55 protein-coding genes and 2 tRNA genes (2 of these 57 only partly in view) are annotated in these 55,846 nt (G+C 74.2%); 27 read left to right on the top strand and 30 right to left on the bottom strand.

Annotated features, from left to right (window positions below; translation table 11 throughout):
- The 4 genes in view from A3CO_RS0124580 to lysS are tightly spaced (at most 31 nt apart) and all read left to right on the top strand, a layout consistent with a single transcriptional unit that may run on beyond the window.
- Positions 1–803: the 3' portion of a 3-isopropylmalate dehydrogenase gene (locus tag A3CO_RS0124580; RefSeq protein WP_018334917.1), read on the top strand. The gene continues 244 nt to the left of window position 1, outside the view; the window shows 803 of its 1,047 coding nt (coding positions 245–1,047); its start codon lies beyond the left edge, outside the window; the stop codon is at positions 801–803.
- 5 nt (positions 804–808) lie between these two features.
- Complete coding sequence (locus A3CO_RS0124575; protein ID WP_018334916.1) at positions 809–1,741, top strand: hypothetical protein; 933 nt, start codon at positions 809–811, stop codon at positions 1,739–1,741.
- A 10-nt stretch (positions 1,742–1,751) separates the two neighbouring features.
- Positions 1,752–2,546 (top strand): fumarylacetoacetate hydrolase family protein, encoded by a 795-nt coding sequence (locus A3CO_RS0124570; protein WP_026204968.1) that lies wholly within the window; start codon positions 1,752–1,754, stop codon positions 2,544–2,546.
- Positions 2,547–2,577: 31 nt separating this feature from the next.
- On the top strand, positions 2,578–4,287 hold the full coding sequence (lysS, locus tag A3CO_RS0124565) for a lysine--tRNA ligase (protein ID WP_018334914.1): 1,710 nt from the start codon (positions 2,578–2,580) through the stop codon (positions 4,285–4,287).
- Here lysS and A3CO_RS0124560 read toward each other — a convergent pair.
- From A3CO_RS0124560 to A3CO_RS39200, 3 genes are all read right to left on the bottom strand, one after another.
- The gene (locus tag A3CO_RS0124560) at positions 4,277–5,131 is read right to left on the bottom strand and encodes a transketolase family protein (RefSeq protein WP_018334913.1); all 855 of its coding nucleotides are present in this window, start codon (positions 5,129–5,131) and stop codon (positions 4,277–4,279) included. The genes lysS and A3CO_RS0124560 overlap by 11 nt on opposite strands.
- Positions 5,131–5,823, bottom strand: a complete 693-nt coding sequence (locus tag A3CO_RS0124555) for a thiamine pyrophosphate-dependent enzyme (RefSeq protein WP_018334912.1) — start codon at positions 5,821–5,823, stop codon at positions 5,131–5,133. The genes A3CO_RS0124560 and A3CO_RS0124555 overlap by 1 nt, the downstream gene beginning before the upstream one ends.
- 101 nt (positions 5,824–5,924) lie before the next feature.
- A complete protein-coding gene (locus A3CO_RS39200; protein ID WP_211214558.1) occupies positions 5,925–7,817 on the bottom strand; it encodes a class F sortase in 1,893 nt (630 codons plus the stop codon).
- Between the two features lie 141 nt (positions 7,818–7,958).
- Here A3CO_RS39200 and A3CO_RS34195 point away from each other — a divergent pair, with 141 nt between their 5' ends.
- On the top strand, positions 7,959–9,086 hold the full coding sequence (locus tag A3CO_RS34195; RefSeq protein WP_157647842.1) for a CaiB/BaiF CoA transferase family protein: 1,128 nt from the start codon (positions 7,959–7,961) through the stop codon (positions 9,084–9,086).
- A gap of 96 nt (positions 9,087–9,182) precedes the next feature.
- On the opposite strand, the gene A3CO_RS0124540 is transcribed toward A3CO_RS34195, so the two are convergent.
- Positions 9,183–9,467, bottom strand: a complete 285-nt coding sequence (locus tag A3CO_RS0124540; protein ID WP_245561587.1) for a hypothetical protein — start codon at positions 9,465–9,467, stop codon at positions 9,183–9,185.
- A 13-nt stretch (positions 9,468–9,480) separates the two neighbouring features.
- On the bottom strand, positions 9,481–11,142 hold the full coding sequence (locus tag A3CO_RS0124535) for a sodium:solute symporter family protein (protein WP_018334908.1): 1,662 nt from the start codon (positions 11,140–11,142) through the stop codon (positions 9,481–9,483).
- A 390-nt stretch (positions 11,143–11,532) separates the two neighbouring features.
- On the opposite strand from A3CO_RS0124535, the gene galT reads away from it, so the two are divergent.
- From galT to A3CO_RS0124510, 4 genes are read left to right on the top strand one after another with little or no spacing between them, the layout of a single operon-like run.
- Positions 11,533–12,525: a galactose-1-phosphate uridylyltransferase gene (gene galT, locus A3CO_RS34190; protein WP_018334906.1), complete on the top strand. Its 993-nt coding sequence runs from the start codon at positions 11,533–11,535 to the stop codon at positions 12,523–12,525.
- Positions 12,522–13,637, top strand: a complete 1,116-nt coding sequence (galK, locus tag A3CO_RS0124520; RefSeq protein ID WP_018334905.1) for a galactokinase — start codon at positions 12,522–12,524, stop codon at positions 13,635–13,637. Before galT ends, galK begins: the two co-directional genes overlap by 4 nt.
- 29 nt (positions 13,638–13,666) lie before the next feature.
- Complete coding sequence (locus A3CO_RS0124515) at positions 13,667–14,152, top strand: nitroreductase family deazaflavin-dependent oxidoreductase (protein ID WP_018334904.1); 486 nt, start codon at positions 13,667–13,669, stop codon at positions 14,150–14,152.
- A gap of 17 nt (positions 14,153–14,169) precedes the next feature.
- Entirely contained in the window at positions 14,170–15,126 is a 957-nt protein-coding gene (locus A3CO_RS0124510; RefSeq protein WP_157647834.1) for a LacI family DNA-binding transcriptional regulator, read from the top strand.
- 61 nt (positions 15,127–15,187) lie between these two features.
- Here the strand turns inward: A3CO_RS0124510 and A3CO_RS0124505 are convergent, their stop codons facing one another.
- The 3 genes from A3CO_RS0124505 to ileS are packed head-to-tail and all read right to left on the bottom strand — an operon-like array spanning position 15,188 to position 19,518.
- The gene (locus A3CO_RS0124505; RefSeq protein ID WP_018334902.1) at positions 15,188–15,907 is read right to left on the bottom strand and encodes a DUF899 domain-containing protein; all 720 of its coding nucleotides are present in this window, start codon (positions 15,905–15,907) and stop codon (positions 15,188–15,190) included.
- 52 nt (positions 15,908–15,959) lie between these two features.
- On the bottom strand, positions 15,960–16,367 hold the full coding sequence (locus tag A3CO_RS0124500; RefSeq protein WP_018334901.1) for a VOC family protein: 408 nt from the start codon (positions 16,365–16,367) through the stop codon (positions 15,960–15,962).
- 28 nt (positions 16,368–16,395) lie between these two features.
- Positions 16,396–19,518, bottom strand: a complete 3,123-nt coding sequence (ileS, locus tag A3CO_RS0124495; protein WP_018334900.1) for an isoleucine--tRNA ligase — start codon at positions 19,516–19,518, stop codon at positions 16,396–16,398.
- A 155-nt stretch (positions 19,519–19,673) separates the two neighbouring features.
- On the opposite strand from ileS, the gene A3CO_RS0124490 reads away from it, so the two are divergent.
- Both A3CO_RS0124490 and A3CO_RS0124485 read left to right on the top strand, forming a co-directional pair.
- A tRNA-Gln gene (locus A3CO_RS0124490) sits at positions 19,674–19,745 on the top strand.
- Between the two features lie 53 nt (positions 19,746–19,798).
- Positions 19,799–19,871, top strand: a tRNA-Glu gene (locus tag A3CO_RS0124485).
- A gap of 77 nt (positions 19,872–19,948) precedes the next feature.
- On the opposite strand, the gene A3CO_RS36295 is transcribed toward A3CO_RS0124485, so the two are convergent.
- The gene (locus A3CO_RS36295; protein WP_018334899.1) at positions 19,949–20,524 is read right to left on the bottom strand and encodes a dimethylsulfonioproprionate lyase family protein; all 576 of its coding nucleotides are present in this window, start codon (positions 20,522–20,524) and stop codon (positions 19,949–19,951) included.
- A gap of 149 nt (positions 20,525–20,673) precedes the next feature.
- Between A3CO_RS36295 and A3CO_RS34180 the strand changes: the two genes are divergently transcribed.
- The gene (locus A3CO_RS34180) at positions 20,674–21,582 is read left to right on the top strand and encodes a catalase family peroxidase (RefSeq protein WP_018334898.1); all 909 of its coding nucleotides are present in this window, start codon (positions 20,674–20,676) and stop codon (positions 21,580–21,582) included.
- A 73-nt stretch (positions 21,583–21,655) separates the two neighbouring features.
- On the opposite strand, the gene A3CO_RS0124470 is transcribed toward A3CO_RS34180, so the two are convergent.
- The 3 genes from A3CO_RS0124470 to A3CO_RS0124460 all read right to left on the bottom strand — a co-directional run bounded on the left by A3CO_RS0124470 (position 21,656) and on the right by A3CO_RS0124460 (position 23,914).
- Positions 21,656–22,285, bottom strand: coding sequence for a pyridoxamine 5'-phosphate oxidase family protein (locus A3CO_RS0124470; RefSeq protein ID WP_033414956.1), 630 nt, complete (start codon positions 22,283–22,285; stop codon positions 21,656–21,658).
- A 32-nt stretch (positions 22,286–22,317) separates the two neighbouring features.
- Positions 22,318–23,067 carry an SDR family oxidoreductase gene (locus tag A3CO_RS0124465; RefSeq protein ID WP_018334896.1) on the bottom strand — a complete coding sequence of 250 codons (750 nt, stop codon included), beginning with the start codon at positions 23,065–23,067 and terminating at the stop codon, positions 22,318–22,320.
- Between the two features lie 166 nt (positions 23,068–23,233).
- Positions 23,234–23,914 (bottom strand): IclR family transcriptional regulator, encoded by a 681-nt coding sequence (locus A3CO_RS0124460; protein ID WP_026204967.1) that lies wholly within the window; start codon positions 23,912–23,914, stop codon positions 23,234–23,236.
- Between the two features lie 55 nt (positions 23,915–23,969).
- On the opposite strand from A3CO_RS0124460, the gene leuC reads away from it, so the two are divergent.
- Positions 23,970–25,391 (top strand): 3-isopropylmalate dehydratase large subunit, encoded by a 1,422-nt coding sequence (gene leuC, locus A3CO_RS0124455; RefSeq protein WP_018334894.1) that lies wholly within the window; start codon positions 23,970–23,972, stop codon positions 25,389–25,391.
- An 11-nt stretch (positions 25,392–25,402) separates the two neighbouring features.
- A complete protein-coding gene (gene leuD, locus A3CO_RS0124450) occupies positions 25,403–25,990 on the top strand; it encodes a 3-isopropylmalate dehydratase small subunit (RefSeq protein WP_018334893.1) in 588 nt (195 codons plus the stop codon).
- Positions 25,991–26,065: 75 nt separating this feature from the next.
- Here leuD and A3CO_RS0124445 read toward each other — a convergent pair whose 3' ends face one another.
- Positions 26,066–26,779 carry an SDR family oxidoreductase gene (locus A3CO_RS0124445; RefSeq protein ID WP_018334892.1) on the bottom strand — a complete coding sequence of 238 codons (714 nt, stop codon included), beginning with the start codon at positions 26,777–26,779 and terminating at the stop codon, positions 26,066–26,068.
- Positions 26,780–26,862: 83 nt separating this feature from the next.
- Between A3CO_RS0124445 and A3CO_RS0124440 the strand changes: the two genes are divergently transcribed.
- Entirely contained in the window at positions 26,863–27,693 is an 831-nt protein-coding gene (locus A3CO_RS0124440; RefSeq protein ID WP_018334891.1) for a LysR family transcriptional regulator, read from the top strand.
- Between the two features lies 1 nt (position 27,694).
- Here A3CO_RS0124440 and A3CO_RS0124435 read toward each other — a convergent pair whose 3' ends face one another.
- From A3CO_RS0124435 to cofC, 7 genes are all read right to left on the bottom strand, one after another.
- Positions 27,695–29,371 (bottom strand): flavin monoamine oxidase family protein, encoded by a 1,677-nt coding sequence (locus tag A3CO_RS0124435; protein WP_018334890.1) that lies wholly within the window; start codon positions 29,369–29,371, stop codon positions 27,695–27,697.
- On the bottom strand, positions 29,365–30,102 hold the full coding sequence (locus A3CO_RS0124430) for a nitrilase-related carbon-nitrogen hydrolase (protein ID WP_018334889.1): 738 nt from the start codon (positions 30,100–30,102) through the stop codon (positions 29,365–29,367). Before A3CO_RS0124430 ends, A3CO_RS0124435 begins: the two co-directional genes overlap by 7 nt.
- Before the next feature lie 24 nt (positions 30,103–30,126).
- Positions 30,127–31,059: an agmatinase gene (gene speB / locus A3CO_RS0124425; protein ID WP_018334888.1), complete on the bottom strand. Its 933-nt coding sequence runs from the start codon at positions 31,057–31,059 to the stop codon at positions 30,127–30,129.
- 15 nt (positions 31,060–31,074) lie between these two features.
- Positions 31,075–33,006: a radical copper oxidase GlxA gene (gene glxA, locus A3CO_RS0124420; protein WP_026204965.1), complete on the bottom strand. Its 1,932-nt coding sequence runs from the start codon at positions 33,004–33,006 to the stop codon at positions 31,075–31,077.
- A 178-nt stretch (positions 33,007–33,184) separates the two neighbouring features.
- The gene (locus A3CO_RS0124415; RefSeq protein ID WP_018334886.1) at positions 33,185–34,126 is read right to left on the bottom strand and encodes an NUDIX hydrolase; all 942 of its coding nucleotides are present in this window, start codon (positions 34,124–34,126) and stop codon (positions 33,185–33,187) included.
- Positions 34,127–34,175: 49 nt separating this feature from the next.
- Positions 34,176–36,458: an RNA degradosome polyphosphate kinase gene (locus A3CO_RS0124410; protein WP_018334885.1), complete on the bottom strand. Its 2,283-nt coding sequence runs from the start codon at positions 36,456–36,458 to the stop codon at positions 34,176–34,178.
- A 61-nt stretch (positions 36,459–36,519) separates the two neighbouring features.
- Positions 36,520–37,224 carry a 2-phospho-L-lactate guanylyltransferase gene (gene cofC / locus A3CO_RS39845; protein ID WP_018334884.1) on the bottom strand — a complete coding sequence of 235 codons (705 nt, stop codon included), beginning with the start codon at positions 37,222–37,224 and terminating at the stop codon, positions 36,520–36,522.
- 200 nt (positions 37,225–37,424) lie between these two features.
- On the opposite strand from cofC, the gene A3CO_RS0124400 reads away from it, so the two are divergent.
- Genes A3CO_RS0124400 through A3CO_RS0124390 form a run of 3 tightly spaced genes read left to right on the top strand, consistent with a single transcriptional unit; the run spans position 37,425 to position 39,680 of the window.
- Positions 37,425–38,180 carry a 1-acyl-sn-glycerol-3-phosphate acyltransferase gene (locus A3CO_RS0124400; RefSeq protein WP_018334883.1) on the top strand — a complete coding sequence of 252 codons (756 nt, stop codon included), beginning with the start codon at positions 37,425–37,427 and terminating at the stop codon, positions 38,178–38,180.
- Positions 38,177–39,175 (top strand): NAD(P)H-dependent glycerol-3-phosphate dehydrogenase, encoded by a 999-nt coding sequence (locus A3CO_RS0124395; protein ID WP_018334882.1) that lies wholly within the window; start codon positions 38,177–38,179, stop codon positions 39,173–39,175. The genes A3CO_RS0124400 and A3CO_RS0124395 overlap by 4 nt, the downstream gene beginning before the upstream one ends.
- A 58-nt stretch (positions 39,176–39,233) precedes the next feature.
- A complete protein-coding gene (locus A3CO_RS0124390) occupies positions 39,234–39,680 on the top strand; it encodes an ATP-binding protein (RefSeq protein ID WP_018334881.1) in 447 nt (148 codons plus the stop codon).
- A 3-nt stretch (positions 39,681–39,683) separates the two neighbouring features.
- Here A3CO_RS0124390 and A3CO_RS0124385 read toward each other — a convergent pair whose 3' ends face one another.
- Positions 39,684–40,322 (bottom strand): pyridoxamine 5'-phosphate oxidase family protein, encoded by a 639-nt coding sequence (locus A3CO_RS0124385; RefSeq protein WP_026204962.1) that lies wholly within the window; start codon positions 40,320–40,322, stop codon positions 39,684–39,686.
- 79 nt (positions 40,323–40,401) lie between these two features.
- Between A3CO_RS0124385 and A3CO_RS0124380 the strand changes: the two genes are divergently transcribed.
- Both A3CO_RS0124380 and A3CO_RS0124375 read left to right on the top strand, forming a co-directional pair.
- Positions 40,402–41,778, top strand: coding sequence for an aminotransferase-like domain-containing protein (locus A3CO_RS0124380; RefSeq protein ID WP_018334879.1), 1,377 nt, complete (start codon positions 40,402–40,404; stop codon positions 41,776–41,778).
- A gap of 11 nt (positions 41,779–41,789) precedes the next feature.
- Complete coding sequence (locus tag A3CO_RS0124375) at positions 41,790–42,884, top strand: D-alanine--D-alanine ligase family protein (RefSeq protein ID WP_018334878.1); 1,095 nt, start codon at positions 41,790–41,792, stop codon at positions 42,882–42,884.
- Here the strand turns inward: A3CO_RS0124375 and A3CO_RS34170 are convergent, their stop codons facing one another.
- Both A3CO_RS34170 and A3CO_RS0124365 read right to left on the bottom strand, forming a co-directional pair.
- The gene (locus A3CO_RS34170; RefSeq protein WP_018334877.1) at positions 42,885–43,523 is read right to left on the bottom strand and encodes a DUF3515 domain-containing protein; all 639 of its coding nucleotides are present in this window, start codon (positions 43,521–43,523) and stop codon (positions 42,885–42,887) included.
- Between the two features lie 7 nt (positions 43,524–43,530).
- Positions 43,531–43,770 (bottom strand): Lrp/AsnC ligand binding domain-containing protein, encoded by a 240-nt coding sequence (locus A3CO_RS0124365; RefSeq protein WP_018334876.1) that lies wholly within the window; start codon positions 43,768–43,770, stop codon positions 43,531–43,533.
- Between the two features lie 143 nt (positions 43,771–43,913).
- On the opposite strand from A3CO_RS0124365, the gene A3CO_RS0124360 reads away from it, so the two are divergent.
- On the top strand, positions 43,914–44,903 hold the full coding sequence (locus A3CO_RS0124360) for a thiamine-phosphate kinase (protein WP_245561586.1): 990 nt from the start codon (positions 43,914–43,916) through the stop codon (positions 44,901–44,903).
- Positions 44,904–44,955: 52 nt separating this feature from the next.
- On the opposite strand, the gene A3CO_RS0124355 is transcribed toward A3CO_RS0124360, so the two are convergent.
- The 5 genes from A3CO_RS0124355 to A3CO_RS40500 all read right to left on the bottom strand — a co-directional run bounded on the left by A3CO_RS0124355 (position 44,956) and on the right by A3CO_RS40500 (position 50,111).
- The gene (locus tag A3CO_RS0124355; RefSeq protein WP_033414979.1) at positions 44,956–46,284 is read right to left on the bottom strand and encodes a (Fe-S)-binding protein; all 1,329 of its coding nucleotides are present in this window, start codon (positions 46,282–46,284) and stop codon (positions 44,956–44,958) included.
- 92 nt (positions 46,285–46,376) lie between these two features.
- Positions 46,377–47,522 carry an FAD-binding oxidoreductase gene (locus A3CO_RS0124350; RefSeq protein ID WP_018334873.1) on the bottom strand — a complete coding sequence of 382 codons (1,146 nt, stop codon included), beginning with the start codon at positions 47,520–47,522 and terminating at the stop codon, positions 46,377–46,379.
- On the bottom strand, positions 47,519–49,006 hold the full coding sequence (locus A3CO_RS0124345; RefSeq protein ID WP_018334872.1) for an FAD-binding oxidoreductase: 1,488 nt from the start codon (positions 49,004–49,006) through the stop codon (positions 47,519–47,521). The genes A3CO_RS0124350 and A3CO_RS0124345 overlap by 4 nt, the downstream gene beginning before the upstream one ends.
- Before the next feature lie 4 nt (positions 49,007–49,010).
- The gene (locus A3CO_RS0124340) at positions 49,011–49,754 is read right to left on the bottom strand and encodes an HAD family hydrolase (protein ID WP_026204960.1); all 744 of its coding nucleotides are present in this window, start codon (positions 49,752–49,754) and stop codon (positions 49,011–49,013) included.
- Between the two features lie 156 nt (positions 49,755–49,910).
- On the bottom strand, positions 49,911–50,111 hold the full coding sequence (locus A3CO_RS40500; RefSeq protein ID WP_425393425.1) for a hypothetical protein: 201 nt from the start codon (positions 50,109–50,111) through the stop codon (positions 49,911–49,913).
- Between the two features lie 93 nt (positions 50,112–50,204).
- On the opposite strand from A3CO_RS40500, the gene A3CO_RS40495 reads away from it, so the two are divergent.
- From A3CO_RS40495 to A3CO_RS0124330, 3 genes are read left to right on the top strand one after another with little or no spacing between them, the layout of a single operon-like run.
- Positions 50,205–50,372, top strand: a complete 168-nt coding sequence (locus tag A3CO_RS40495; protein WP_425393424.1) for a hypothetical protein — start codon at positions 50,205–50,207, stop codon at positions 50,370–50,372.
- A gap of 10 nt (positions 50,373–50,382) precedes the next feature.
- Positions 50,383–50,904, top strand: a complete 522-nt coding sequence (locus A3CO_RS0124335) for a gamma carbonic anhydrase family protein (RefSeq protein ID WP_026204959.1) — start codon at positions 50,383–50,385, stop codon at positions 50,902–50,904.
- The gene (locus A3CO_RS0124330; RefSeq protein ID WP_026205007.1) at positions 50,901–51,584 is read left to right on the top strand and encodes a uracil-DNA glycosylase; all 684 of its coding nucleotides are present in this window, start codon (positions 50,901–50,903) and stop codon (positions 51,582–51,584) included. Before A3CO_RS0124335 ends, A3CO_RS0124330 begins: the two co-directional genes overlap by 4 nt.
- A 2-nt stretch (positions 51,585–51,586) precedes the next feature.
- Here the strand turns inward: A3CO_RS0124330 and A3CO_RS0124325 are convergent, their stop codons facing one another.
- Complete coding sequence (locus tag A3CO_RS0124325) at positions 51,587–52,006, bottom strand: hypothetical protein (RefSeq protein ID WP_018334868.1); 420 nt, start codon at positions 52,004–52,006, stop codon at positions 51,587–51,589.
- A gap of 205 nt (positions 52,007–52,211) precedes the next feature.
- Between A3CO_RS0124325 and A3CO_RS34165 the strand changes: the two genes are divergently transcribed.
- Positions 52,212–52,406: a DUF397 domain-containing protein gene (locus A3CO_RS34165; protein ID WP_018334866.1), complete on the top strand. Its 195-nt coding sequence runs from the start codon at positions 52,212–52,214 to the stop codon at positions 52,404–52,406.
- Between the two features lie 81 nt (positions 52,407–52,487).
- Here the strand turns inward: A3CO_RS34165 and rpmB are convergent, their stop codons facing one another.
- Positions 52,488–52,679: a 50S ribosomal protein L28 gene (rpmB, locus tag A3CO_RS0124310; RefSeq protein WP_026204958.1), complete on the bottom strand. Its 192-nt coding sequence runs from the start codon at positions 52,677–52,679 to the stop codon at positions 52,488–52,490.
- A 129-nt stretch (positions 52,680–52,808) separates the two neighbouring features.
- Here rpmB and A3CO_RS0124305 point away from each other — a divergent pair, with 129 nt between their 5' ends.
- Entirely contained in the window at positions 52,809–55,079 is a 2,271-nt protein-coding gene (locus A3CO_RS0124305) for an ATP-dependent DNA helicase RecG (protein WP_018334864.1), read from the top strand.
- A gap of 326 nt (positions 55,080–55,405) precedes the next feature.
- A protein-coding gene (locus tag A3CO_RS39840) for a C40 family peptidase (protein ID WP_018334862.1) crosses the window boundary here: on the top strand, positions 55,406–55,846 show its beginning. Its footprint extends 483 nt past the window's final position; only the first 441 of its 924 coding nucleotides appear in the window; its start codon is at positions 55,406–55,408; its stop codon lies off the right edge, out of view.

Below are 55,846 nucleotides of genomic sequence, written 5' to 3'. Positions count from 1 at the left end.
TGCTGCTGCGCCTGCGCTTCGAGCTGGACCACCACGTCAACCTCCGGCCGGCCCGGCTCTACCCCGGCGTGCGCGGTCCGCTGACCGCCCAGCCGGAGATCGACCTCGTCGTCGTCCGCGAGGGCACCGAGGGCCCGTACGCCGGCACCGGCGGTCTGCTGCGCAAGGACACCCCGCAGGAGATCGCGACCGAGGTCAGTATCAACACCGCGTTCGGGGTCGAGCGGGTCGTCCGCGACGCCTTCACCCGCGCCGCGAACCGCCCGCGCCGCAAGCTCACGCTCGTCCACAAGACCAACGTCCTCACCCACGCCGGCTCGTTGTGGTCGCGCGTGGTCGAGGAGGTCTCGCTCGAGCACCCGGACGTCTCGGTCGACTACCAGCACGTCGACTCGACGACGATCCACCTGGTCACTGACCCGTCGCGCTACGACGTGATCGTCACCGACAACCTCTTCGGCGACATCCTCACCGACCTCGCCGCGGCCGTGACCGGCGGTATCGGCCTCGCCGCGTCCGGCAACCTCGACGTGAGCCGGGCCAACCCGAGCATGTTCGAGCCGGTCCACGGGTCGGCCCCGGACATCGCCGGCAAGGGCATCGCCGACCCGACGGCGGCCGTGCTGAGCGTCGCCCTGCTGCTCGACCACCTCGGCGAGCCCGAGCTGGCCCGGCGCGTCGAGGCCGCCGTCGCGTTCGACCTCGCGACCCGCGACCACCAGAACCCGGGCGGCACGAGCGCGGTGGGCGACCGGCTCGCCGCCCTCGTCTCCAGCGCCGCGGGGACCCGCACCTCCGCCTGACCGCGGTGGACCGCTGGTCCCTCGACGACCTCCTGGCCCTGCTGTGGGGCGCAGGAGGTCTCGTCGTCGCCGGGTACTTCCTCCACCTCGCCCTCGGCCCGGGGAGCCTGGAGGGGTCCCGGTGGCCGCTCGTCGGGCTCGCCGTCGTCGCCCTCGTCGTGTTCTCGACGGTGGCCGTGCGCCACCGCCGCGCTGCGAACCTCGCCCGCGCGGAGCGTGAGTCCGGCCCGGTGTCCGGGTGGCGGGTCACCCCTCGGCCCGACGACCGGTCGGTGCCGGCGAGGGGGCTGGTGAGCGGGCCGGGCGGGGCCGGACGCCGGCCGCCGCCCGAGCTCAGCGTCGAGGGCCGGGCCGAGCTGGCCCGGGTGGTCGGCGTCCTCGACCGGGCCGGCCTCTTCCGGCCCCGCACCCCGAGGCCGGTCGACCTGATGGAGGCCGTGGCCGACGCGGGCGAACCGGTCACCACCGTCAGCACGCTCTCGGCGCTGTGGGAGGGCGGCCACTACCACCCGGACTTCGACACCGACGACCACCTCGCCGCCCTCGCCTACCACGACGGCCACGTCGAGCAGTTCGAGGACACCCTGCGCCGGCACGTCGCCGACCTCGCCCGGCTCACCCGCACGAAGATCACCGTCGAGCACCTCGACGTCGGGGAGCGACGCACCGAGATGACCCTGGCCGTCGTCGGGACGACCCTCGACCTGGCGTGGGCGAGCCACCTCACGTACCTCTCGACGGTGCTGCACGTGGCCGTGGCGCAAGCGCTGCCCGACGTCCCGCTGGCGTGGACGTGGTCGGACCAGGGCGTGTGGCTCGCCGTGCCGCGCACGGACGTCCGGGCGCTGAACGCCGAGCTGGGACGGGCCGGGACCTGGGAACTCGTCGCCGCGACGGAGCCGACGGCGGCCGGAGAGGTGCTGCGGCGCGGCGACTAGGGTGGACGCCGTGCGTCTCGCCCGGATCGCCCACGCCGACGGTGTCTCCTTCGCCGCCCTCCAGTCGCCCACCACCGCCGGTGGCAGCCCGGAGGGAGGCGACGTCTGCGCGGAGATCGCCGAGCACCCGTTCGGCGAGCCGACCTTCACCGGCCGGACCTGGCCGCTCGCGGACGTCCGGCTGCTCGCGCCGATCCTGCCGTCGAAGGTGGTCTGCATCGGCAAGAACTACGCCGAGCACGTCGCCGAGATGGGCGGTGGGGACGCCCCCGCCAACCCGCTGATCTTCATGAAGCCGTCGACGAGCGTCATCGGCCCGGGCGTGCCGATCCTGCGCCCCGCGGACTCGGAGCGGGTGGACTACGAGGGCGAGCTCGCCGTCGTGATCGGGCAGCCGTGCCGCGACGTGCCCGAGGCGCGGGCGAAGGACGTGGTGCTCGGCTACACCGTCGCGAACGACGTGACCGCGCGTGACCTGCAGTCCGCCGACGGCCAGTGGACCCGCGCGAAGGGCTACGACACCTTCTGCCCGCTCGGCCCGTGGATCGAGACGCAGCTCGACCCGTCCGACCTCGCGATCGAGACCACCCTCGACGGCGCGTCGGTGCAGAAGTCGCGGACGAGCATGCTCATCCACGGGATCGACAAGCAGATCGCCTACATCTCGCGGGTCATGACGCTGCTGCCCGGCGACACGATCCTCACCGGCACCCCGGCCGGTGTCGGGCCGATGGTCGACGGCCAGACGGTCACGGTGACGGTGGAGGGCATCGGCACGCTGACGAACCCGGTGCGGGACCGATGACGGGCGAGCGGAGCGACGGGGGACGACCCTGATGGCGCGCAGGCGCGGCGGCGACGCCGAGTCCACCTCGCAGGACTGGGTGGCGACGCTCGCCGACGACGTCGTCGCGAAGGCCGAGCCCGGCCGGACGATCGTCTGCGCCTCGGGGCTGAGCCCGTCCGGGCCGATCCACCTGGGCAACCTGCGCGAGGTGCTCACCCCGCACCTGGTCGCGGACGAGATCCGGCGCCGCGGGTTCCCGTGCGAGCACGTCATCTCGTGGGACGACTTCGACCGCTTCCGCCGGGTGCCGAAGGGCGTCGAGGGCATCGACGACTCGTGGGCCGAGCACATCGGCAAGCCGCTCACCGCGGTGCCGGCGCCGCGCGGCAGCGAGCACCCGAACTGGGCCGAGCACTTCAAGGCGCCCATGATCGCGGCGCTCGAGGAGCTCGGCGTGCTGTTCCGCGGCGTCTCGCAGACGCAGATGTACACCTCGGGCGCCTACGTGCCGCAGACGCTGCTCGCGATGCGCGAGCGCTCGCGGATCGACGCCGTCCTCGGCCGCTTCCGCACGAGGAAGACCCTTCCCGACGACGAGGGCGAGGGTGGGGACGCGGGGGTCGACACCGACGAGGCCGTCGGCTCGGCGACCGGCGAGTACTACCCCTACAAGCCGTTCTGCTCGACGTGCGGCAAGGACGACACCACGATCGTCGCCTACGACGACGACTCGACCGAGATGACCTTCACCTGCGCCTGCGGGTCGTCGGAGACCGTGCAGCTCTCCGAGTTCACGCACGGCAAGCTCGTGTGGAAGGTCGACTGGCCCATGCGCTGGGCCTACGAGGGAGTCGACTTCGAGCCGAGCGGGGTGGACCACTCGTCCCCGGGGTCGTCGTACGAGGTCGGCGGTCTGCTCGTCTCCGAGATCTTCGGCGGCCGGCAGCCGATCGGACCGATGTACGCCTTCGTCGGCATCTCCGGGCAGGCCAAGATGTCCTCCTCGAAGGGCGGCGTGCCGACCCCGGCGTCGGCGCTGGAGGTCTTCGAGGTGCCGCTGCTGCGCTGGCTCTACGCCCGCCGTCGGCCGAACCAGGCCATCAAGGTCGCCTTCGACGCCGAGCTCTCCCGGCTCTACGACGAGTGGGACGCGCTCTCGCGCAAGGTCGCGGGCGGCACGGCCCCGCCGATCGAGGCGCTGGGGCACGCCCGGTCGGTGGCGACGGCGGAGCGGGCGCTGCCGGTGACGCCGCAGCCGGTGTCGTTCCGGACCCTCACCTCCGTCGTCGACGTGACCACCGGCGACCCCGCACAGCTCGGCCGCATCCTCACCGGGCTGGTGTCGAGCGACCCCGAGGAGCCGGTGACCCTCGACGACCTGCGCCCGCGCCTCGACCGCGCGGAGGCGTGGGTCGAGCACTACATGCCCGAGGAGTCGCACACCCGGCTGCTGGCGGCGCCGGACACGGGGTTGCTGTCGTCGCTGGACGACACCGACCGCGCGTCGCTGCGGCTCCTGCTCGACGGGCTGGAGCAGGACTGGTCGCTCGAGGGCCTCACGACGCTGGTCTACGGCGTGCCCAAGCAGCAGGCCGGCCTGCCGCTCGACACGAAGCCCACCGACGAGCTGAAGGCCGCCCAGCGCCGCTTCTTCGTGCTGCTCTACCGGCTGCTCGTCGGGTCGGAGACGGGGCCCCGGCTGCCGACGCTGCTGCTCGCCGCCGGCCCGGAGACGGTGCGCACGCTCGTCACAGCGTGAGGTCGTGCCCGCCGTAGCGGTGGGACTCCTCGCGCGGGTGGCCGATCATGACGGTGCGGTGGGGCCGGTCCGACAGCGCCTCGTCGACGACCCGGGCCGACGTCCCCTCCAGGTACGGCTCGACCATCGTGACGGTCGGGACCTCCCCGACGGCGGCGCGCAGCCCGGCCGCGTCGAAGGGGCGCACCGTCGACGTGTAGAGCACGGTGGCGCCGCGGAACCGGTCCGCGGCGAGCACGCGGTCGAGCGTCGGGCCGACCGCCACCACGACGTCGTCGGGTGAGCCGACCCGGATCGTCTGCAGCCCCGCGCCGTGGTGCGGTGCGGCGTTGCTCGCGCTCGACAGTCGGACATAGACCAGACCCTCGCCCGCGATCGACTCCCGCACGAGGCGGTCGGCCTCCTCGGGGTGGCCCGGCACGTGGATCGTCCAGCCGGGCAGGGTGTCGACGACCGCCACGTCCTCCGGCGCCTCGTGCGTCCGCCCGATCCCGGGCTGGTCGTAGGAGGCACCGATCGAGACCAGCACCGCCCCGACGTCCTGGTGGCCGAGGTCGAGCTTGAGCGCCTCGTAGGGCCGCTCGACGAGGAACGGCGCGTAGGAGTGCACGACCGGCCGCAGCCCCGTGAGCGCGAGGCCGCCGGCGAGGCCGAGCAGGAGCTGCTCGCGGATGCCGACGTTGACGACGCGCCCGGGTCGGCGCCGCGCGAGGGCGGGCACCGGGTCGGCGCCGGCGGAGATGTCGGCGAGGACCAGGACGGCCCGGTCGTCGGCGTCGACGGCGTCGGCGGCGGCGTGCAGGAAGGCCTCGCGCATGGTCGTCGCGGCGATCGCGGTGGTCATCAGGACTCCTTCGGCTCGACGACGGCCACGACCGCGAGCGGCCGGTCGTCGTGCGCGGCGGTCAGCGCGGTCTCGAGGACGTCGTGGTCGCGGCCGTCGACCGTGATCGCACGCCAGCCCTCGACGAGGAACAGCTCGGCGAGGTCCCCACGGTGCGTCGCGGACGCGTTGTCGACGACGACCGTCGTCAGGTTCGCCATCCCGGAGCGCCCGGCGTAGGCGATGGCCTCGTGGTTCGAGCCCTCGTCGAGCTCGGCGTCGCCGACGAGGACGACCACCCGCGGCGTCGTCAATCCGCGGATCCGCAGGCCCAGGGCGGTCCCGACGGCGAGCGGGAGACCGTGTCCGAGCGAGCCGGAGCCGATCTCCACGCCGGGGACGAGCACCCGGTCGGGGTGCAGCCCGAGCCGCGAGCCGGGGCGGGCCCACGTCGCGAGCTCGGACTCGTCGAGGAACCCGTGGGCGGCGAGGACGGCGTAGTACGCCATGGGGCCGTGCCCCTTGGACAGCAGGAACCGGTCGCGGACCGGGTCGTCGGGGTGCGCCGGGTCGACGCGCAGGACGCGGTCGTAGAGCACCTGCAGGACGTCGAGCGTCGAGGTCGCCGCGGCGGAGTGCTTCTCGTCGCCGGTCATCAGCGACATGAGCCGGTGCAGCTCGGCCGGGTCGGTGGGAGGTCGCACGGTGGTCATGGCGACGACCGTGCAACCTCGACGGCACTTCAGGTCAACCCCGGGGATCACGCACCCCTCGGTGGCGACCGGGCGGTCGGACCACCGAGGTGCTCGCCCGATCAGCGCGGCGAGGCGAAGACGATGACGTTGTCCTCGTAGGAGCGCACGGTGCGGTCGAACGGCCCGCCGCAGGTGATCAGCCGCAGCGAGGGACCCGCCGTCGGGCCGTAGACCGCCTGGGTGGGGAAGGTGTCCTTGTCGACCGTCTGCACCCGGTCCACCGCGAACCGCGCCACCGTGCCGTCGCTGCGCGGCACGTCGATCGGGTCGCCCGGCTTCAGGTCCTTGAGGTTCCAGAACACGCCCGGCCCGCGCCACGAGTCGACGTGCCCGACCAGCACCGCCGGCCCGGTGTCGCCCGGCGTCGCGCCGAACCAGCCGACGTCCTGCGGAGTCGCGGGCGCCTGCAGCTCGCCGTCGGGTTCGAGCCCCAGGGTCCCGACGACGGGGGTGTCGATCTTCGCTCCCGGCGCGACGAGACCGGCCGGCCGTACGGGGCTCGTCGGCGCGCCCCAGGTCGGCAGGCCGGGCGTGATCGGTGCCACGCCCGGCAGCGTGCCGTCGACGAACGAGGTCGCCATGCCGCCGAATCCGGCCGGCACCCCGCCCTGGGGGGTCGGCCGCGGGATGCCCGTCGACGGGGTGGTGCCGGTGGGTGGCGCCGAGGGGGTCGTCGCGGGGGGCGCCGAGGTGGTGGCCGGCGCGGGGGTGGTCGTGGGCGCCGGGGTGGGCGGCCCGGAGGTGCTCACCTGGGCCGGTGCGGGCGGCGCGGCGGGTGCGGGCGGCGCGGCGGGTGCGGGCGGCGCGGCGGGCGCAGGGGAGGCGGGTGCGGGCGGGGCGGCCGGCGCGGCCGGCGCCGGGGAGGCCGGCGCGGCGGGTGCGGGCGGGGCGGCCGGTGCCGGGGAGGCGGGCGCCGGTGCTGCGGGTGCGGGCGGCGCAGCGGGCGCGGGCGAGGCCGGTGCCGGGGAGGCGGGCGCCGGAGCCGCGGGTGCGGCCGGGGCTGCGGGTGCGGGCGGCGCAGCGGGCGCGGCCGGGGCGGGAGCGGCCGCGAACAGGGGCGCGGCGTCCGGCACGGCCGTGACGGCGAGGTCGCCCTGCGGGTTCCGGGTGACGACGACCGTGTTCACCGAGGTGCTCGTGACCGGCAGCGTCGCGCGGACGGTCTGGCCCGACGTCGTCGTGACGTCCATCGTCCAGGACCGGGCGTCGACCTGGGCGTACGGCGAGCTGGCGCCATAGAAGATCGAGGAGGCGATCGGCCCGCCGCCCTCGGCGACGACGCTGAGCGGCCCGACGCCGGCGGCCGCGGACACGACGCGCACGAAGGCCTTGCCCGGGGCGGCGACCTGCGTGCCGTCCTGGAGGACCTCGGCCTGCGGTGTCCCGTCGGGGCCGACGTCGACGAAGGCGGCGGTCTCGGCGGTGCGGACCCCGACCTCGACGTTCGCGCTCAGGGCGGGCGGGGTCGACGCGGGGGCTCCGGCGGGGCGGGCCTGCAGCGTGTACGTGCCGGGGGAGGCGGCGAGATAGCCGGACAGGGCGCGGTAGCCGACGTCGGACGCGACCTTCGTCAGGGGCAGGCCGGGGCCCTCGATGTACATGTCGACCGTGCCGGTCGAGGGGGAGAGGTGCGCGACCCGGAGCACGCCCTGGTCGCCGACCGGGGTCCCGGAGATCTGGCTCGGAAGTGCCCGGACCGGGGCCGTCACGACGAGCGGCACCAGCGCAGGGGCCGTCGGGGTCTCGGCCGCGAGGGCCGCGGCGTTCGACCCGAACGCCTCCTGCACGGACGGCAGCCGCGCCGCCCGGTCGACCGGCGCCGCCGCTTCCTGCGCGACGAGGGCCGGACCGGCGGCGAGGACGGTGGGAGGAGGAGCCTGGGAGCACAGGGCGACGCCGACCCCGAGGGTGGAGACCACTGCCAGGGCAGTTGCGGTGCTCGCGGCTCTCATGTCCCCACTCCTGGTGTCACTGGGCCGAACAGGTGTCGCTCATTCGTGGAAACACCCCCGGTCGGTTCGTGTGACGCGGAACGGATGCGTGACGCGGACGACGGCGCGCGCCGGGCGGTCGGGACGGGCACGATCTCCGGCATGGTCGAGACCCGGGCCCTCCCGTTGGACGGCATCCTCGTGGTGTCCTGCGAGCAGGCGGTGGCGGCGCCGCTGGCCACCCGTCACCTCGCCGATCTCGGGGCGCGCGTGATCAAGGTCGAGCGGCCCGGGCGGGGGGACTTCGCCCGGGACTACGACACGACGGTCAACGGGCTCTCGAGCCACTTCGTGTGGCTGAACCGGTCGAAGGAGTCGGTCACGGCCGATCTCAAGGACGCCGAGCAGCTCGGCCGCGTGAAGGAGCTGATCGCGCAGGCCGACGTGTTCGTGCAGAACTTCGCGCCCGGTGCGGCGGAACGCCTCGGGCTCGGGGCCGAGGACCTCCGCCGGGACCACCCGGAGCTGATCCACTGCAGCATCTCGGGCTACGGCTCGTCGGGCCCCTACCGCGACGCGAAGGCCTACGACGCGCTGATCCAGGCCGAGACGGGGCTCGTCTCCGTCACGGGCACCGAGGAGTACCCGGCGAAGGCGGGCATCCCGGCCGCCGACATCGGCGCCGGCATGTACGCGTTCTCCGGCATCCTCACCGCGCTCTACGACCGCGAGCGCACCGGCGAGGGAACCACCTTCGAGGTCAGCCTGTTCGACGCCCTCAGCGAGTGGATGGGCTTCCCGCTGCACTACGCGTCCGGCAGCGGCAGGGCACCGGTCCGGGCCGGGACCAGCCACGCCGCGATCGCCCCGTACGGCTCGTTCGCGGCCGGCGACGGGCAGGAGGTCGTGCTCTCGATCCAGAACGAGCGGGAGTGGAAGCGCTTCTGCGAGGTCGTGCTGGGTGACACCGCGATCGCCGAGGACCCGCGGTTCGTCACGAACTCCGACCGCATCGAGAACCGCCCCGCGCTGCACGAGACGATCGACGGGGTCCTGCGCGACCTCACCGGCGACCAGCTCGTCGAGCGGCTTGAGGAGGCCGGGATCGCGAACGCCCGGCGGCGCACGCTCGACCAGGTGCTCACCCACCCGCAGCACGAGGAGCGCGGCCGGTTCGTGGAGGTCGGCACCCCCAACGGGCCGATCCGCACCCTGCTCCCGCCGATCACCTTCCTCGACGGGCGGGTGCCGCGGATGGACCCGGTGCCCGACGTCGGCCCGCAGGTCTAGTTCCTCCACCGGCGAGCGAACGGCACTCTCGCCGCATCGATGTGCGCGAGAGTGCCGCTCGATCACGGGCGGGCAGCGCCACCCGCCGTCGGGACCTCAGTCGATGTTCTCCTCGACGTCGATCCCCAGGGGCCGGGTGACGCCCCAGACCAGGAAGATCGCGGCCACGACGAGCAGGCCGATCCCGGTCCAGAGGTTGATCGAGATGCCGGCCGCGCGGGCGAGCTGCTCGGGCCCGTCGAGCAGGCCGCGGATGACGAGGACGATCCCGTAGACGCCCATGAGGGCGCCGATGACGTAGCGCAGATCGAACAGCCGCTGCATGCGGCTGCCGGTCTCGACCTCTGTCTGCGGCCGACCGGGCTGGACGGATTCGCTCATGGTGACTCCCCGATCAGGCGAAGACGATGTTGAGGACGACGGTCAGCGCGAGGGCGAGACCGCCGAGCAGGACCGGCTTGCGATACCAGACGCGCTCCTTGGGCTGGCGCAGCGTCGGGACGACGCCGTCGGCGCCGGGCACGCCGTAGACGATCCCGGCGAGCCGCTCCGGCTCCGGCTTCGCGGTGGCCAGCGAGACGACGACGGTCACGACGACGTCGACGATGAACGCGGCGCCGGCCTGGTAGAAGCTCGTGGCGATGCCGGACCCGAAGTCGACCACCCCGGCCTCGGCGAGGACGAACACGAGCGCCCCGGCGAGCACGCCGGTGAGCAGGCCCGCGAAGCCGCCCCAGCCGCTGGTGCGCTTCCAGAACATGCCGAGGATGAACGTCGCGAAGATCGGGGCGTTGAAGATCCCGAACAGCGACTGCAGGTAGGTCATGATGTTGTTGAAGTCGGCGGCCAGCAGTGCGGTGAAGATCGCGATGACGACGCCGACCGCGGTGACCACGCGCCCCGCGTTGAGGTAGTAGCGGTCGCTGCGGCCCTTCGCGAGGTAGGGCTGGAGCAGGTCGTAGGTGACCACCGTGTTCAGCGAGCTGACGTTCGCCGCCACGCCCGCCATGAACGAGGCGAACAGGCCGGTCAGCGCGATACCGAGGACGCCCTCGGGGAGCAGCTGGCCGATGAGGGCCGGGATCGCGTCGTTGTACTTCAGTCCGCCGGTGGCGTCGTTGCCGAAGTTCGGGATCGCGACCAGCGCGACGAGGCCGGGGATGATCGTGACGGCCGGGATGAGGATCTTCGGGAAGGCCGCGATGAGGGGTGTGCGCTGGGAGGCGCTGCGGTCCTTCGCGGAGAGCGCGCGCTGGATCTCGGCGAAGTTCGTCGTCCAGTAGCCGAAGGAGAGCACGAAGCCGAGGCCGAGGACGATCGAGATCCAGTTGGCGCCGATCGGGTTGGTGACGTCGCCGATCCCCGTGCCCTGCCAGGCGTGCAGGCCGCCCTCGCCGAGCGCGGAGGCGGTGACCTTGTCGGCCAGCGCGGAGAAGCCGCCGACGTGGCGGACGGCGACGATCGCGAGCGGGATCAGCCCGGCGAGGATGACGAAGAACTGGAGCACCTCGCCGTAGATCGCCGACCCGAGCCCGCCGAAGCCGATGTAGACGAGCACCACCGCGGCCGACACGACGATGCCCAGGAACTCCGGCCAGCCGAGCAGGGCGTTGAGCACGATCGCCAGCGCGTAGAGGTTGACGCCGGCGATCAGCACCGAGGCGATCGCGAAGACGAGCGCGTTGAGGATGTGCGTGCCGTTGCCGAACCGCAGCCGCAGGAACTCCGGCACCGACCGGACCTTCGAGCGGTAGTAGAAGGGCATCATCACGATGCCGAGGAAGACCATCGCCGGGACGGCGCCGATCCAGTAGTAGTGCACCGTCGCGACGCCGTACTCGGCCCCGTTCGCGGCCATGCCGATGATCTCGGTCGCGCCCAGGTTGGCGGCGACGAAGGCCAGGCCCGTGACCCAGGCGGGCAGGGAGCGGCCGGCGAGCAGGAAGTCGGCGCTGGTGCCGACGGCGCGGCGGGCGACCAGGCCGATGCCCAGTACGACGACGAAGTAGAGCGCCAGGAGTGTGTAGTCCAACCATCCCGGGTTCAGGCGCAGCATCGCGACCTCTCGTGCGGTCCGGGGTTCCGTGAAGGTTCCCGTGAACGTTATCGTTAGCTGGCGCACACTGTGGGCCCGGATCGGCCGGGCGTCAAGGGGGCGTGAAGGGACGGGCCGGATGACGGGCGAGGACGATCAGCGGTGGCCCACCGCGGACGCCGGGTGTCAGTCGTGTGCCACCGCTGACACCGATCCCGGCGCGATGCCCGGGCTCGTCGTCGAGCCGGAGCGCCTTCCCGACGGCAGGTCGATCACCTATTTCTCGGCGGGAGACGCAGCGCAGCGGAGCTCGACCGGGTCGTTCGGAGACGCAGCGCAGCGGAGCTCGACCGGGTCGTTCGGAGACGCAGCGCAGCGGAGCTCGACCGGGTCGACCGGAGAGCCCACGCGATGAGCGAGCGCCGCTACGACCCCACGCACGACGAGTGGGTCACGTTCGCCACCCACCGGCAGGACCGCACCTACAAGCCGGCCACCGCGGACTGCCCGCTGTGCCCGACCCACCCGGGTGGCCCGGCAACCGAGATCCCGCGCGGGCACTACGAGATCGCGGTCTTCGACAACCGCTTCCCGTCGCTGTCGCGCACCCCGCCACCGCCCGACGTCGCGGGCGACGACCTCGTCCCGGTCGAGCCCGCGTACGGGCACTGCGAGGTGGTGGTCTTCACCGACGACCACGAGGCGACGCTGGCCTCGGTGGGGGAGCGGCGCATCCGGCTGCTCGTCGACGCGTGGGCCCACCGCTTCCGCGCGCTGGCCGCAGACCCCATGATCGGCTACGTGCTGCCGTTCGAGAACAAGGGCGAGGCGGTCGGCGTGACGCTGCACCACCCGCACGGCCAGATCTACGCCTACCCCGAGGTCCCCCCGCGTCCCGCCCGCGAGCAGCGCGCGGCGCGCCACCACCGCGACCGCACCGGCCGGTGCGTGTTCTGCGACGTCGTGGAGCACGAGAAGGGTGGCCCGCGGGTCGTCGTCGAGGGGACGCACTTCCTCGCCGGGGTGCCGCCGTGGGCACGGTTCCCCTACGAGGTGGACGTCTGGGCCCGCGACCACGTCGGCACGCTGCCCGAGCTCGACGCCGAGGCGCGCGACGACCTCGCCCGCGTCCTCGCCCGCGTGCTCGCCGGCTACGACGAGTACTTCGGCTCCCGCACCTCGTACCTGCTCGGCGTGCACTCGGCGCCGGTGAACGTTCCCGACGACGAGCGCGGGCTCGGCCACCTGCACCTCGAGATCTGTCCGCCGCACCGGGGCGGCGGGAAGCTGAAGTACCTCGCCGGTTCGGAGACCTTCGGCGGCGCGTTCCTCACCGACGTCGCGCCCGAGGTCGCCGGCCCCCGGCTGCGCGAGGCGGCCGAGCGGGCGACGGTGCCGGCGTGAGCGCCGAGGGTGCGGACCGGATTCTCGAGGCGTTCCGCGACGTCCACGGCCGCGACCCCGAGGGCGTCTTCTCCGCGCCCGGCCGGGTCAACCTCATCGGCGAGCACACCGATCACAACGAGGGGCACGTGCTGCCCTTCGCGATCGACCGGCGCACGTTCGTCGCGGCCGCCCGCCGCGACGACGACCGGGTCACCGTCTGTTCCGACGACCCGGGCACCGAGCCGGCCGAGCTCGTCGTCGGGAAGCTCGGGATCGCGACCGGGTGGAGCGCCTACCCGCTCGGCACGCTGTGGGCGCTGGGGGTCGAGCGGGGCTGGGACCTCGTGGTGCACGGGGAGGTCCCGCTCGGGGCGGGGCTGTCGAGCTCGGCGGCGCTGGAGAGCGCGGTCGCCCTCGCCGTGAGCGAGCTCGCCGGGCTCGGGCTGGACCGCGTCGCGCTCGCCGCGGCCGGGCGGCGCGCGGAGAACGAGGTGGTGGGGGCGCCGGTCGGGATCATGGACCAGGCGGCCTCGCTGCTGTGCCGGGAGGGCTCGGCGCTGCTGCTCGACTGCCGGTCGATGGCCACCGAGGACGTCGCGCTCGGGTTCGAGACGGCGGGTCTCGCGGTCCTGGTGATCGACTCGCGGGTGCGGCACGACCTCGCCGACGGCGGGTACGCCGACCGCCGCGCGGCGTGCGTCGCGGCGGCCGAGGCCCTCGGGGTGCCGGCGCTGCGCGACGCGACCCCGGCCGCCGTCGAGAACCTGCCCGAGGGGGCGCCGCGGAAGCGGGCGCGGCACGTGGTCACCGAGGAGGCGCGGGTCCACGAGACGGTGGCGCTCGTGCGGGCGGGCCGGCCCCGGGAGGTCGGCGCGGTGCTCACCGCGTCGCACGCCTCGCTGCGCGACGACTACGAGGTCTCGGTGCCGGAGGTGGACGCGATCGTCGGGGCGGCGGTCGGCGCGGGCGCCCTCGGGGCCCGCATCATGGGGGGCGGATTCGGCGGGTCGGTGATCGCGCTGGTGCCCACGGACCGCGCCGCGGCCGTGGGCGAGGCCTGCCGGACGCTCGACCCGGAGCCGACGGTGCGGGAGGTCGCCCCGGCGCCGGGGGCGCGGAGGGAGCGGTGAGGACGACCGCGTCGCCCTACGATCACCGCATGGTCTCGGCGCAGCGGTTCGGTGACGTCTTCGACCGGCTCACGCCCGTGGTCTCCGCGGCGACGCGGGCCCACGTGGCGCTCTACCGCCTCACCGGCGGGCGTATCGGGCACACGGCGCCCGGCGCGCCGACGATGCTGCTGCTCGACCACGTCGGCGCCCGCAGCGGCGCCGCGCGCACCACCCCGCTGCTCTACCTGCCCGACGGGGACGACCTCGTGATCGTCGCGTCGGCGGGCGGCCATCCGCGCCACCCGGCCTGGTTGCACAACCTCCGGGCGCACCCCGACACCACCGTGCAGGTGCGCGACGAGGTGCGGCCGGTGCGGGCGCGGGAGGCCGACGAGAGCGAGCGGGCCCGGCTCTGGCCGCGCCTCGACGCCATGTACGGGTCCTTCGTCTCCTACCGGCGGCGGGCGGACGAGGTCGGGCGGGTCATCCCGCTCGTGATCCTGGAGCGTCGGCCCGCCGGCCCACCGTCGTGACCGGCGGGTCGGTCCGGGTGACGATCGACGACGTCGCCCGGGCGGCCGGGGTCTCCCGGCAGACCGTGTCGCGGGCGATGAACGACAAGGGCGACATCAGCGAGGCGACCCGCCGTCGGGTCCTCGCGACCATCGAGGAGCTCGACTACCGGCCGTCGGCCTTCGCGCGCGGGATGCGGACGCAGCGCGCGGGGACGGTCGCGCTCGTCCTGCCCGACATCGCGAACCCGTTCTTCCCCGCCGTCGCCCGCGGGGTCTTCGACGCGGCGGCCGCCCGGGGGCTCGCGGTGGTCGTGCACAACACCGACGCGGACGCGGGCGCCGAGGCCGAGGCGGGCCGCGCGATCGTCGACGCGGGAGCGGCCGGCGCGATCGGGTTCTTCGAGGCCCTCGACGACGCGGCGCTGGCCGCGCTGGGCCGCCGGGTGCCGCTCGTCGTCGCCGACCGGCCCGCCCCGGACCCGTCGGTGGCCACCGTCCGGACCGACTTCCGCACCGGCACCCGCCTCGCCTGCGAGCACCTGGCGTCGCGGGGGCACGACCGGCTCGGGATGCTCGACGGCGCGGTGCAGAACAAGCCCGAACGTCGTCGGGCGTTCCTCGAGGTGGTCGGCGGCGACGCGGACCGGGTGGTCACCGGGCCGCCGACCGTCGCCGGCGGGGTGGCGGCCCTGCGCCGCCTGCTCGCCCGGCACCCCGACGTCACCGGGGTGTTCGCGTTCAACGACCTGCTCGCGATCGGCGCGGTCCAGGCGCTCCGGACGACGGGCCGCCGCGCCGGTGAGCAGGTCGCGGTGGTCGGCTACGACGACATCACCATGGCCGCCCTGCTCGACCCGCCCCTCACCACGGTGCACACCGACAAGTACGAGCTCGGGCGCACGCTCGTGGAGGTGCTGGGCCGCCGCCTCGACGGCCACCCGGCCGAACACCGCACGCTCGCGCCGCGGCTGGTGGTGCGGGGAAGTGCCTGACGGCCCGTGAGTACTTTTCCGTGCCAGGGCACGGAAAAGTACTCACAGGGCGCAGCCACCCCTAGTCGAAGACGGGGATGCCGGCGCGGACCGAGTCGGCTCGCCCCTTCGGCTCCTCCCAGTCCTCCTGCCGGCCGAGCGCGGTGAGGTCGAGGTAGGCGAACGACCCGCCGAACCACTCCGCGGCGCGGGCGTAGGACGAGTACGTGTGGAACACGCGGTCGTCGACGCGGAGGAAGGCGCTGAAGCCCGGCAGCTCATGCGTGCCTTCCGCCCCCTCCCAGGTCGGGTCGTCGCGGTAGTTGTAGTGCATCGTCCCGCCGGAGACGTCGACGGTGACGCCGAAGTCCGCGTTGAAGCCCGACCCGTACGACGAGTACCAGGGGATCGTCCAGCCCTGGCGTTCCTTCCAGGCCGCGAGCTTCTCGTAGGGCGCGCGGGACACGAAGACCTGTTCGGTGTCGCGGGAGCGCAGGTGATCGCGCGTCCCCGGCGACCACTCACGGATGCCGGCCGAACAGCTCCGGCACATCTCGTCCCAGTCCGGGTCGAACATGACGTGGTTGACCACGAGCTGCCGGTGGCCGTTGAACAGGCCGCCGAGCGTGACCTCGCCGTCCGGCCCGGTGAACCGGTAGTCCTCCGTCACCTCGACCATCGGCAGTTCCCGACGACGGGTGTTGAGCGCGTCGCGCGCCCGCGTGAGCGCCTTCTCCTCCTCGAGGAGTTCGCGGCGGGCCGTCAGCCAACTCTCACGGTCGGTGATCTCCGGGAGGCTCATGGCGACCACCGTGACAGATCGGACTCCGCTTCGACAACCCCCTGGTTCTGTTCTAGGACTGAAGATGGCAGACGGCCTCGAGGTTGGTGCCGTCCGGCGTGCTGACGAACGCGCCGTAGTAGTCGGCGTGGTACTCGGGCTGCAGCCCCGGGGCGCGGAGCGTCGTGGCGCCCGCGTCGAGTGCGGCGGCGTGGAAGGCGTCGACCGTCGTGTGGTCGGGGGCGGTGAAGGCGAGGTGGGTGTCGTCGTAGGTGACCCCGGGGCCGACCTCGACGAGCCAGAAGAACGGCTTCGGGTGCACCCCGAAGGCCTGCATCGCCTTCTGACCCGGCGCTGTCGGCACGGCGATCAGCGGCTCGATCCCCAGCGGGGCGAGTACGGCGGTGTGGAACGCGACGGACCGCGCGAGATCGACGACCGGGAGGTTGAGGCGGTCGACATGTGCTTCGCAGGTAAGCACTAAGTGGGGCTATAGGCCCACTTAGTGCTCACCTGGGCGTAGCCCACACCGTGAGGCCGAGATCCTCCGACGGCTGGCCCGACAGCGCGGCCGGGCCCTCGCCCTCCGTGATCGACACGGCCAGGCACTCGGTGGCGAGCGTGTCGGCGCCGTTCCGGATCGCGGCCGCCGTGTCGGCACGCCCCGCCGTCCACCACAGCTCGATCCGGTCGGACACCTCGAAGCCCAGACGCTTGCGGGCGTCCTGCACGAAGCGCAGCACGTCGCGGAGCAGGCCCGCCTCGCGCAGCTCGTCGGTCAGCTCGGTGTCGAGCCCGACCGACAGGCCGCCCTCGGAGCGCACCGCCCAGCCCTCGCGCGGGGTCTCGGAGACGACGATCTCGTCGCCCGACAGCTCGACCGGCGCCCCGTCGACCGTCACCGTCAGCACCCCGTCGACCGGGGCGTCGGTGGAGGCCTTCACGGCGTCGGCCACGGTCGGCGTCTGCTTGCCGAACCGCCTGCCCAGCGCCCGGTAGTTCGGCTTCACGTCGAGCTGCACGAGCTCCGAGCCGGCCGGCTCGACGACGGCGACGTTGAGCTCCTCGGCGATCTCGTCGAGCAGCTCGCGGCCGAGCGAGGCGAAGCCGGGCGCGGAGACGACGGCGCGCGACAGCGGCTGCCGCGTGCGCACCCCGGACGCGGCGCGGGTCGATCGACCGAGCTCCACCACGCGGCGGACGAGGTCCATGTCCGCCCGCAGCGACCCGTCGTCGGGAAGGCCCTCGGCGACCGGCCACGGCGCGAGGTGGACCGAGTCCGGCGTGCCCTCGGGCAGCCCGGCGCCACCCTCGCCCTGCAGCAGCGTCCACAGGTAGTCGGTGGCGAACGGGGTGAACGGCGCCATCAGCCGGCTGACCGTCTCGACGCACTCGTGCAGCGTCGCGAGCGCGGCCGGGTCACCGTCCCAGAAGCGGCGCCGGGAACGGCGGACGTACCAGTTCGACAGGTCGTCGATGAACGCGACGATCGCGCGACCGGCCCGCGACGAGTCGAAGTCGTCGAGCGCCGCGGTCACCTCGGTGACGCATCCGCGCAGCTCGCCGAGGGCCCAGCGGTCCATCACGTGGGTGGCCGCGGGAGCGTCCGAGGACGGCGCCCAGCCTGCGGCGTTGGCGTAGGTGACGAGGAACGACGCCGTGTTCCAGTAGGTCAGCAGGACCTTCCGGACGATCTCACGCAGCGTGTCGTGCCCGACGCGCCGGTCCACCCACGGCGACCCCTGCGCGAGCATCAGCCACCGGACGGCATCCGCGCCGTGGGTGGAGAAGAGCTCGAACGGGTCGAGGATGTTGCCGAGGTGCTTCGACATCTTGCGGCCGTGCTCGTCGAGCAGCAGGCCCAGGCAGACGACGTTCTCGTAGGACGACCGGTCGAACACCAGCGTCCCGACCGCCATCAGCGAGTAGAACCACCCGCGCGTCTGGTCGATCGCCTCGCAGATGTACTGGGCCGGGTAGGCCGTCTCGAAGTCGCCCTCGTGGTGGTGCGGGGCGCCCCACTGGGCGAACGGCATCGCGCCGGAGTCGTACCAGACGTCGATGACGTCGGGGACCCGGCGCATCGTGCCCGTGCCGCTCGGGGCGGGGAAGGTGACGTCGTCGACGTAGGGGCGGTGCGGGTCGAGCGCGCTCAGGTCCTGGCCGGCGTGCTGCCCCAGTTCGGCGAGCGAGCCCACGACGACGACCTCGGACGGGTCCGCGTCGTTGCGCCAGATCGGCAGCGGCGTGCCCCAGTAGCGCTTGCGGGAGAGCGCCCAGTCGACGTTGTTCTCCAGCCAGGCGCCGTACCGGCCGTGCTTGATGTGCGGCGGGTACCAGTTCGTGCCCTCGTTCTCGGCGAGGAGCTTCTCCCGGATCGCGGTCGTCCGGATGAACCACGACGGCAGCGCGTAGTAGATCAGCGGCGTGTGGCAGCGCCAGCAGTGTGGATACGAGTGCTCGTAGGACTCGGCGCGGAACATGACGCCGCGCGCCTCGAGGTCGGCGATCAGCGTCGGGTCGGCGGCCTTGAAGAACATCCCGCCGACGAGGGGCACGTCGTCGAGGAAGTGGCCGTTCGAGCCGATCGGGTTGACCATCTCGAGGCCCTCGTTCTTCGCGACGAGGTGGTCCTCTGCGCCGAAGGCGGGGGCCATGTGGACCAGGCCGGTGCCGGCGTCGGTGGTGACGTGGTCGCCGTGGACGATCCGGAAGGCGTCGCCGAAGCGGTCGCCCGCGAGCAGCTCGAACGGCCGCGTGTAGTGGGAGCCGATGAGCTCGGCGCCGGTGAGGCGGGCCGTCACCTCGACGTCGTCGGACCCGAGCACGTGCCCGAGGAGGTCCTCGGCCAGCACCAGGTCCTCGTCGCCGTGGCGCACCCGGACGTAGACCACCGACCGCTCCACCGCGACCGCCGTGTTCGACGGCAGGGTCCACGGCGTGGTCGTCCACACCAGCATGTCCGCGCCGGCCCAGGGGCCGTCGGTGAGGGGGAACCGGACGTAGACGCTCGGGTCGACGTCGTCCTCGTAGCCCTGGGCGACCTCGTGGTCCGAGAGCGGCGTCTCGTCGCGCGGGCAGTAGGGCGTGACGCGGTGGTCCTCGACCAGCAGCCCCTTGTCGAAGATGGTCTTGAGCGACCACCAGACGCTCTCGACGTAGCGCGGGGCCATCGTCATGTAGGCCTCGTCGAGATCGACCCAGTAGCCCATGCGCTCGGTCATCGCCGCGAAGGCCGAGACGTTCCTGAGCGCCGACTCGCGGCAGGCCGCGTTGAACTCCGCGATCCCGTACCGCTCGATGTCGCCCTTGCTCGTGAAGCCGAGCTCCTTCTCGACGGCGAGCTCCACCGGCAGGCCGTGGCAGTCCCAGCCCGCGCGTCGCGGCACGTGGTAGCCGCGCATCGTCTTGAAGCGGGGGAACAGGTCCTTGAAGGCGCGGGCCTCGACGTGGTGGGTGCCGGGCGTGCCGTTCGCGGTCGGCGGGCCCTCGTAGAAGATCCACGGCTCGCCCTCGGCGGTCTGCTCCAGCGAGCGCCGGAACACGTCGCGCTTGTCCCAGCGCTCGAGGATCTCCTGCTCGACCGCCGGCAGGTCGACGCTGGCGGGCAGGGGGGCGAAGCTCGGACTCACCGGTCCAGCGTACTCAGCGTGCCCGCACGCCCGGACGGGTGCGTGACCTGCGGGAAGGGTGCGACGGGTGGGGGGTGCTCGAACCCGGTCTCGGGCGTTCGGTACAGTTGTCCGCGTCGGCGCCGGGGCCTGCTGGTCACGGTGGGTGACAGCCATGGGGTATGGTGTAATTGGCAACACGGCTGATTCTGGTTCAGTTGTTCTAGGTTCGAGTCCTGGTACCCCAGCTGCGGGCAGCGACCGGGCGATCTTGTAGAGTTCCAGCCGCTGTTCCTCCTAGGGCCCCGTCGTCTAGCGGCCTAGGACGCCGCCCTCTCAAGGCGGTAGCGGGGGTTCGAATCCCCTCGGGGCTACATCACGGAGCGCCTCGACCCCTGCGGGTCGGGGCGTTCCGTCGTTCCCGGGGTCTTCCCGACGGCAGCGGGAGGGCTCACGGCTCCACGAAGACCGACGGTGTGTCGATCTCGTCGAACCACAGGTACGCGAGCAGGACCGCCCGGTCGCCGGTGCGCATCGCGTGCGGCTGCCAGGGCGCGTGGTGGATCAGCTCGCCCGCCGGCTCGTCGACCCACCCCTCGCCGTGGTCCCACCGGATCGCGCCGAGCGGCAGGTAGTACTCCTCGGCAGGGTGGTGGTGGGCGCGGTAGTGCACGCCGGGGCCGAGGAGGACGAGCCCGAGCACGACGTCGTCGTCGGTGCGGAGCGGCGCGTGCGCGTACCCGGCGAACAGGGCGTCGTCGGATACGTACGAGGCGGTCCGGGTCCATGGGGCCCGGCGGGCGAGCAGGCCGACCGCCTCGGCGAGCTGGCCGTCGACCTCGTCGGCGACCCGGGCGGCCGCGTCGTCGAGGTGGGCGAGCACGGGGAGGTCCGGCACCGGGTCGACGAGCGGCACGGCGCCGCCGAGGCTCGCCACGGCCATGAGCTCCGCCATCGCCCCGCGTCGGCCCAGGGCGGCGACGAACCGGGCCGTCAGCGCGTCGACGGCAGGTCCGGCGGCGGTCACCCCGGTGATCCTGCCCCGGTCGGGCCGGGAGCGACAGGACGACGTCGGACGGACGACGGCGGGATCCGGCGCGAGGGGTCGACGTGACCGCTGACACACGTTACCGTCGACGAATCCGATTGGACACAACCGAACACCTCGGGGGACCGATGACCACCGTCCGCGACGACACCGCCCTCGCGAAGGCCACGCTCGACGAGACGTCGGGGGTGATGGGGTCGGTGCCCGGGCACCGTGTCACCCACACCAAGGGGGTCCTGCTCACCGGCACGTTCACCGCGACGCCGGAGGCGAGCAAGCTCACGCGGGCGGCCCACATGCAGGGCGACCCGGTCCGCATCACGGTCCGGTTCTCCAACGGCGCCGGCAACCCCCGGTGCTCCGACGCGGCGGTCAACGACCCGCGCGGCATGGCGGTGAAGTTCTACCTGCCGGACGGCTCCGAGACCGACCTCGCGCTGCAGACCTGGCCGGTGTTCCCGGCGGCGACGCCCGAGGAGTTCCACGGCCTGATGAAGGCGCAGAACTCCGGTCCGGTCACCACCGAGGAGTTCCTCGCCGAGCACCCGCACATCAAGGAGGCGCTCGACGCCATCGCCGCGTTGGGCGACCCGCCACTGGCCTGGGGTCGGACCGCGTTCAACTCCATGAACGCCTACAAGCTGGTCAATGCCGACGGCGACGAGCAGTACGTCCGCTTCCGCTTCGAGCCCGTCGACGGCATGGCGTTCCTGCCGCAGGACCAGTGGGAGACCGCCGACAACGACTACCTCATGGACGGCGTGTTCGAGCAGCTCCCGGTGCGCCACCGCCTGCTCGCCCAGCTCGCGCAGGACGGCGACCAGACCGTCGACCCGAGCCGCGCCTGGCCCGAGGACCGCGAGTGGGTCGACCTCGGGCTGGTCAAGTGCACCGGCCCGGACACCGAGCGCGAGCAGAACGGCGACGTGCTGGTCAACGACCCGACCCGCGTCACCGACGGGATCGAGATGTCCGACGACCCGATCCTGCACTTCCGCTACCACGTCTATGCGGAGTCGGTCCGGCGCAGGACCTGACGGTCGTGTGCACTTTTCCGTGCTCCGGCACGGATGAGTACTCACGGGCCGGAGGCACCTGGCCGGGCGCGGGTCAGGGTGGCGTCGTCCCGTACATGATCGCGCGGGTGTGCTCCTCGGTGTAGAACGCCTCCATCTGCTCCACCGTCATGTCGTCGGTGGTGCGGGCGGCCATCTGCGCGATCGACGGCAGGTCGTCGGCCGGCCATGCCTCGGGCTTCCACAGGTCGGAGCGCAGGAACGCCTTCGCGCAGTGCGTGAAGACCTCCTCGACGGTGACCTCGAGGACGATCTGCGGCACGTGGCCGCGGTGGCGCATCCGCTCGGCGTAGGGCGGGTCGAGCAGGATCCGGGCGGTGCCGTTGACGCGCAGCGTGTCGTGACGCCGTGGCACCAGGAACAGCAGCCCGACGTGCGGGTTCTCGACGATGTTGGCGAAGCCGTCCACCCGGCGGTTCCCAGGACGGTCCGGGATCGCGAGCGTGTGGTCGTCGAGCACCAGCACCGAGCCGGCCGGGTCGCCCTTGGGGGAGACGTCGACCCGGCCGTGGGCGTCGGAGGTCGCGATCAGCTGGAAGGGGCTGCGGGCGATGAAGGCCCGGTCGACGTCGTCGAGGCGGTCGCGCTCCTTGACGACCGCGCGTCGCACCGGCTCGCCGACGACCTCGCGGAGCTGCTCGAGACTGGTGATCTGCTCGCTCACCACCTCACCGTAGGCAGCTCCGCGAGGGGTTTCTAGACGCTGCGCCCGCCGTCGATCGGGAGCACCACACCGGTGAGGAACGCGGCCGCGTCGGACGAGAGGTACACCGCGGCGTTCGCGATGTCCTCGGGCTGCCCGAGCCGGCCGAGCGGGATGCTGCCGATGAACCGCTCACGGGCGCCCGCCGGGTCCTCCGGCCCGAGGAACTGGGGGAGCATCGCGGTGTCGGTGGCCACCGGGGCGAGGCAGTTGACGCGGATGTCGGGCGCCAGTTCGAGGGCCAGGGTGCGCGCGAGGTGGTTCACTGCCGCCTTGCTCGACGCGTAGGCGCCGAAGCCCGGGCGGGTGCGCTCACCCATGATCGAGCCGACGATCGTGATCGCCCCGCCGCCGCTGCGCCGCAGAGCGGGCACGGCGGCCCGGACGCCGAGCCAGACGCCCTTGACGTTGATACGGAAGATGCGGTCGAACTCGTCCTCGGACGCGTCCATCGTCGGCGTGGGGAAACCGGTGAACCCGGCGTTGCAGGAGAGGATGTCGAGCCGGCCGAACTCCTGCTCGGCCAGGGCGACGGCGGCTGCGGAGGCCTCGGCGTCGGTCACGTCGACCTGTGCGGAACGCGCGGTCGGCCCGAGCTCCTTCGCGACGGCGGCCGCGCCCTCGCCGTCGAGGTCGGTCACCACCACGGAGGCGCCCGCCGCAGCGAAGGCCACCGCCGTGGCCCGGCCGATCCCGGAGGCACCGCCCGTCACGATCGCGACCTTGTCCTGCAGTGCCGTCATGAGGCCTCCTCGCCGGGGGAACGGACACGATCGACATTCCCCGACGGCGGCCCGCTCACGCCGGGGCCGACGTGGCGGCCTGCTGACGTCGAGCGTCAGCGGTGGCACACGGCTGACATCGAGCGTCAGCGGTGGCACACGGCTGACGCTGGACGTCGGCAACCGGTCACGCCAGCGCCTTCTCCAGCGCCCGGGCGGCGGCGAGCAGGTCGTTGGCCCAGCGGGAGCCGGGTTTCCGCCCGATCCGGTCGACCGGACCCGAGACCGAGACCGCCGCGACCACCGAGCCGTCGGGCCCCCGGACCGGCGCCGACACGCTCGCGACCCCCTTCTCCCGCTCGGCCACGCTCTGCGCCCAGCCCCGACGACGGATCTCGGCCAGCAGGTCGGGATCGAACGCCGTCGGGTCCTCAGACCAGGCCATCAGCACCTTCGCGCCCGAGCCCGCCGTCAGGGGGAGGCGCACCCCGACCGGCACCGTGTCGCGCAGGCCCGAGGCGGGCTCGGCGGCGGCGACGCACACCCGCGAGTCGCCCTCGCGCCGGTAGAGCTGGACCGACTCCCCGGTGAGGTCGCGCAGCGTCGGCAGGACCTCCTCGGCGGCGGTCAGCAGCGGGTCGTGGTGGCCGTGCGCCATCTCCGCGAGCGCGGGGCCGGGACGCCACCGGCCGTCGGGATCGCGCTCGAGGAGACGGTGGACCTCCAGCCCGACGGCGAGCCGGTGCGCGGTGGCGCGGGCCAGGCCCGTGCGCTCGACGAGCTCGGAGAGCCCGCACGGCGCCACCGCGGCGGCGCGCAGCACACCCACCGCCTTGTCGAGCACCCCGATTCCGCTACTCTGTCCCACAGAGCGACACACTAATCCCACGATCTGGGATTCACCACCACGCAGGCAGGGACGGATGGGACGCACACTCGCCGAGAAGGTCTGGGACCAGCACGTCGTGAGGCAGGGGGAGGGCGACGAGCCCGACCTGCTCTACATCGACCTCCACCTGGTCCACGAGGTGACCAGCCCGCAGGCCTTCGACGGGCTCCGCCTGCACGGCCGCACGCTCCGCCGTCCGGACCTCACGATCGCCACCGAGGACCACAACGTCCCGACGCTCGACATCCTCGCGCCGATCGCGGACGAGGTGTCCGCGACCCAGGTGGCCACGCTGCGGCGCAACGTCGAGGAGTTCGGCGTCCGGCTCTTCCCGATGGGCGACGCCAACCAGGGCATCGTGCACATGATCGGCCCGGAGCTGGGGCTCACCCAGCCCGGCACCACGGTCGTCTGCGGCGACTCCCACACCTCCACCCACGGCGCGTTCGGGGCGCTCGCGTTCGGCATCGGCACCTCCGAGGTCGAGCACGTCATGGCGACCCAGACGCTGCCGCTGAAGCCGTTCAGGACCATGGCCATCGAGATCGACGGCGAGCTGCGCCCGGGGGTGACCAGCAAGGACGTCATCCTCAAGGTCATCTCCCAGATCGGGACCGGCGGCGGCGCGGGCTACGTGCTCGAGTACCGCGGCGAGGCCGTGCGGAACATGTCCATGGAAGCGCGCATGACGATGTGCAACATGTCCATCGAGGCCGGCGGCCGTGCCGGGATGGTCGCGCCCGACGAGACGACCTTCGCGTACCTGAAGGGCCGCCCGCACGCCCCGCAGGGCGCGGAGTGGGACGCCGCGGTCGCGGCCTGGCGCGAACTGCGCACCGACGACGACGCCGTGTTCGACGCCGTCGTGCACATCGACGCCGACTCGCTGACCCCGTTCGTCACCTGGGGCACCAACCCGGGCCAGGGCCTTCCCCTCGGCGAGTCGGTGCCCGACCCCGCGACGATGGACGACGACGCCGCGGCGGCCACCCGCAAGGCGCTCGCCTACATGGGCCTCGAGCCCAACACGAAGCTGCGCGACATCGCCGTCGACGTCGTCTTCCTGGGCTCGTGCACCAACGCCCGCATCGAGGACTTCCGCGCGGCGGCGGACGTGCTGCGGGGCAACAGGGTCGCCGACGGCGTCCAGATGCTCGTGGTCCCCGGCTCGATGGCCGTGAAGGCCCAGGCCGAGGCGGAGGGCCTGGACCAGGTGTTCCTCGACGCCGGCGCCGAGTGGCGCAACGCGGGCTGCTCGATGTGCCTCGGGATGAACCCCGACCAGCTCGCGCCGGGGCAGCGCTGCGCCTCGACGTCGAACCGGAACTTCGAGGGCCGGCAGGGCCGGGGCGGGCGCACCCACCTGGTGTCGCCGCTGGTCGCGGCCGCCACGGCCGTGCGGGGGACGCTCAGCTCCCCCGAGGACCTGACGCCCACCGTGCTGACGACGGTCTGAGGGAGCTGACCATGGAGAAGTTCACGACCCACACCGGCATCGGCACCCCGCTGCGGGTGTCGAACGTCGACACCGACCAGATCATCCCGGCCGTCTTCCTCAAGCGCGTCACACGCACCGGGTTCGACGACGGGCTGTTCGCCTCCTGGCGCTCGGACCCCTCGTTCGTGCTCAACCAGGAGCCCTACGACCGCGGGTCCGTGCTCGTCGCGGGCTCCGACTTCGGCACCGGCTCGTCGCGCGAGCACGCGGTCTGGGCGCTCATGGACTACGGGTTCCGGGTGGTCGTCTCGTCGCGGTTCGGCGAGATCTTCAAGGGCAACTCGTCGAAGGCAGGCCTCCTCGCCGCCACCGTCGACCAGTCCGACGTCGAGCTGCTGTGGAAGAAGATCGAGTCGCGGCCGGGCCTGGAGCTCACCGTCGACCTGCACTCGAAGACGATCACCGCGGAAGACCTCGTCGTCCCGTTCTCCGTCGACGACTACACCCGCTGGCGGCTGCTCGAGGGCCTCGACGACATCGGCCTGACCCTCCGCCACGAGGAGGACATCACGGCCTACGAGCAGGCCCGTCCGTCGCACAAGCCGACGACGGTCTAGCACCCGACCCGTGGCAGCGGAGCGTCGTTGCTGTCGACCAGTGACAGCGACGACGCTCCGCTTTCACGGGCGTGGTCACCACGGGATCGGGCCCGCGTCCTCGAAATAGCCGCCGGTGGGCCCGTCGTCGGGAAGGGTGGCCAGGCGGATCGGGGTCGCCGCGCCCTGCTGCGGGGTGCGGTGGCCGCGGAAGCCGTTGAGGTCCGTGGCGACGTAGCCGGGGCAGGCCAGGTTGATCAGGATCCGGGTGTCCGCCAGCTCCTTGACGTACTGGACCGTCACGGCGTTGAGGAACGTCTTCGAGGGGGAGTAGGCCGCCGAGATCGGCCCGGTCTCGCCGCCGGAGCTCTGGCGGGTGAGGGACCCGACGCCGGAGGACACGTTGACGATCCGCGGATGTGCCGAGGCGCGCAGCAGCGGCAGCATCGCGTTGGTGACGCGCACGACGCCGTAGACGTTGACCTCCACGGCGCGGCGGATGGTGTCGATCTCGACCTTCGTCGGCAGCTGCTCGGCGCTCCCGGTGATGCCCGCGTTGTTGACCAGCACGTCGAGCCGGTCCAGCGACGCCGCAGCGGCCGCGACGCTCGCGTCGTCGGTGACGTCGAGCGGCACCCCGAACGCGTCCACGCCGGCGGCCTGCAGCTTCCCGACGGCCTCCTCGCGCCGGGCGTCGTCGCGCGCCCCGACGCCGACCCGCATCCCCAGCGCGCCGAGGCCCGCCGCGATCTCGTACCCGATGCCCTTGTTCGCCCCGGTGACCAGGGCGACCGTCTGCTCCTCGCTCATGGCACCGATCCTCGGCCCGCCGGCCGCCCGGGGTCCAAGACCGCCTCGGTCGCCGCCGATACCGCAGGGGTATCAATGACGGGGTGGAGACGCGGGAGCTGCGGTACTTCGTCGCGGTCGCCGAGGAGCGGCACTTCGGTCGGGCGGCCGAGCGGCTGGGCATCGCCCAGCCGCCGCTCTCGCGCGCGATCGCGCAGCTCGAGCGCCGCGTCGGGGCCCGCCTGCTCGAGCGCACCACCCGCGAGGTCGCCCTGACCGCCGCGGGTGCCGTCCTGCTCGCCGAGGGCCGGGTCGCCCTGGAGGCCGTCGAGGCGGCGGAGCGGCGCACGCGGCGCGCGGCGCATCCGGGGCCGGGACTGGTCCTCGTCGCGAAGGCGGGCGCGTCGGAGGAGCTGCTCGCGAAGCTGCTCGACGCCTACGCCGCGGAGCCCGGCGCCGTCGAGGTCGACGTGCAGCTCTGCGGTCCGGGGCAGCAGGAGCGGATGCTCCGCGACGGGCGCGCCGACGTCGCCCTGCTGCACCGGCCGTTCGACTCCACCGCCGGCTTCGACGGCGAGGACCTCGCCACCGAGGGCCAGTCGCTCTTCCTACCCGCCGGGCACCCGCTCTCCACGCGGGGCGAGCTGCGGCTCGCCGATGTCGCCGACGTGCCGCTGCCGCGCTGGCCCCGTCCCGACGGCGGGTACGCGGACGGTCCGGGCCCGGCGGTCCGGGACACCGCCCAGCTCCGGCAGCTCGTCTCGCTCGGCCGGGCCGTCGCGGTGCTGCCGGACTCCGCACGGCACGGGCTGGCCGACGACGTCGTGGCCGTCCCGGTGGTCGACGCCCCCCGGGTGACCACGATGATCGCCTGGCCGCCGCACAGCCGCTCCCGGGCGGTGGCCGACCTCGTGCGGTGCGCGACGCGGCTGTAGATCAGCCGTCCAGGTCGACCGGCGCGAGCTCGGTGAAGCGGTCGCCCGGCCCCGGGTTGCCCGGCGCGGAGTGACCGCCGAGCTGGTGCACCACGCCCCACACCGCGTTCAGGGCGGTGTGCACGGCGCCCTCGGCCCACCCCGGGGTGAACGAGATGTCGTCGCCGGCGAGGAACAGGCCGCGGTGCTCCGGGGGGAGCGCGTCCTGCACGAAGTGCGTGAACAGGCGCCGCTGGTAGCGGTAGTGGCCGGGCAGGTTCCCGCGGAACGCGCCCATGAAGTGCGGTTCGCGCTCCCACGAGATCGTGATCGGCTCACCCAGGATGTGCGAGGCCACGTCGAGGTCGGGATAGATCTGGCGCAACGAGTGCAGCATGAGGCGCACCCGCTCGTCGGTCGGCAGCGCGAGCCACTTCAGGGCGTCGTCGTTCCAGGTGTAGCTCAGGCACACCACGGCCGGGCGGGTGGCGGCGTCGGGATCGTCGAGACCACCCCCGCCGTCGAGCAGGTAGGTCCCGCGGGTCATCCGGTCGGTGAGCGTGGTGGACAGGACGAACCGGCCCGACGACGGGTCGCGGTCGCGCCAGAACGGCCGGTCCACCAGCACGAACGTCTTCGAGCTCTGCATGTAGTGCGAGCGTTCGAGGGCCATCCAGAGGTCGTGGGAGAACAGCGACTCGTCGGTGTCGATGCCCGCCGAGAGCAGCCACGACTGCACCGTCGAGACGGCCGCCGGGTAGGCCCGCTCGGTGCCCCACCGGTCGAGCACGCCGATCCGCCCGTCCGGTCTCCGGCGCAGGGCCCGCACGGCGGGACGCGGGGACCCGCCGTGCAGCGACTCCAGCGAGGCGCCCGGTGTCCAGTGGTGCAGCTGCGAGGGCGCCCGGCGCCAGAGGGCGAGCGGGACGGACTGGGCGCCGCCGTGGATCCGGACGTGCTGGTCGTCGGCGTCGGTGGCCACGACCCGCAGGATCTCCAACATCGAGTTGGGGAAGTCGGTGTCCCAGCCGCCGGTGCCGAAGCCGACCTGGCCGAACAGCTCCCGGTGGTGGAAGTCGGCGAACGATGGAGAGCGGGCGAGGAAGCCGGAGAAGCTCTCGTCGTCGAGGGCGGGGACCAGACGGTTCCAGATCGACTTGATCGCGCTCGGGGAGCGGGCGGCGATCGCGGCGCGCAGGGCGGGGAGCTCGGCCCCGTCGGCGAGCGCGGTCGCCCACGCCCGGGAGACCTCCCCGAAGACCGGCGGGAGGTCCTCGGCGGTCTCGGCGTAGTGGCTGCGCCCCGCCAGCTCGATCACCGTCGAGGGGGTCTGCGGCGCGAGCGGGTTCGGGAACGGCGAGGTGCGGACGCCGAGGACGCGCAGGTAGTGGCCGAACGCGCGGCCCGAGGCGGGGAAGCGCATGCCGCCCAGGTCGGCCACGGCGTCCGGGGCGCCGGGGAAGGCCTGGGAGCGGAGCCGGCCCCCGATCTCGCCGGCCTCGTAGACGACCGGTCGGAGGCCGAGGCGCATCAGCTCGTAGGCCGCGACCAGCCCCGCCATCCCGGCGCCGATCACCGCGACCTCGGTGCCGAGCGCCGCGTCCGGCACCCGGCCGAGACCCGCCGGGTGGGCGAGGTAGGTGTCGTAGGCGAAGGGGAAGTCCGGCACCAGCATCGACGGCCCGTCGGAGATCACCATGACGGTCCCCGTCGCTCCGCTCGCCCCAGCCGGTACACCTCCGGACGCCGGTCACCGAGGTAGTCGGTGAGCCCCGGGGGTCGCGACACGTCCGCGACGAGCAGCTCCTCGTCCTCGCCCGCGCGGGCGAGCACCGTGCCGTCGGGGCCGACGATCAGGCTGGCGCCGCAGAACGGGTCGCCGCACTGGTTGGCGTAGGCGATCGCCACGCCGTTCTCCATGGCCCGGGCGGGGACGAGGACGCGGGCGACGGCGGGGTCGTCGAGGGCGGTCGGGACGAGGACCGTACGCGCCCCGGCCAGCGCGAGGGACCGGACGACCTCCGGGAACTCGACGTCGTAGCAGATGACGACCGCGCACCGTTCGCCCGCGAGGTCGACGATCAGCGGGGTGCCGTCGCCGGGCGTGAACGCGGCCCGCTCGTCGTCGCCCCAGAGGTGGGTCTTCGTGTAGCGGCCGAGCAGCTCGCCGTCGGGCCCCACGACGGCCGCGGTGACGTGCCCGTCGTGCGGCTCGGAGACGACGAGCGCGACGCCGTGCGCGGCCGCCGCCTCCCGGGCGCGCGGCAGCAGGTCGGGGTCCGGCCCGCCGAAGGGGACGCCGTACCCGGTGGCGAACAGCTCCGGGGTGACCAGGACGTCGGCCCCGGCCGCGGCGGCCCGGGCGACGGCGGCGACGAGCCGCTCCGACCCGGCGTCGGGACCCCGTGCCTGCCAGACCGCGATCCGCATGGCTCCTCCGAGCGTGCTGACGGCTCACCGGCCGGCGGCGAGCACCGCCAGCAGGTCGTACACCACGTGCGCGGCGGCGATGCCGGTGATCTCGGCGTGATCGTAGGCCGGGGCGACCTCCACCACGTCGAAGCCCACGATGTCGAGGCCCTGCAGACCGCGCAGGGTGTGGAGCAGTTCCCGGCTCGTGAGCCCGCCGGCCTCCGGGGTCCCCGTCCCGGGGGCGGCGGCCGGGTCGAGGACGTCGATGTCCACCGACACGTACACCGGGCCACCGTCGAGTCGCCTTCGCAGCCGCTCCACCGCGCGCGCCACACCGTCGGTCTCGTAGTCGTCGGCGCGCACGACCGCGAAGCCGAGCCGGGCGTCGTCGTCGAGGTCCGCGGCGGAGTAGAGCGGACCGCGGATCCCCACGTGCATCGACCGTTCCCGGTCGATGAGCCCCTCCTCGGACGCCCGCCGGAAGGGGGTGCCGTGGGTGTACGGGGCTCCGAAGTAGGTGTCCCAGGTGTCGAGGTGCGCGTCGAAGTGCAGCACCGCGACCGGGCCGTGGAGGGCGTGCAGCGCGCGCAGCGCCGGGAGGGCGAGGGTGTGGTCGCCGCCGAGGCCGACGACGGTCGCGCCGTCCTCGGCGAGCCCCCGGATACCGGTCTCGGCCGCGGCGAGGGCCTCGACGATGTCGAACGGGTTGAGCGCCAGGTCCCCGGCGTCGGCGACCTGCAGCGCCGCGAACGGCGAGGTGCCGACCGCCGGGTGGTACGGCCGCAGCAACCGGGAGGACGCCCGGATGTGGGCCGGCCCGAAGCGGGCGCCCGGCCGGTAGCTCGTCCCCGCGTCGAACGGCAGCCCGACGATCGCGACGTCGGCCCGGGACACCTCGTCGAGCCGGGGGAGACGCGCGAACGTCGGTGGCCCCGCGAAGCGCGGGACCACCTGACCGTCCACGGGCCCGATCATCGACCGGGCGTCCGGCTAGGGCACATCGACGATCTTCGCCTCGCTCGGCACGCCCTTGTCGTCGACGAGGAACAGCATGTACGGGCCGGGCGGCACGATGGTCGCCTCGTTCGGCACCGTCACCGACACCCCGTCCGGGGTCTTCTGCATGTCCAGGGCCACGTCCCGCATGTCCGACGTCGTCACGTGCGTGGCCGACGAGGTGCGGATGAGACGGGCCTTCGCGATGCGGGAGGCGTCCGGGGTCGGGATGGTCACGGTCTGCCCGCGGGTCATCGTCGGCGGGGCCGAGGAGATCGTCGGGCGCGGCGCGCCGGACTCCAGGTACGGCGGTGTGAAGATCTCGATCCGCTGCTCGAACGTGCCGGGGACCGTGTTCTTCTCGTCGTCGAACAGCGGGTCCGAGCCGGCCACGAGCACGCGGCCGTCGGGCAGCAGCAGCGACTCGGTGTGGTAGTCGCGCCCGATCCGCGGGTCGGCCATCGGCGTGAGCTGGTTCGTCGCCGGGTCGAGGGTGTAGGCGAGATGGTTGTTCGTCGCACCCTTGCCGCGGTAGTCCAGCGATCCGTTGGTGATCAGCGTGGTGTCGTCGGGCAGGTTGACCAGGTTCGGGTACCGGGTCGGCTGCGCCAGGTTCGGGCCCGGGGTGAAGTGCGGCGCCGGGTCCTTGAGGTTCAGGAAGTCGATCCGCGCGGAGGAGACCGGGCTCTCACCGACCCCGCCGCCGCCGACGACGGCGAGGCGCTGGTCCTGCACCGGCCCGATCCACGACGAGCCCGAGGTCTCCATGAGCTGCGGGTCGCGCAGCCCGGGGATCGGGGTGAACGCGCCCGTGTTGATGTCCCAGAACCCGGGGGTGCGGCCCTCGGTCGCCGGGCCGTAACCGGCGTTCGAGCCGGTGTAGACGATCTGGCGGGGCTTCTCGGTCTCGAACAGCGCCGGGTAGGTCGGGAAGTACTGGGTGAGCGTGTTCCGGCGGTCGATCCAGGTGTTGGTGCGGGGGTTGAACTCCTCGGAGAGCCCGTTGAGCACCTGCCCGACGCCGTCCAGGCCGGCGACGGTGAGCACGTTGCCGTCGGAGAGCGGGGTGAGCGTCGGGTACCAGCGGGGCTGGTTCATGTCCGGCAGTTGGGTCCACGCCTCGGTCTTCGGGTCGAACGTGTATGCCTTGTTCGTCCCCTGGTAGTCCTGCTTGTCCAGGGTCATCGGCTCGCCGATGCCGTAGACGTTCTTCGAGTCCGCGGCCGGGAGACCCGAGACCGTGTACTTGTCGCGGTTGCCGTTGACCGCCTGCGGTCCGGGGGCCTCCGACTCGACGAAGACCTTCTCCTCGGCCGCCGTGACCTGCGTGCGCCGGCCGACGCCCGCCTTGGTGGCGGGGGGCACGGTGACGTCGAAGTCCGACTTGTACTTCTGCCCGGACGGGGCGACGAACTCCGTCCCGGCCGGCAGGAAGCGCGGCCCGTCGGGGCTCTCGTTCTTGACGCGCATCGCGCCGGCCGCGTTGGTCACGGCGCCGTCGAGCTTCTCGTAGCGCTGCGTCCCGCCGGCGAAGAGCACCCGGCCGTCGGGGAGCACGGTCTGCCCGCCGCAGAACATGTCGTCGGGGACCGGGATCATCCGCGACTGCCCCGTCGTGGGGTCGTAGACGAGGCTCTTGAGGGCCTTCGTCGCGAACATGTCCTCCTTGTTGCCGGACCCGGCGATGAGGAGGACCTTGCCCGTGCTGAGCAGGACCGCGTGGATGGAGTTGACGCGGTTGTCGGGCGGCACCTCGATGGTGTCCCAGTGCCCGTACTGCGCCTTGTAGTCGGGGCTGTTGATCAGCCGCTCGTGCCGCCACTCCTGCACGTAGGAGAACGCCGGGGGCACGTTGACGCCGAGCAGCACGGCAGCGGCGACGGCCACCAGTGCGATCTGCCGGTACCGACGTGTCTTCGCGCGCAAGCCCACCCTCCACGGACCACGAGCCGGGTCGGGCCTGACGACGGGGGAGCGCAGGCCGGGGGCCGACCCGGCGGACGGCCTTGCCTCACGCTAATCGAGTCCGTTTCGTGATCCCGCGACGGGGCCGGGCCGTCGACGACCGGGGTGTGATCATCGACGGACGGCGCTCGTCGCCCGCTCAGACGGCCGGGTCGCGCACGTAGTCGGCGGCGACGAGCGTGGTGCCGTGGAACGAGAGCACCCACGCGCTGCCCTTGCGTGACGGCGGGTCGGACAGCCGGCGGTTGCTCCGCACCCCGGGGCGGGGGCCGGCGTCGGAGTCGGGGTCGGCGGCCAGGTCGCGGACCAGGGCGGGGATGCCGTACCCCTGGGCGCACACCGCCGCGACCCCGTCCCGGCCCGCCAGCTCGAGCAGCCGCTCGCGGGCACGGTGCGGGTCGGCGGCGACGGCCTCGTCGGCGAACGCGTCGTCGACGGCGATCCCGACGCCGAGCCGGTGCGAGGCGGGCTCGAGCGTCTGGATGCAGCGGGTCCGCCCCACGGAGTAGAGGCGTTCCACGCCGTGCGCGGCGAGCAGGTCGCCGAGGCGCCGGGCCTGTTCGCGGCCCGCGTCGACGAGCGGGCGGGCGTCGTCGTCGTGGCTGCCCCGCTTGCCCGCCTTCGCGTGGCGCACCAGCAGCAGCGTCCGCAGCGGGAACGGGGCGTCGGTGAAGTCCGCGAGGACGTCGCGGTCGGAGTCGTAGGTCAGCAGCGGCGCCGCGGCCGCGGGGGCGAGCCAGCGCAGCTCGTCGGTCTCGCCGTTCGGGGTGAAGCTCCCGGCGCCGGCCCGTGCGTCCCAGTAGTCGACGACCTTGCGGTCCTCGCCGACCATGTAGCGCACGGTGGCCACGTGGCGCCCGAGCACGGCGCCGAACCCGGTCTCCTCGGCGATCTCGCGGACCGCGGTCCGTGCCCGGGACTCGCCCTCGTCGACCTTGCCCTTCGGCAGGCTCCAGTCGCCGTGGTGCGGACGGTGCACCACCGCGACCTCGACGCCCCCCGCCGACGCCGGCCGCCAGAGCACGGCACCGGCGGCGTGCACCGCCTTCGGCACCGGCCCGTCGTCGGGCGGCGTCGTCATCGGTCCGGCTCCGCTGCGCTCCGCGTGCCTGCCCTCGGCGTCCCTGCCCTCACGCCTTCCCTTCCCGGCGCAGCAGCAGCTGGGTCTGGTGGTCGCACACCTGGATCCCCTCGGTCCCCTCCCCGGCCGCGACCGGCCACGGCGTCCAGGAGCCGTCCGGGTCGAGGCTCCAGCACCGGGTCGACGGGGCGGTCGCCGAGTCGAGGATCTCGTCGAGCTGGGCGACCAGTCGTGGATCGGTGACCGGCGCCAGCACCTCGACCCGGCGGTCGAGGTTGCGGTGCATGATGTCGGCACTGCCGATCCAGTGCTCGCCCGCCCCCACGAAGTGGAAGATCCGCGAGTGCTCGAGGAAGCGGCCGAGGATGGACCGGACGCGGATGTTCTCCGAGAGCCCGGGCACCCCGGCCCGCAGCGCGCAGATGCCGCGGACGACGAGGTCGATCGGCACACCGGCCAGCGAGGCGCGGTAGAGGGCGTCGATGACCTGCTCGTCGACCAGCCCGTTCACCTTGATCCGGATGCCGGACCGCTTGCCCTTCTGCGCCCGCTTGCGCTCCGCGTCGATCCGCTCGATCAGCCCGCGCCGCACGCCGTAGGGCGCGACGAGCAGGCGGCGGTACTTGCGCCGCCGCGCGTAGCCGGTGAGGACGTTGAACAGGTCGGTGAGGTCCGCGCCGATCGTCTCGTCCGCGGTGAACACGCCGATGTCCTCGTAGAGCCGGGCGGTCTTCGGGTTGTAGTTGCCGGTGCCCAGATGGCAGTAGCGGCGGATCGTCGAGCCCTCCTGGCGCACCACCAGCGCGGCCTTGCAGTGCGTCTTCAGGCCGACGAGCCCGTACACCACGTGCACCCCGGCGCGCTCCAGCGCGCGGGCCCAGTTGATGTTCGCCCGCTCGTCGAACCGCGCCTTGATCTCCACCACGGCGACGACCTGCTTGCCCGCCTCCGCCGCCTCGATCAGCGCCTCGACGATCGGGGAGTCGCCCGAGGTGCGGTAGAGCGTCTGCTTGATCGCGAGGACCTTCGGGTCGTTCGCCGCCTGTTCGATGAAGCGGTGCACGCTCGTGGAGAACGAGTCGTAGGGGTGGTGGACCATCACGTCGCCCTCGCGCAGGGTGGCGAAGACGCTCTTCGGCGTCTCGCCCTCGCTGAACGCGGGGTGCGTCGCCGGGACGAACACCGGGTCCTTCAGCTCGGGGCGGTTGAGCGAGAGCAGCTCCATCAGGCACGAGAGGTCGAGCAGCCCGGGCACCTGGACGACGTCGTGCGGGTCCACGTCGAGCTCGCGCAGCAGCAGCTCGAGCATGTGCTCGCTCATCCGGTCGGTGATCTCGAGGCGGACGGGCGGCCCGAAGCGACGGCGGGCGAGCTCGCGCTCGAGGGCCTGCAGCAGGTCCTCGTCGCGGTCCTCCTCGACGTCGAGGTCGGCGTTGCGGGTCACCCGGAACACGTGGTGCTCGGCGACCTCCATGCCCTCGAAGAGGTGGTCGAGGTGCTCGGCGATGAGGTCCTCGATCGGCAGGAACCAGCAGCGGCGGTCGAGGTTGGTCGAGTCGGCGCCCTCGTCGTCGTCCTCGCCCGGCTCCGGCCCCACCCGGACCAGCCGGGGCACGTTGTTCGGCACCTTGACGCGCGCGAAGTGCTCGACGCCGGTCTGCGGGTCGCGCACCGCGACGGCGAGGTTGAGCGACTGGTTCGAGATGTAGGGGAACGGGTGCGCGGGGTCCACCGCGAGCGGGGTGAGCACCGGGAAGACCTGGGCGTCGAACCACGCGGAGAGCCGCACGCGCGCCTCGGCGCTGACGCGGTCCCACCCGATGACGTGGATGCCGGCCTCCTCGAGGGCCGGCCCGACGTCCTTCTGCCAGATCCGGGCGTGCTTCTCGGCGAGCTCCTGGTTGCGTGCGGCGATTCGGGCGAGCTGCTCGCGCGGGGTCAGGCCGTCGGCGCTGCGCACCGACAGTCCGGTCTCCTCGCGGCGCTTCAGACCGGCCACCCGGACCATGTAGAACTCGTCGAGGTTCGACGCGAAGATCGCCAGGAACTTGGCGCGCTCCAGCAGCGGCTGGCTGGTGTCCTCGGCCAGCGCGAGCACCCGGGCGTTGAACTCCAGCCACGACAGCTCGCGGTTGTCGTAGCGGTCCTCGGGGAGGTCCGCGGGGTCGTCCTCGCCGGTGGCCGGGGTCGCGGCCGCGGGCGCGGCCGGCATGCGGCCGCGCCCCTCGGGCGACCGGGCCGGCGGCGCCGGGGCGGGCGGGGGCGGGCCGGGGTCCGAGATCGGGCCGGCCTCCTCGAGCGTGGTGTCCGTCGAGTCGCTCACCCGGCCCATTCTGACGGGACGCGGCGCCGGACGCCGAGGGTTGCGGGACACGCCACCCGAGTCCGGCGCCTCAGCGTCGTCCCGCGGCGAGGGGGGCGAGGCCCGGCCAGGCCCGCGTCGCGGGGCCGACGCCGAGCGCGCGCACCTCGTCGAGGTCGGCCGGCACGTCGACGTCGTGGCGCAGGCCCGGCCAGTCGCCGCCGAGCGGGACCGCGCCCGCCGCCGCGTGGGCGGCCGCCGACCGCGGCCCGAACCGGGGCAGGAAGCCCGGCCCGGCGAGCAGCAGGGACGTGCCCTCGCCGGTGTGGTCGGCGACGAACGCCGCCGGCGCCGTCCGCAGCGCTTCCCTGCCCGCCGCGAGGGCCGCATCGAGCTCCTCGGGGCGCAGGGCGGGGAGGTCGGCCAGCAGCACGCCCACCGGCCGCCGTCCGAGGTGCTCGAGGCCGGCCGTGATCGCGGCGTGCAGCCCGCCGCCCGGGTCGGCCACGAGCTCGACCCGCGGATCGGTCCCGACGACCGGCGGGTCGGCCGCCGCGGTGAGCCGCGGTTCGGAGGTCACGACGGCGAGCCGACGGACCGACGAGGCGAGGACCGCCGCGAGGGTGTCGGCCGCGAGGGCGAGCGCGAGGTCGGCGTGAGCGGCGCGGTGGTCGACCACCGTGGCGGCCACCGCGGCACTGGCGGCCGCCAGCCGGGTCTTGGCGCGGCGCAGCTCCTTGACCGGGACGACGAGTCCCGCCACCTCGGGGGCCGCCGCGGGACCGCGCTCCGCCATGGTCACCATCGTGGACCCGGCGGGCGGGGGAGGCCACCGGCCGACCCCTCCGGGCGGACGGGGCCGCCGTCGTCGGGCGTCGGGAACCCTCGGGGACGATCGTCTGGACGGCGATCACGGGTCACGACAAACTCCCTCGCAGCGTGCCGGGGGCCGCCCCGGCAGGTCGACGAGGACGTGCGACGAGGAGGCTGGCCCGCGTGGCGATCGCAGACGGTTCCCCGACGGCTCCGGCGCCGGTGACGCGACGACGGCGGGAGCCCGGCGGCCCGTGGGTCTTCCTGGCCGCCGTGGTCTTCTACCCGATGACGTGGCTGCTGGCCCGGCGCCGGATGCAGGGGCTGGAGCACGTGCCCGCCGAGGGCCCGGCCCTGCTGGTCGGCAACCACGTCTCCTACCTCGACCCGGTCTACACGGCGGTCTTCGTGCACCGGGCACGGCGCGTGCCGCGGTTCCTCGCGAAGGACTCGCTGTGGCGTACGCCGGGGTTCGGGCGGGTCATGGCCGGCTCGCGGCAGATCCCGGTCTCGCGCGGGTCCCGGGACGCGGGGACGAGCCTCGCGGCCGCCGAGCGGGCGCTCGCTGACGGCGGCGTCGTGGTGATCTACCCCGAGGGCACGATCACCCGGGACGCGGCGGGGTGGCCGATGGCGGCGCACTCGGGGGCCGCCCGGCTGGCGCTGCTGCACGACGTGCCGGTGATCCCGGTGGTGCACTGGGGGACGCTGTCGGTCTACGACCACTACCGGAAGCGGTTCCGGCCGTCGCCGCTGCGCACCACCATCACGGTGCGCGCCGGGGAGCCGCTGCCGATGGACGACCTGCGGGCCCGGGTCGGCGACCGCCCGCCGGGCGCGCGGCTGATGAAGGAGACGACGGAGCGGATGATGGCCGCGATCGGGGCGCTGCTCGAGGACGTGCGCGGCGAGGTCCGGCCGGCGGGGGACGCGGCGTGAGCCGCTACGCGGTGCTCGGCGCCGGCTCGTGGGGGACCACGTTCGCGAAGGTGCTCGCCGACGCGGGCACCGACGTGACGCTCTGGGCCCGTCGGCAGGAGGTGGCCGACGCGATCGCCACCGACCACGTCAACCCGGAGTACCTCCCCGACATCAAGCTGCCCGCCGCCCTGCGCGCCACGCACGACGCCGAGGCGGCGCTCGACGGGGTCACCACCGTCGTGCTGGCGATCCCCGCGCAGCGGCTGCGGGAGCACCTGGCGGACTGGGCGGACCAGCTGCCGCGCGGTGCGACCGTGGTGAGCCTCGCCAAGGGCGTCGAGATGGGCACGCTCAAGCGCATGAGCGAGGTGATCGCGGACGCCGGACGGGTGGCGCCCGATCGGATCGCGGTGCTCTCGGGGCCGAACCTCGCCGGGGAGATCGCGGCCGAGCAGCCCACCGCCACCGTCGTCGCCTGCACCGACCACGACCGCGCGGTCGCCGTCCAGCACGAGTGCTCGACCGGCTACTTCAAGCCCTACACCAACGTCGACGTCATCGGCTGCGAGCTCGGCGGGGCGTGCAAGAACGTCATCGCGCTGGCCTGCGGCATGGCGTCGGGCCAGGGCTACGGCGACAACACGACGGCCTCGCTCATCACCCGGGGCCTCGCGGAGATCTCGCGCCTGACGGTCGCCCTCGGGGGCCAGGCGATGACGCTGGCCGGCCTCGCCGGAATGGGCGACCTCGTCGCCACCTGCTCCTCGCCGCTCTCCCGCAACCGTCGCTTCGGGGAGTCGCTGGGGCGGGGCATGTCGGTGGCCGAGGCCGAGGAGGCCAACCACGGTCAGGTCGCCGAGGGCGTGAAGTCGTGCGAGGCGATCGGGGAGCTGGCCCGCACCCACGGCGTCGACACCCCGATCGTGGACGCCGTCCGCCGGGTGTGCGCCGGGACGGTGTCGGCGCGTGACGTGGGCGACGAGCTGATCAACCGCTCCCGCAAGCCGGAGTGAGGGGTCCCGCCGCATCGAGTGCGTTTCGTGTCGGGTCGCCCGAGGAAACCCCGGTCTCGTGGACGTGCTGCAGCGCATGGGGCCGCCGCCCCGCGTGACCGCCGAGCGCCCGGTGGTCGCCCTCGAGCGGACCGCCCCGGCGGACCGGGCGAACGCCTCCGCGCTGCGCCGCACCTTCCGCACCTGGCTGCGCGAGTGGGCCGACCCGGACACCGCCGACGACCTGGCGCTCGCCGTCTACGAGGCGCTCGCGAACGTCGTCGACCACGCCTACTCCACGGCCGAGCGTCCCGGTGAGATGCGGCTGTGGGCCGCCGTCTCGCCGCCCCTGTTCGGCGGCCGTGACCTCGTGGTCACCGTCTCCGACGACGGCGCGTGGCGCCGCAGCACGGGGTACGGCTGGCGGGGACGCGGGCTGCCCCTCATGCACACCCTCGCCCGCGCCACCGTCCTCTCGGGCTCCCACGGCACCACGGTGCAGTTGCGGAGCCGGGTCTCCCCGTAGCCGTCAGGCGCGGTCGAGCACGTGCGCCGGCACGGGGGTGTCCGGCGGTAGCGCCGGGCACGTCCGCGGCGCCCCGAGCACGGTGGTCACCGGGACCACCCCGGCCCAGCGGTCGTCGCCCGCGGCGACGAGTTCCGGGTCGCCCGGCGGGCCCTGCCGGACCTTGACGCTGGCCTCGTCGAGGTCCAGTGCGAGCACCGCGGTCGCCGCACTCTCCCGGCGGTCCGGCTGCCTCGCGTGCGCCCACTGGCCGGGGGTCAGGTGCTCGACGATCGCCTCGAGGGCCCGGAGGTGCTCGTCGGGGTCGGTGACCCGCCGGGCGCGGCCGCGGACGACCGCGCTCCGGTAGTTCGCGGAGTGGGCGAACACGGAGCGGGCGAGCACCAGGCCGTCGAGCAGGGTGACGGTGAGGCAGACCTCCCGCTCGAGCGCGAGGGTCGCCGCGCCGCTCGACCCGTGGACGTAGACCACGTCGCCCACGCGGGCGTGCATCGTCGGGAGCACCAGCGGGGCACCGTCGGGGTCGACGACCCCGAGGTGGCAGACCAGCGCCTCGTCGAGGATCGCGTGCAGGGTCGTGGGGTCGGACGCCTGGCGGTCGCGCTTGCGGCGGAGCCGGGTCCGCGGCGTGGGGGAGAGCATGCCGGTGATCGTCGCCCGGCACGGTGGCATGCTGCGAGGGCCACTTCCTCGCCGTCCCGGGAGGCCACTCGTGATCGTCGTGCTCGACCGGTCGGCGTCGACCCCGCTCGCGGTCCAGGTCGCGGACGGGCTGCGCACCGCCGCGCTCGACGGCCGGCTCCGCACGGGCGACCGGGTCCCGGCCACCCGCGTCCTCGCCCGCGAGCTCGGTGTCAGCCGCACCGTCACCGCGGCCGCCTACGACCAGCTCGTCGCCGAGGGGTGGCTCGGCGCCCGCCACGGGTCGGGGACGTTCGTCCTGGCGTCCCCCTCGCCGGGCGGGGGGCACGCGACGCCGGCGCGGGCCGACGTCCCCCCGGCCCCGGCCCCGGTCCCGGCCGGGACCGACCTGCGTCCGGGCGCCCCGTGCCTGGAGGTGCTCGACCCGGCGTCGTGGCGGCGCGCCTGGCGTCGCGCGGGGGACCTCCCGCCGCCCGGGCGGCCCGAGTACGCGGGGGTCCCGGGGTTCCGCGCGGCGGTGGCCGAGCACCTCCTGCGTCCCCGGGGCCTGGTCCGCGCCGACGTGATCGCGACCGCCGGTGCCACCGCCGGGCTCGCCGAGCTGGTCGCCCTGCTGACCCGACGCCTCGGCCGCCCGCTCCGCGCCGGGCTCGAGGACCCGGGCTACCGCCGGGCGGCCGGGGTGTTCCGCGCGGCGGGCGCCGAGGTGACCCCGCTCGCGGTGGACGCCGACGGCCTCGTCGTCGAGACGCTCCCACCCGGTCTCGACCTCGTCTACACGACCCCGGCCCACCAGTACCCGCTCGGCGGCCGGCTGCCCGTGGCGCGTCGCGCGGCGCTGGTCGACCGGGCGCGGGCGGCCGGGGCGTGGGTGGTCGAGGACGACTACGACGGCGAGCTGCGCTACGACGTGGCCCCGCTGCCGGTGCTCGCCGCGCTCGGGCCCGACGTCGTCGTCCACCTCGGGACCGCCGGCAAGATCGCGACGCCGGGCCTCGGCGTCGGGTGGCTCGTCGCGCCGCCCGACCTCGGGGCGGACCTGCTCGCGCAGCGGCGCGCGACCGGCACCCGGCCCGCGCCGGCGGGCCAGCAGGTCTTCGCGGCGTGGGCCCACGACGGCGGGTTGGGCCGGCACCTCGCGCGGCTGCGGCGGGAGCTCGCCGTACGGCGCACGCTGGTGGTCGGCGCGGTGCGGGCAGCAGGCCACACCGTGCTGGGCGACCGGGCGGGCGCGCACCTGGTGGTCCCGCTGGCCTCGGCCGCGGCCGAGCGGACCGTGGTCGCCGCCGCCGGGGAGCGGGGGGTGCTCGTCGACGGCCTGGCCGCGCACCACCTCGACGCCCCGGCCGTGCACGGGGTCCTCGTCGGGTGGGCGGCCCCGACGCGCGCGGAGCTGGCCACGGCGCTCGACCGGCTGCGGGGCGTGCTGGCCGAGGTGGGCGTGGGGCCCGCGTAGGCTCCGGCGCCATGGGAGCGCGGCCGACGTTGCTGGTCCTGTTCGGCGGGCGGTCGGGGGAGCACGCGATCTCGTGCGTCTCCGCCGGCGGCATCCTCGACAACCTCGACCGCGACCGCTTCGACGTGGTCCCCGTCGGGATCACCCCCGAGGGCGTCTGGGTGGCGGTCGGCGACGACACCGCGCCCTGGCGCCTGCACGGCCGCGAGCTGCCGCAGGTGGGCCTCACCTCGGGCGAGCCGGTGGCGCTGCTGCCCGACCCCACCCGCCGCGAGCTGATCAGCCTCGCCGACGGCCGCCGCGGCGCGACGGTGGCGACGATCGACGTCGTCTTCCCCGTGCTCCACGGCCCGGCGGGCGAGGACGGCGAGATCCAGGGGCTGCTCGAGACCGCCGGGATCCCCTACGTGGGGGCCGGGGTGTGCGCGAGTGCCGCCTCGATGGACAAGGTCGTCACCAAGCGGATCCTGCGCGACGCCGGGCTCGCCACGGGCGACGCCGTCGCCCTCGACCGCACCGCCACCGACCTGGCGCCCGCCGACCGCGAGCGGCTCGGCCTGCCCGTCTTCGTCAAGCCGTCCCGCGCGGGGTCCTCGGTGGGCATCTCCCGGGTGACGGCCTGGGAGGACGTGCCCGCTGCCGTCGCCTTCGCCCGCGGGAGCGATCCGAAGGTCATCGTCGAGGCCGGGATCGCCGGGCGCGAGATCGAGTGCGGGGTGCTGCAGTTCCCCGACGGGCGGGTCGAGGCCAGCGTGCCCGCCGAGATCCGGCTGACCGGCGAGGCCGACTGGTACGACTTCGACACCAAGTACCTCGACGACGCCTGCGAGCTCGACGTGCCGGCGAAGCTCGACGACGCGCTCGCCGAGCTCGTGCGCGAGCAGGCGGTGCGGGTCTTCCGGACGATGGACTGCGCGGGCCTCGCGCGCGTCGACTTCTTCGTCACCGAGGACGGCCGCGTCCTGGTCAACGAGCTCAACACCATGCCCGGGTTCACCGCGACCTCGCTCTACCCGCGGATGTGGGCCACCACGGGGGTCGACTACCCGACGCTGCTCACCACGCTCGTCGACTCCGCGCTGGCCGGCGGCACCGGGGTGCGCTGATCAGCGCGTCGGCACCGGGCTCGGGGTGGCGCTCGGACCCGGCGTCGCGTTCGGGTCGGTCGGCGCGGTGGAGCGGCTGACCAGCGTGATCTTGACGCCTCGCGAGACGTCCTGGATGGCGCCGCTGCCGATGCCGTCGGGCAGCGTGAGCCCGACGAAGATCGCGCGGTCCACGGTCACCCAGGTGGTCGTCCCCGTCCCCGGGATGCGCAGCCAGTCGACGCCGTCGACGTCGAGCAGCGGGGTGGTCGGCCCCAGCTCCGGCGGGGTGGGCAGCCCGCAGCGGAGCACCACGGGCTGGTCCTCGGGACGCCCGGACGCCTGCTTCTCCCCGCCCCAGGCCACCGTCCCGGCCGGCACGGGGTCGGCGAGGGCGCGTCGGGGCAGGAGGCCGTCCCCGGTGTTGATCTCCTGGGGGAGCCCGGAGAGCAGCCGGGAGCAGTCCGCGGACGCGGCCGCGGGGACCGGGACGGCCGCGAGCGCGAGCGGCCCCGTGTCCGGGTCCGGGTCGGCCTGCCGCCCGAGGACCTGGGACGCGATCAGCACCCCGACGACGAGCAGCACCGGCAGGGCCAGCGCCACGCCCAGCACGACGCGCGGGAGTCGGCGGTCGAGCTCCGGTGCCCGGGTACGCGCCACCGCGCGGTCAGGCGACGGGGGAGCCGACGACCGAGCAGGTCAGCGTCCGGGTGATGCCCGGGACCTTCTGCACGGCCGTGATGGTGTCCGACAGGGCCGCGTCGTCGTTGGAGTCCACGTGCACGATCACGTCGTAGGGGCCGGTCACGTCCTCCGCCCGGGCGACGCCGTCGATCCCGGCCACGTCCGACGCGACCGCGGCGGCGCGGCCCACCTCGGTCTGGATCAGGATGTAGGCCTGGACCACGAACGGGCCTCCTCGGGGAGCGGGTGCACCCGCTCGAGGCTCGGGTGGGTGCACACGGGTGACACGACGGGTCGGAACGTACCGCAGGGAGCAGACGGGTGAGGCGGTCGGGAGACGGAGCGCGGCGCAGCTCGCCCCCGGACGTGGGAGACGCGTCACAGCGGACCACGGCCCGGGGGAAGACCGGCGGGCAGGTGTCCGACCTCGGCGAGTTCGGGGTGATCGACCGCATCACGGCCGGGCGGCCCCAGCCCGAGGGGACCCTGCTCGGGCCCGGGGACGACGCCGCCGTCGTGGCCGCCCCCGACGGCCGGGTGGTGGCCACCGTGGACACCCTGGTACAGGGCGTGCACTTCCGGCTGGACTGGTCGGCCCCGGAACAGGTCGGCCGGAAGGCGGTCGCCGCGAACCTTGCCGACATCGCCGCGATGGGGGCGGTGCCGACCGGTCTGCTGCTCTCGCTGGCGTGCCCGGCGTCCACCCCGACCGACGTCGTCGAGGGCCTCGCCGCCGGCATCTGGGACGCGGCGTCCGAGGCCGGCGTCGGGGTGGTCGGCGGGGACACGGTGTCCGCCGAGCAGATCGTGGTGACCATCACGGCGCTGGGCGACCTCGAGGGCCGCGCGCCGGTCCGCCGCTCGGGGGCCAAGGTCGGCCACGTCGTCGCCGTCTGCGGGGTGCTCGGCTGGTCGGCCGCGGGCATGGAGGTGCTGCGCCGCGGGTTCCGCTCCCCGCTCGCGATGGTCGCGGCGCACCGCACGCCCCGCCCGCCCATCGCCGCCGGCCCCGTCGCCGCCCGCGCCGGGGCCAGCGCGATGATCGACACGTCGGACGGCCTGCTCGCCGACCTCGCGCACGTCGCCGAGGCCTCCCGGGTGCGCATCGACATCCGCTCCGAGCTCGTCCCCGTCGCCGACAAGCTGCGCGACGTGGCGTCCGCGCTCGGCGGGGACGCTCTGCGGTGGGCGCTCACCGGCGGCGAGGACCACTCCCTGGTGGCGTGCTTCCCCGACGAGAGCCACGTCCCCGAGGGCTGGACGGTGTTCGCCGAGTGCCGGCTCGGCGTCGGCGTGACCGTCGACGCCGATCGCTGGGGCGGCGCCGGCGACCCCGGCTGGCGGCACTGGAGGTGAGCGCCCGTGAGTACTTTTCCGTGCTCCAGCACGGAGAAGTACTCACAGGTGATCACATCCCGGGCGGACGCACTCCCCGGATCGACGCGTCGATCAGCTGGATCGGGTGCAGCATCGGGAGGTCGCCCTCGAGGTACTTGCGGATCTGCAGCAGACAGCCGGGGTTGGCGGTGACCAGCAGGTCCGCGCCGGTGCCCCGGATGTTGTCGGCCTTGCGCCGGCCGAGGTCACCGGCGGCCTCGGGCTGGAGCATGTTGTAGATCCCGGCCGACCCGCAGCAGATCTCCGCCTCGGGCAGCTCGACGAGGCCGACGCCCGGCACGGAGCGCAGCACGTCGCGGGGCTGCTGGCGGATCTTCTGGGCGTGCCCGAGGTGGCAGGCGTCGTGGTAGACCACCGTCGCGTCGATCCGGTGCCGCGGGGCCCGGGACTCGGCGAGGGCGTCCGCCAGCACCTCGGAGACGTCGCGGACCTTCCGCGAGAACTCCTCGCCGCGCTCCTTCCACTCCGGGTCGTCGGCGAGCAGCTCGCCGTACTCCTTCATCGAGGACCCGCAGCCGGCGACGTTGACCGCGATGACGTCGACGTCGGCCTGCTCGAACACCGCGATGAGGTCCTTGGCGCGCCGGACCGACTCCTCCTCGCGCCCCGCGTGCAGCCCGAGCGCGCCGCAGCACGCCTGCTCGCGCGGCGCGACGACGTCGTAGCCCTCGGCGGCGAGCACGCGGGTGGTGGCGAGGTTGACCTGGTGGAAGAAGACGTCCTGCACGCAGCCGGTGAGCATCCCGATCCGCCCGCGGCGCACGGGGTGCTCGGAGGTCGTGCGCGCCGGGGTGACGGCCGGGGTGCGGGCGAACGCGTCGCGGACGCTGACCGGCGGGAGCAGCGACTCCATCGCCACGAGCCGCTCGAAGCGCCGGGGCAGCTTCGCGAGCAGCGCGTCCATCCGCTTCGGGCGCAGCTTCTGGTACAGCGCGCCGCCGAGGGAGGCCGCCCGCAGCCGCCGCCGGTAGGGGAACAGCGTGAAGATCGCCTCGCGGAACAGCCGGTCGGCGCGGCTGCGGGGGACGTTGCGCTCGATCTGCGGGCGGGTGGCCTCGAGCAGCCGGTCGTACTGCACGCCGGACGGGCAGGCGGTCACGCAGGCCATGCAGCCCAGGCAGCGGTCGATGTGGGTGGTGAACGCGCCGTCGAGGGGGATCTCGCCCTTCTCGGCCATCTCCATGAGGTAGATGCGCCCGCGGGGCGAGTCCATCTCCTCGCCCCACAGGGCGTAGGTCGGGCAGGTCGGCAGGCAGAACCCGCAGTGCACGCAGTCGTCGAGCAGCTCGCGGGCCGGCGGGTGGTGGTCGTCGAAGCTGCCGTGGGAGGCGGCGGCCAGGGCGTCGGTGCGCTCCGGGCCCGGGGCGTTCTCCCCGCGCTGCGAGGTGAAGTCGGGGCCGGGCCCTGCGGGACCCGTGGTGGGCGTGCTGGTCACGCGGACGCTCCTTCGGGGACGGGCAGCCAGGGGGCGAGACGACCGCGCCCGAGGCGTTGGTCGGGGTCGAACGCGGCGGCGACGGACCGCAGCACGGCGGCGCTCGTCGGGGTGGGTCCCCACGCGGGGACGTCGGCGCCGGCGGGGCGGGCGCGCAGGGTCGAGGTGCCGCCGAGCGCCGCGACCCGGGTGTGCACCGCGTCGACGGCGGCCGCGTCGGCCGGCACCGTCAGGGTCGCGACGCCGGTGGCGGGCGCGGCGGTGACGTCGGCGGCCCCGGCGTCGGCGACCAGCCCGGTGAGCAGGTCGCCCAGGCGGGTGGGGGCGACCCCGACGCGCACGACCGCGCGGTCCTCGGGCCGCCGGTCGACGGCGTCGTGGTGGGCGACCCAGGCGGCGTCGGCGTCGGCGGGGGCGAGGACCTCGGCGCCCTGCCCGAGCAGGTCCACCAGGCGCGACGCCCGCGCCTCGACGCCGGCCTCCGTGCCCTCGAGCAGGGCCAGCAGGCGCCCGTCGACCCACTCCAGCGCGGCGGCCTCGACGGGCGTGTCCGTGACGGCCCGGCCCGCCGCGGGCAGTCCGCCGACATCGGCGAGTGGCAGGGCGACCGTACGCGTGGCGGACGGTCGCGGGTGGAGCCGCAGCACGATCTCCGCGACCACCCCGAAGGTGCCGTACGCGCCGTGGAGCAGCTTCGCGAGGTCGTAGCCCGCGACGTTCTTGATGACGTGCCCGCCGGAGCGGGCGACGGTCCCGTCGGCGAGCACGACGGTGACGCCGATGACGAGGTCGCGCAGCGAGCCGAACCCGAGCGCGAGGGGCCCCGCGTCCGCCGTCGCGAAGAGGCCTCCGACGGTGGCGCCGCGGCGGGCGCGGGCCGCGTCGAGGGCGACCCGCTGACCGGCCGCCGCGAGGGTGTCCTGCAGGTCGGACAGCGGGGTGCCCGCGCCGACCGAGACGGTCATGTCACCGGGGTTGTGGGTGATGACGCCGGTGAGCCCGGTGACGGAGACTCCCGTGGCGTCGCCGACGAGGGCGCCGCCCCAGTCGGAGGCGGTGCCGGCGCCCGTGGCGACGAGCGGCCCGGGGAGGTCGCGGACCGCGTCGCGCAGCTCGACCAGCGAGCTCGGTGTGGTGTTCACAGTCGGCTGATCACTCCGGCCTCTTCCAGGGGGTGCGGGCGGAACGGTCCGGGCCGCTCGCCGCACAGCCGCGGGGTGGGGAAGATCTTCCCGGGATTGCACAGGCCCGCGGGGTCGAACCCGGTGCGCACCCGCTGCATCACCGCGAGGTCGTCGTCGGTGAACATGCGTCCCATCGAGCACGCCTTGTCGGCGCCGATGCCGTGCTCGCCGGAGAGGGATCCGCCGAGCTCGACGCACAGCTCCGCGATCCGGCTCGAGAGGTCCTCGGCCTTCTCGTGCTCGCCCGCGGCCTCCGAGTAGAGCACCAGCGGGTGGAGGTTGCCGTCGCCGGCGTGGAAGACGTTGGCCACGCGCAGCCCGACCTCGGAGCCCATCGACGCGATCTGCGAGAGCACCTCGGCGAGCCGCGTCCGCGGGACCACGCCGTCCTGGACGATGTAGTCGGGGCTGATGCGCCCGACCGCGGCGAACGCGGCCTTGCGGCCCTTCCACACCCGGGCCCGCTCGTCGGCGCTGTCGGCCACGTGGATGCGCGTCGACCCGTGCTCCTCGCAGATGCGCGTGATCTCGGCGAACTGCTCGTCGCACTCCTCGGCGGGCCCGTCGAGCTCGATGATGAGCGCGGACGGGGACTCGACGGTGTAGCCCGCGCCGACGGCGGCCTCGGCGGCCTCCATCGCCAGGGAGTCCATCATCTCGACGGCGGCCGGGACGATCGACGCGTCGACGATGGCGCCGACGGTGTCGCCCGCGGCCTCGATCGACGGGAAGTCGGCGAGCACGGTGCGCACCGCCTCGGGCTTGCGCAGCAGCCGCACCGTGACCTTCGTGCAGATCCCGAGCGTGCCCTCGGAGCCGAGGAAGAGCCCGCGCAGGTCCGGGCCCGCCTGCTCCGCCGTCGGAGCGCCGACGGTGACGACGCTGCCGTCGGCGAGCACGACCTCCATCTCGAGCACGTGGTTCGTGGTGAACCCGTACTTGAGGCAGTGCGCGCCGCCGGAGTTCTCCGCGACGTTGCCGCCGATGGTGCAGACCTGCTGGCTCGAGGGGTCGGGCGCGTAGTACAGCCCGTGCGGCGCGGCGGCCCGCGAGATGTCGAGGTTGAACACGCCGGGCTCGAGCACGGCCCGCCGGTTCTCGACGTCGATCTCGAGGATGCGCCGGAGCTTCTGCAGCGAGATGACGACGCCGTCGGCGACCGGGAGCGCGCCCCCGGACAGGCCGGTCCCGGCGCCGCGTGCGACGAAGGGCACCCCGTGGCGGGCGCACACCGCCACGCAGGCGGCGACCTCGGCGGTGTCCCGCGGCAGGACGACGACGGCGGGGACCTGGCGGAAGCCGGTCAGCCCGTCGCACTCGTAGCTCCGCAGCCCCACCTCGTCGGTGATCACGCAGTTCTCGGGCAGCAGGGCGGCGAACTCGCGCGCCAGCACCGGAGCCAGGGCGGCGGTGCTGCTCGCGGCGGTGGTGGTCGTGCTCATGGCGTCACACATCCCCTCGGGTCGCCCGTGGATCCTGGCCCGCCGCGCGCACGACCGCCACCAGAGCGGCCGGGTCGGACAGGTCCTCGCTCACGTGGTCGGCCCCGGCGGCCCGCAGATCGGCGAGCGTGGCGGCGCCGGTGGCGACCCCGACGGCGAGCGCGCCGGCGGCGTGGGCGGCCTCGACGTCGCGCGGCGTGTCGCCCACGACGACGAGCCCCACCTCCCGGCCGTGCCGGCGCTCCAGGGCCGCCCGCGCCGCGTGGACCAGGGCGGACCGCGGCCCGGGCAGGTGGCCGTAGACCCCGTCGTCGAGATCGAAGGTGCCCGGGTGGAGGCCGGCGACGGTCAGCTTCAGCTCGGCCCCGGCGCGCACGTTGCCGGTGAGCACGATCTGGTCGACCCCCGGCTCGTCGGCGAGCAACCGCACCGCCTCGCGGACTCCGGGCAGCACCCGCAGCGTCTCGGCGAGAGCGGCGTCGCGGCCGTCCCACTGCGCGCCGATCGCCGCGATCATCGCGTCGGTGTACTCGTGGCCGCGCCGGTGCAGGGCCGCCGCCTCGCCGGGCGGCAGGCCGTCGCGGAACGCCTCGGCGACGAGGTGGTCGGTCATCCCGCCCATGGGGACGTGCGGGGGTTCGCGGCCCGCGACGGCGACGAAGGCGTCGCGCAGTACGTCGCCGCCGACCCGGCCGCCGCGCAGCAGCGTCCCGTCGATGTCCCAGCAGACCCCCACCGGACGTCTCACGTCCCGTCCCGCTCCTTCCCGACGACGGCCCTCCGACGTCCGCATGCTGCCCGCGTCCGGGATGATCGGCGAGATGGGGACCGCCGGACTGACGCTCGGGACCGCCGCCTACGACGACCCCGCGAGCGTCCGGTTCATCGACGCCGTGCAGGCGTTCTACCGCGAGCGGTACGGCGGGACCGACCGCACCCCCGTCGACCCCGCCGAGTTCGCCCCGCCCCGCGGGATCTTCCTGCTCGGGACGGTGCCCGGCGTCGGCCCGGTGTGCTGCGGCGGGTGGCGCCGGCTGACCGCCGAGGCGATCCCGCCGGCGGACCGCGGGGTGCTCCGCCCGCTCGACGCCGAGATCAAGCGCATGTGGGTCGATCCCGCCCACCGCCGTCGTGGGTTCGCCGTCGCCCTGCTCGACGAGCTCGAGCGCACCGCGACGCCGCGGGGTGCCGGCGGACCGTGCTGGAGACCGGGACCCGCCAGCCCGAGGCCGAGGCGCTCTACCGGCGCCAGGGCTACCGGCCGATCCCCAACTTCGGCGTGCACCGCGACGAGCCGGACAGCACCTGCTTCGCCCGGGAGCTGGGCGCCGACCCCGCGGCGGGCCCGCGGGCCATCCGCGGCTAGCGTCAGCGACGTGCCGATCTACGCCCTCGGCGAGGCCGAGCCCGACATCCATCCGGACGCCTACGTCCATCCCGACGCGGTGGTCATCGGCTCGGTGACGCTGGGCGCGGAGGCGTCGGTGTGGCCGACGGCGGTGCTGCGGGGCGACGACGGCTACATCGTGGTCGGCGACCGCACGAGCATCCAGGACGGCTCGATCGTCCACACCACGCGGCGGCAGCCGACGCTCATCGGGAACGACTGCACCGTCGGGCACAACGTCCACATCGAGGCCGCCACCATCGCCGACCACGTGCTCATCTCCTCCGGCTCGGTGGTGCTCAACGGCGCCCGGGTCGACGAGGGGGCGATCGTCGCGGCGGGCGCCGTGGTCAGCCCGCGCTTCCACGTCCCGGCCCGCCGGATGGCCCGTGGTGTGCCGGCCACGATCCGCGAGGGCCACGAGGTCCCCGAGGGCGCCTTCGACCACGCCGTGACGTCCTACCGCGAGCGGGCCCGCCGCTTCCGCGCCGAGCTCCGGAGGATCGCCTGATGGCCCGCCCGCTCTCCGAGACCGTCGAGGCGGGATGGGCGCAGGCCCTCGAGCCCGTCGCCGACACCATCGCCACCATGGGCGACTTCCTGCGCGCCGAGGTGGCCGCCGGCCGGACCTACCTGCCCGCCGGGAAGAACGTGCTGCGCGCCTTCAGTCAGCCGTTCGAGCAGGTCCGCGTGCTCGTCGTCGGGCAGGACCCGTACCCGACCCCCGGCCACGCCGTGGGGCTGTCGTTCTCGGTCGCCCCGGACGTCCGGCCGCTGCCGAAGAGCCTGCAGAACATCTTCAAGGAGTACACCGAGGACCTCGGCCACCCGCCGCCCACCAGCGGCGACCTGACGCCGTGGACCGAGCAGGGCGTGCTCCTGCTCAACCGGGTCCTCACCGTCGCCCCGGGCGCTCCCGGGTCGCACCGCAACAAGGGCTGGGAGAAGGTCACCGAGCAGGCGATCACCGCGCTCGTCGAGCGGATCGACCAGCCGCTCGTGGCGATCCTGTGGGGACGCGACGCCCGGTCGCTCGTGCCGCTGCTCGGCGAGGACGTCCCCGCCGTCGAGTCGGCCCATCCCAGCCCGATGTCCGCCGCGGGCGGCTTCTTCGGCTCGCGCCCCTTCAGCCGGGTCAACGAGTTCCTCGAGGAGCTGGGCGACGAGCCGGTGGACTGGCGCCTGCCCTGAGCTCAGCGGCGCACGCCGAACCGGCGCCGGTCGCGCCGGTGCGGGGCGAACATGCTCCAGCCCCGGCTGGGGATCGTGTCGGGACGGTGCCGGCCGGCCTCGCCCCGGCGCCGGCCCCGGATGAGAGCGAGCAGCCGGGCGACCGGCCGTCGGCGGTCGAGCACCGGGAGGGCGTCGGCGCGGCGGACGGGCAGCCCGACGACATCGGGCGAGGGAAGCGGGGCGGCCTGCAGGGTGGCGACGGCGCCGGTCGCCGGGACGCCCGCGACGGCCGTCGGCACCGGGGCGGGCACGGGCCGCTGCGTCGTCGCGGCCGGGACCGAGGCGGGGCGGTCCGCCGTGTCGGGCCGGTCCGCCGTGTCGCCGGGGCTCACCCGCTGCGAGACGACACGGAGCGGGACCGGGGCGGAGCGACGGTGCACGGTGCGCTGCGCGCGCGGGAGGCGGGGCTCGTCGGCCGCTGAACCCGGGGATGTGTCCGGTCGGCTCACCGGATCCCCCGCTCGTCGCTGCTCTGCGTCCGCCTCACCCGTTCGATCTTCACGTACGTACGGTGCAGGCGCAAGAACGAACGCATGTGCGTGAGCCGGATCGCCCGCTCCGCCGTCCACCCCGAGGGGGCCCTCGATGTCCTGCCCCCCGTGCGAGTGGGTCGCCAGTGGTCCGGGCCTGGAGACGGCACGCCACCCAGACGGCGGACTGCTCGTCCGGGCCGTCGGCGACGCCGACGGCCCGGTGCTGCACTACACGCGCGCGGAGGTCGACGCGTTCGTGCGCGGGGTGCGCGACGGCGAGTTCGACGACCTGGCCGACCAGGGCTGACCCGGACGACACCCGGGCCCGGACAGTACTCGGGCCCGGCACGCCGTGGCGTACCGGGCCCGAGGACCGTTCACGACCGCGTCAGGCGCGGCTGACCTTGCCCGCCTTCAGGCACGAGGTGCAGACGTTGAGGCGCTGCCGGTTGCCGTTGCCGATCCGGGCGTGCACGGTCTGCACGTTCGGGTTCCACCGGCGGTTGGTCCGGCGGTGGGAGTGCGAGACCGACTTCCCGAAACCGGGGCCCTTCGCGCACACGTCGCACACCGCAGCCACTTCGAACACCTCTCGACCTCAACGGACACCAGAGCACGCGGGAAGCTCCACCGCGCGGCAGGTCACCAGGGTAGCCGAGCCCACCGGGCGCTGTCGGACCCGGGTGGCACGCTGGCGGCCGTGGTGCACATGGACTCCCCCCTCGCCGAGGCCATCGGAGGCCGCTCGGCCTCGGTGCTGGGCAAGCACCTCGACATGCACACCGTGGGCGATCTGCTGCGTCACCTGCCCCGGCGCTACGAGACGATGAACGACCTGGACAAGGTCGATCCCCGTGATCTCACCGTGGGCGACCAGGTCAACATGATCGCCGAGGTGCGCAGCGCGCGGGGCGAGCGCAAGTTCCGCCGCGGCGGCGGCAAGCAGCTCCACATCACGACGATGACGGTGGCCGCCGGGGCCCTCGAGCTCTCGGTCACGTTCTTCAACCAGCCCTGGCGGGTGCGCACGATGCCCGTCGGGAGTCGCGCCTTCTTCGCGGGCAAGCTCGAGAAGTTCCGCGACCGCTGGCAGCTCGGCTCGCCCCGCGCCATGCGGATCAGCACGGGCGACGACGAGTCCGATCCCGACGACGAGTCGATCAAGCTGCCGCCGGTCACGCCGATCTACCCGGCGACGAAGGACGTACAGACCTGGGAGCTGCTCGCCGCGGTCCGCCAGACGCTCGACGTGTTCGACGACCCGATCGACCCGGTGCCCGCGGAGGTCCGGGAGCGGCACGGGCTGATCGACCTCGGCAGGGCCCTGCGCGACATCCACCTGCCCGCCACGCTCGAGGCCGCGCGACCCGCGATGCGCCGGCTCACCTGGGACGAGGCGCTCGGGCTGCAGCTGGCCCTGCAGGGCGAGCGGCTCAACGCCGCCACCCGCCCGGCGCCGGCCTGCCCCCGCGCCGAGGACGGGCTCGCGGCGGCGTTCGACGCACGGCTGCCCTTCGAGCTCACCGCCGGACAGCGACGGGTGGGGGACGAACTCGCGGCGGCACTGGCGGGCACCACGCCGCTGAACCGGCTGCTGCAGGGCGACGTCGGGTCGGGCAAGACGGTGGTCGCGCTGCGGGCCATGCTGCAGGTCGTCGACGCGGGCCGGCAGGCCGTGCTCCTCGCGCCCACCGAGGTGCTGGCCGCGCAGCACGCGCGGTCGCTGCGGGCGATGCTCGGCCCGCTCGGTCGGGCGGGGGAGCCCGCCGGCCTCTTCGGCGACGACGACGAGCCGGTGGAGCTGGACACCTCCGAGCAGGCCACGCGGATCGTCCTGCTCACCGGCTCGCTGGCGGCGAAGGAGCGGCGGCAGGCGCTGCTCGAGGTGCAGTCGGGCACCGCCGGCATCGTCGTCGGCACCCACGCGGTCATCCAGGAGAAGGTGGGCTTCGCCGACCTCGGGCTGCTCGTCGTCGACGAGCAGCACCGCTTCGGGGTCCGCCAGCGCGACGAGCTGCGGTCGCGGCCGGGGGAGACGGCGCCGCACCTGCTGGTCATGACGGCCACCCCCATCCCGCGCACCGTCGCGCTCACGGTGTACGGCGACCTCGAGAACTCCGTGCTCGACGAGCTGCCCGCCGGCCGCAAGCCGATCGAGACACACGCCGTCCCGGGCGGCCGGCCGAAGTGGCTGGCGCGGGTGTGGGAACGGGTCCGCGAGGAGGTCGACGCCGGCCACCAGGCCTACGTCGTCTGCCCGCGCATCGGCGACGACGGGCCGCCGAGCGACGAGGAGGAGGGCGGCGGTCCCGGCGGTCCCGGCGGTCCCGGCGGCTCGCACGGCTCCGACGGCTCCGACGGCGAGGAACGGCGGCCGCCGCTCGCGGCGCTCGAGGTCGCCGAGCTGCTCGCGGCGGGGCCGCTGGCCGGGCTGCGCCTCGAGGTGCTGCACGGGCGGCTGCCCGCGGAGGAGAAGGACGACGTCATGCGTCGCTTCTCCGCGGGCGACGTCGACGTGCTCGTGTCCACCACCGTGATCGAGGTCGGGGTGGACGTCCCGAACGCCACGGTCATCGTGGTGCTCGACGCCGAGCGGTTCGGGGTCTCCCAGCTCCATCAGCTGCGAGGGCGCGTCGGTCGTGGGGACACGGCGTCGTCGTGCTTCCTCGTCAGCGACCTCGAGGGTCCGTCGATGGAACGGCTGCAGCGGATCGCCGAGATCACCGACGGGTTCGCCATGGCCGACCTCGACCTCGAGCTGCGCAACGAGGGCGACGTGCTGGGCACCGAGCAGGCCGGCCGGCGGAGGACGCTGCGCTTCCTGTCGGTCCGGCGGCACCTCGAGGAGATCACCGAGGCCCGCGAGGTGGCCCGCACCCTCCTCGCCGAGGACCCCACGCTCGCCCACCACCCGCGCCTCGCGGGGCTCGTCCGCGGCGTGGTCGGGGACGAGGGCGCGAGCTTCCTCGACAAGCTGTAGGCGCCGTTCGCCGCGGCACCGGCGGGGGCCCGGACGGATACCCGGCGGTAGCCGATCGGCGCTCCGGGTCGACCTCCGGGCGCGACACGCACCGGGCGGGTGGGCGCGCGGGGTCACGGTTCGGTTACGGTCTGGCGGTCGGTTCGCAACAGCGCACCGATGCGCTCGGCCGCTTCGCCCGGTTCCCGTCCGGCGGCCTCCCCGGAGCGCACGACGTCCAGGACGGGACGGAGATCGTCGGTCGACCGCACTCCCCAGCGGTGGTCCGACATGGATCGGGTCGGCCGCGCGCCTCCCGCCGGGTCCCGCCGGGCGTGGAGACGCGCATGACCGCAGTGCTGCCGCCGGTGAGGTCCGACAACGGGCGCCACCGGGCCCCGGACGCGGCCACGACCGGCTCCCTCGGCCCGATCCCCGCCGGCACGTCCGGGCGCGCCGCCCACGGCGCCCCCGTCGGCCTCGGCGACGCCCGCCAGGTTCGTGCCCAGCACCGCACCGAGCAGTACCGCACCGAGCCGTACCGCGCGGACCGGCAGCGCACCCGCCGTCCCGCCCCGCAGGGACCGGCACCCCTGAACCGGGCCGTCCGCACCGCGGGCCTGTCGCTGGCCGCGCTCGGGGCGCTCGCCGGCGCCGGCGGTGCCGCGGCGCACGGGCTCGTCCCGACCGGTGACGAGCCCGCCGCCACCGGCGAGTTCGCGCTCCCGACGGACCTCGCCGCGAGCAGCATGACCCTCCCCGCCACCGTGGCGCAGGCGCCGGCGATC

Origin of the sequence: Actinomycetospora chiangmaiensis DSM 45062, from assembly GCF_000379625.1 — a bacterium.
Taxonomy (GTDB): Bacteria; Actinomycetota; Actinomycetes; order Mycobacteriales; family Pseudonocardiaceae; genus Actinomycetospora; species Actinomycetospora chiangmaiensis.
This window is presented reverse-complemented; position numbering and strand designations above follow the sequence as displayed.

What these genes read in the sequence shown, in the direction of transcription:
- lysS (WP_018334914.1), top strand. Translation starts at nt 2,578, where the DNA reads ATGGCGCGCAGGCGCGGCGGCGACGCCGAGTCCACCTCGCAGGACTGG.
- A3CO_RS0124560 (WP_018334913.1), bottom strand. Translation starts at nt 5,131, where the DNA reads ATGACCACCGCGATCGCCGCGACGACCATGCGCGAGGCCTTCCTGCAC.
- A3CO_RS0124555 (WP_018334912.1), bottom strand. Translation starts at nt 5,823, where the DNA reads ATGACCACCGTGCGACCTCCCACCGACCCGGCCGAGCTGCACCGGCTC.
- A3CO_RS39200 (WP_211214558.1), bottom strand. Translation starts at nt 7,817, where the DNA reads ATGAGAGCCGCGAGCACCGCAACTGCCCTGGCAGTGGTCTCCACCCTC.
- A3CO_RS34195 (WP_157647842.1), top strand. Translation starts at nt 7,959, where the DNA reads ATGGTCGAGACCCGGGCCCTCCCGTTGGACGGCATCCTCGTGGTGTCC.
- A3CO_RS0124540 (WP_245561587.1), bottom strand. Translation starts at nt 9,467, where the DNA reads ATGAGCGAATCCGTCCAGCCCGGTCGGCCGCAGACAGAGGTCGAGACC.
- A3CO_RS0124535 (WP_018334908.1), bottom strand. Translation starts at nt 11,142, where the DNA reads ATGCTGCGCCTGAACCCGGGATGGTTGGACTACACACTCCTGGCGCTC.
- galT (WP_018334906.1), top strand. Translation starts at nt 11,533, where the DNA reads ATGAGCGAGCGCCGCTACGACCCCACGCACGACGAGTGGGTCACGTTC.
- A3CO_RS0124515 (WP_018334904.1), top strand. Translation starts at nt 13,667, where the DNA reads ATGGTCTCGGCGCAGCGGTTCGGTGACGTCTTCGACCGGCTCACGCCC.
- A3CO_RS0124505 (WP_018334902.1), bottom strand. Translation starts at nt 15,907, where the DNA reads ATGAGCCTCCCGGAGATCACCGACCGTGAGAGTTGGCTGACGGCCCGC.
- A3CO_RS34180 (WP_018334898.1), top strand. Translation starts at nt 20,674, where the DNA reads ATGACCACCGTCCGCGACGACACCGCCCTCGCGAAGGCCACGCTCGAC.
- A3CO_RS0124465 (WP_018334896.1), bottom strand. Translation starts at nt 23,067, where the DNA reads ATGACGGCACTGCAGGACAAGGTCGCGATCGTGACGGGCGGTGCCTCC.
- leuC (WP_018334894.1), top strand. Translation starts at nt 23,970, where the DNA reads ATGGGACGCACACTCGCCGAGAAGGTCTGGGACCAGCACGTCGTGAGG.
- leuD (WP_018334893.1), top strand. Translation starts at nt 25,403, where the DNA reads ATGGAGAAGTTCACGACCCACACCGGCATCGGCACCCCGCTGCGGGTG.
- A3CO_RS0124445 (WP_018334892.1), bottom strand. Translation starts at nt 26,779, where the DNA reads ATGAGCGAGGAGCAGACGGTCGCCCTGGTCACCGGGGCGAACAAGGGC.
- A3CO_RS0124435 (WP_018334890.1), bottom strand. Translation starts at nt 29,371, where the DNA reads ATGGTGATCTCCGACGGGCCGTCGATGCTGGTGCCGGACTTCCCCTTC.
- A3CO_RS0124430 (WP_018334889.1), bottom strand. Translation starts at nt 30,102, where the DNA reads ATGCGGATCGCGGTCTGGCAGGCACGGGGTCCCGACGCCGGGTCGGAG.
- speB (WP_018334888.1), bottom strand. Translation starts at nt 31,059, where the DNA reads ATGATCGGGCCCGTGGACGGTCAGGTGGTCCCGCGCTTCGCGGGGCCA.
- A3CO_RS0124415 (WP_018334886.1), bottom strand. Translation starts at nt 34,126, where the DNA reads ATGACGACGCCGCCCGACGACGGGCCGGTGCCGAAGGCGGTGCACGCC.
- A3CO_RS0124410 (WP_018334885.1), bottom strand. Translation starts at nt 36,458, where the DNA reads ATGGGCCGGGTGAGCGACTCGACGGACACCACGCTCGAGGAGGCCGGC.
- cofC (WP_018334884.1), bottom strand. Translation starts at nt 37,224, where the DNA reads ATGGCGGAGCGCGGTCCCGCGGCGGCCCCCGAGGTGGCGGGACTCGTC.
- A3CO_RS0124385 (WP_026204962.1), bottom strand. Translation starts at nt 40,322, where the DNA reads ATGCTCTCCCCCACGCCGCGGACCCGGCTCCGCCGCAAGCGCGACCGC.
- A3CO_RS0124375 (WP_018334878.1), top strand. Translation starts at nt 41,790, where the DNA reads ATGGGAGCGCGGCCGACGTTGCTGGTCCTGTTCGGCGGGCGGTCGGGG.
- A3CO_RS0124345 (WP_018334872.1), bottom strand. Translation starts at nt 49,006, where the DNA reads ATGAGCACGACCACCACCGCCGCGAGCAGCACCGCCGCCCTGGCTCCG.
- A3CO_RS40500 (WP_425393425.1), bottom strand. Translation starts at nt 50,111, where the DNA reads ATGCGCTTGATCTCGGCGTCGAGCGGGCGGAGCACCCCGCGGTCCGCC.
- A3CO_RS34165 (WP_018334866.1), top strand. Translation starts at nt 52,212, where the DNA reads ATGTCCTGCCCCCCGTGCGAGTGGGTCGCCAGTGGTCCGGGCCTGGAG.
- A3CO_RS0124305 (WP_018334864.1), top strand. Translation starts at nt 52,809, where the DNA reads ATGGACTCCCCCCTCGCCGAGGCCATCGGAGGCCGCTCGGCCTCGGTG.